This window comes from Streptomyces sp. NPDC023723, assembly GCF_040639815.1.
In the GTDB taxonomy this organism is placed as follows: domain Bacteria; phylum Actinomycetota; class Actinomycetes; order Streptomycetales; family Streptomycetaceae; genus Streptomyces.
On record NZ_JBFAAP010000032.1, the window covers coordinates 1 to 56,965 of the forward strand.

The 56,965-nt window shown below is 72.7% G+C and carries 46 protein-coding genes and 5 pseudogenes; 19 read left to right on the forward strand and 32 right to left on the reverse strand.

All coding sequences use genetic code 11. The annotated features are described in order from the left end of the window. The 9 genes from AB0G32_RS27320 to AB0G32_RS27360 all read right to left on the reverse strand — a co-directional run. Window positions 1-833: PfkB family carbohydrate kinase (locus AB0G32_RS27320; RefSeq protein WP_361168644.1), on the reverse strand; the 833-nt coding region annotated here is incomplete at its 3' end. Next, window positions 826-1,425, reverse strand: a complete 600-nt coding sequence (locus AB0G32_RS27325) for an SIS domain-containing protein (protein ID WP_361168647.1) — start codon at window positions 1,423-1,425, stop codon at window positions 826-828. The genes AB0G32_RS27320 and AB0G32_RS27325, both read right to left, overlap by 8 nt. After that, a complete protein-coding gene (locus tag AB0G32_RS27330; RefSeq protein WP_361168650.1) occupies window positions 1,425-2,642 on the reverse strand; it encodes a glycosyltransferase in 1,218 nt (405 codons plus the stop codon). Before AB0G32_RS27330 ends, AB0G32_RS27325 begins: the two co-directional genes overlap by 1 nt. Further along, entirely contained in the window at window positions 2,639-3,589 is a 951-nt protein-coding gene (locus tag AB0G32_RS27335) for a glycosyltransferase (protein WP_361168653.1), read from the reverse strand. The genes AB0G32_RS27330 and AB0G32_RS27335 overlap by 4 nt, the downstream gene beginning before the upstream one ends. Continuing rightward, the gene (locus AB0G32_RS27340; protein WP_361168656.1) at window positions 3,586-4,578 is read right to left on the reverse strand and encodes a glycosyltransferase family 9 protein; all 993 of its coding nucleotides are present in this window, start codon (window positions 4,576-4,578) and stop codon (window positions 3,586-3,588) included. Before AB0G32_RS27340 ends, AB0G32_RS27335 begins: the two co-directional genes overlap by 4 nt. Beyond that, window positions 4,575-5,165 (reverse strand): HAD family hydrolase, encoded by a 591-nt coding sequence (locus AB0G32_RS27345; RefSeq protein WP_361168659.1) that lies wholly within the window; start codon window positions 5,163-5,165, stop codon window positions 4,575-4,577. The genes AB0G32_RS27340 and AB0G32_RS27345 overlap by 4 nt, the downstream gene beginning before the upstream one ends. Beyond that, window positions 5,162-6,172, reverse strand: a complete 1,011-nt coding sequence (locus AB0G32_RS27350) for a glycosyltransferase (RefSeq protein WP_361168662.1) — start codon at window positions 6,170-6,172, stop codon at window positions 5,162-5,164. The genes AB0G32_RS27345 and AB0G32_RS27350 overlap by 4 nt, the downstream gene beginning before the upstream one ends. Next, a complete protein-coding gene (locus AB0G32_RS27355) occupies window positions 6,169-7,812 on the reverse strand; it encodes a carbamoyltransferase C-terminal domain-containing protein (protein WP_361168665.1) in 1,644 nt (547 codons plus the stop codon). Before AB0G32_RS27355 ends, AB0G32_RS27350 begins: the two co-directional genes overlap by 4 nt. A gap of 130 nt (window positions 7,813-7,942) precedes the next feature. Then, window positions 7,943-8,977, reverse strand: coding sequence for an NAD-dependent epimerase/dehydratase family protein (locus AB0G32_RS27360; protein WP_361168668.1), 1,035 nt, complete (start codon window positions 8,975-8,977; stop codon window positions 7,943-7,945). 108 nt (window positions 8,978-9,085) lie between these two features. On the opposite strand from AB0G32_RS27360, the gene AB0G32_RS27365 reads away from it, so the two are divergent. The 4 genes from AB0G32_RS27365 (at window position 9,086) to AB0G32_RS27380 (ending at window position 12,290) form a co-directional block, all read left to right on the forward strand. Continuing rightward, window positions 9,086-9,526 (forward strand): SRPBCC family protein, encoded by a 441-nt coding sequence (locus AB0G32_RS27365; protein WP_361168671.1) that lies wholly within the window; start codon window positions 9,086-9,088, stop codon window positions 9,524-9,526. Window positions 9,527-9,629: 103 nt separating this feature from the next. Further along, window positions 9,630-10,631, forward strand: coding sequence for an NAD(P)-dependent alcohol dehydrogenase (locus AB0G32_RS27370; RefSeq protein WP_361168674.1), 1,002 nt, complete (start codon window positions 9,630-9,632; stop codon window positions 10,629-10,631). Window positions 10,632-10,693: 62 nt separating this feature from the next. Continuing rightward, window positions 10,694-11,320 carry a GntR family transcriptional regulator gene (locus AB0G32_RS27375; RefSeq protein WP_361168677.1) on the forward strand — a complete coding sequence of 209 codons (627 nt, stop codon included), beginning with the start codon at window positions 10,694-10,696 and terminating at the stop codon, window positions 11,318-11,320. Window positions 11,321-11,456: 136 nt separating this feature from the next. After that, entirely contained in the window at window positions 11,457-12,290 is an 834-nt protein-coding gene (locus AB0G32_RS27380) for an NAD(P)H-binding protein (RefSeq protein ID WP_361168680.1), read from the forward strand. Between the two features lie 4 nt (window positions 12,291-12,294). On the opposite strand, the gene AB0G32_RS27385 is transcribed toward AB0G32_RS27380, so the two are convergent. Together AB0G32_RS27385 and AB0G32_RS27390 are read right to left on the reverse strand one after the other, a co-directional pair. Then, a complete protein-coding gene (locus tag AB0G32_RS27385) occupies window positions 12,295-13,086 on the reverse strand; it encodes a carbon-nitrogen hydrolase family protein (protein ID WP_361168683.1) in 792 nt (263 codons plus the stop codon). Window positions 13,087-13,120: 34 nt separating this feature from the next. After that, entirely contained in the window at window positions 13,121-14,443 is a 1,323-nt protein-coding gene (locus AB0G32_RS27390) for an MFS transporter (RefSeq protein ID WP_361168686.1), read from the reverse strand. A 109-nt stretch (window positions 14,444-14,552) separates the two neighbouring features. Between AB0G32_RS27390 and AB0G32_RS27395 the strand changes: the two genes are divergently transcribed. Beyond that, entirely contained in the window at window positions 14,553-15,239 is a 687-nt protein-coding gene (locus AB0G32_RS27395; RefSeq protein ID WP_361168689.1) for a DUF2848 domain-containing protein, read from the forward strand. On the opposite strand, the gene AB0G32_RS27400 is transcribed toward AB0G32_RS27395, so the two are convergent. From AB0G32_RS27400 to AB0G32_RS27420, 5 genes are all read right to left on the reverse strand, one after another. Then, on the reverse strand, window positions 15,203-16,363 hold the full coding sequence (locus tag AB0G32_RS27400; RefSeq protein WP_361168692.1) for an XdhC/CoxI family protein: 1,161 nt from the start codon (window positions 16,361-16,363) through the stop codon (window positions 15,203-15,205). The genes AB0G32_RS27395 and AB0G32_RS27400 overlap by 37 nt on opposite strands. A gap of 52 nt (window positions 16,364-16,415) precedes the next feature. Then, complete coding sequence (locus AB0G32_RS27405; protein WP_361168695.1) at window positions 16,416-17,873, reverse strand: NCS2 family permease; 1,458 nt, start codon at window positions 17,871-17,873, stop codon at window positions 16,416-16,418. Window positions 17,874-17,945: 72 nt separating this feature from the next. After that, window positions 17,946-20,339, reverse strand: coding sequence for a molybdopterin cofactor-binding domain-containing protein (locus AB0G32_RS27410; protein WP_361168698.1), 2,394 nt, complete (start codon window positions 20,337-20,339; stop codon window positions 17,946-17,948). A gap of 1 nt (window position 20,340) precedes the next feature. Beyond that, window positions 20,341-20,814 (reverse strand): (2Fe-2S)-binding protein, encoded by a 474-nt coding sequence (locus AB0G32_RS27415; protein ID WP_361168701.1) that lies wholly within the window; start codon window positions 20,812-20,814, stop codon window positions 20,341-20,343. After that, the gene (locus AB0G32_RS27420) at window positions 20,814-21,701 is read right to left on the reverse strand and encodes a xanthine dehydrogenase family protein subunit M (RefSeq protein ID WP_361168704.1); all 888 of its coding nucleotides are present in this window, start codon (window positions 21,699-21,701) and stop codon (window positions 20,814-20,816) included. Before AB0G32_RS27420 ends, AB0G32_RS27415 begins: the two co-directional genes overlap by 1 nt. Window positions 21,702-22,000: 299 nt before the next feature. Between AB0G32_RS27420 and AB0G32_RS27425 the strand changes: the two genes are divergently transcribed. After that, entirely contained in the window at window positions 22,001-23,686 is a 1,686-nt protein-coding gene (locus AB0G32_RS27425; protein WP_361168707.1) for a PucR family transcriptional regulator ligand-binding domain-containing protein, read from the forward strand. A 135-nt stretch (window positions 23,687-23,821) separates the two neighbouring features. Beyond that, on the forward strand, window positions 23,822-24,604 hold the full coding sequence (locus tag AB0G32_RS27430) for a hypothetical protein (protein ID WP_361168710.1): 783 nt from the start codon (window positions 23,822-23,824) through the stop codon (window positions 24,602-24,604). A 163-nt stretch (window positions 24,605-24,767) separates the two neighbouring features. On the opposite strand, the gene AB0G32_RS27435 is transcribed toward AB0G32_RS27430, so the two are convergent. Next, complete coding sequence (locus tag AB0G32_RS27435) at window positions 24,768-25,478, reverse strand: GntR family transcriptional regulator (RefSeq protein ID WP_361168858.1); 711 nt, start codon at window positions 25,476-25,478, stop codon at window positions 24,768-24,770. Window positions 25,479-25,673: 195 nt separating this feature from the next. Here AB0G32_RS27435 and AB0G32_RS27440 point away from each other — a divergent pair, with 195 nt between their 5' ends. Further along, window positions 25,674-26,561 carry a (2Fe-2S)-binding protein gene (locus AB0G32_RS27440; protein ID WP_361168713.1) on the forward strand — a complete coding sequence of 296 codons (888 nt, stop codon included), beginning with the start codon at window positions 25,674-25,676 and terminating at the stop codon, window positions 26,559-26,561. A 292-nt stretch (window positions 26,562-26,853) separates the two neighbouring features. Next, a complete protein-coding gene (locus AB0G32_RS27445; RefSeq protein ID WP_361168716.1) occupies window positions 26,854-27,894 on the forward strand; it encodes a DUF2637 domain-containing protein in 1,041 nt (346 codons plus the stop codon). Window positions 27,895-27,957: 63 nt separating this feature from the next. On the opposite strand, the gene AB0G32_RS27450 is transcribed toward AB0G32_RS27445, so the two are convergent. The 3 genes from AB0G32_RS27450 to AB0G32_RS27460 all read right to left on the reverse strand — a co-directional run bounded on the left by AB0G32_RS27450 (window position 27,958) and on the right by AB0G32_RS27460 (window position 31,892). Then, complete coding sequence (locus AB0G32_RS27450; protein ID WP_361168861.1) at window positions 27,958-28,383, reverse strand: ATP-binding protein; 426 nt, start codon at window positions 28,381-28,383, stop codon at window positions 27,958-27,960. A 229-nt stretch (window positions 28,384-28,612) separates the two neighbouring features. Next, window positions 28,613-30,358: a pyruvate dehydrogenase gene (locus AB0G32_RS27455; RefSeq protein ID WP_361168719.1), complete on the reverse strand. Its 1,746-nt coding sequence runs from the start codon at window positions 30,356-30,358 to the stop codon at window positions 28,613-28,615. A gap of 28 nt (window positions 30,359-30,386) precedes the next feature. Next, complete coding sequence (locus AB0G32_RS27460) at window positions 30,387-31,892, reverse strand: protein phosphatase 2C domain-containing protein (RefSeq protein WP_361168722.1); 1,506 nt, start codon at window positions 31,890-31,892, stop codon at window positions 30,387-30,389. Window positions 31,893-32,249: 357 nt separating this feature from the next. Here AB0G32_RS27460 and AB0G32_RS27465 point away from each other — a divergent pair, with 357 nt between their 5' ends. Both AB0G32_RS27465 and AB0G32_RS27470 read left to right on the forward strand, forming a co-directional pair. Continuing rightward, window positions 32,250-33,233, forward strand: a complete 984-nt coding sequence (locus tag AB0G32_RS27465; protein ID WP_361168725.1) for a helix-turn-helix transcriptional regulator — start codon at window positions 32,250-32,252, stop codon at window positions 33,231-33,233. 52 nt (window positions 33,234-33,285) lie between these two features. Continuing rightward, window positions 33,286-33,768, forward strand: coding sequence for a DUF456 domain-containing protein (locus AB0G32_RS27470; RefSeq protein WP_361168728.1), 483 nt, complete (start codon window positions 33,286-33,288; stop codon window positions 33,766-33,768). Here the strand turns inward: AB0G32_RS27470 and AB0G32_RS27475 are convergent. The 7 genes and pseudogenes from AB0G32_RS27475 to AB0G32_RS27505 all read right to left on the reverse strand — a co-directional run bounded on the left by AB0G32_RS27475 (window position 33,731) and on the right by AB0G32_RS27505 (window position 41,313). Beyond that, window positions 33,731-34,280 (reverse strand): annotated as a pseudogene (locus tag AB0G32_RS27475) (methylated-DNA--[protein]-cysteine S-methyltransferase). The gene AB0G32_RS27470 and the pseudogene AB0G32_RS27475 overlap by 38 nt on opposite strands. Further along, entirely contained in the window at window positions 34,277-35,683 is a 1,407-nt protein-coding gene (locus tag AB0G32_RS27480; RefSeq protein ID WP_361168731.1) for an AlkA N-terminal domain-containing protein, read from the reverse strand. Before AB0G32_RS27480 ends, AB0G32_RS27475 begins: the two are co-directional and overlap by 4 nt. Window positions 35,684-35,842: 159 nt before the next feature. Then, the gene (rsgA, locus tag AB0G32_RS27485) at window positions 35,843-36,952 is read right to left on the reverse strand and encodes a ribosome small subunit-dependent GTPase A (RefSeq protein ID WP_361168734.1); all 1,110 of its coding nucleotides are present in this window, start codon (window positions 36,950-36,952) and stop codon (window positions 35,843-35,845) included. Between the two features lie 1,229 nt (window positions 36,953-38,181). Next, a pseudogene (locus AB0G32_RS27490) lies at window positions 38,182-38,804 on the reverse strand (transposase family protein); the annotation flags it as partial. 265 nt (window positions 38,805-39,069) lie between these two features. Next, window positions 39,070-39,342 (reverse strand): DUF6192 family protein, encoded by a 273-nt coding sequence (locus AB0G32_RS27495; RefSeq protein ID WP_361168737.1) that lies wholly within the window; start codon window positions 39,340-39,342, stop codon window positions 39,070-39,072. 442 nt (window positions 39,343-39,784) lie between these two features. Continuing rightward, on the reverse strand, window positions 39,785-40,873 hold the full coding sequence (locus tag AB0G32_RS27500) for a hypothetical protein (protein WP_361168740.1): 1,089 nt from the start codon (window positions 40,871-40,873) through the stop codon (window positions 39,785-39,787). After that, on the reverse strand, window positions 40,873-41,313 hold the full coding sequence (locus AB0G32_RS27505) for a VOC family protein (RefSeq protein WP_361168743.1): 441 nt from the start codon (window positions 41,311-41,313) through the stop codon (window positions 40,873-40,875). Before AB0G32_RS27505 ends, AB0G32_RS27500 begins: the two co-directional genes overlap by 1 nt. 103 nt (window positions 41,314-41,416) lie before the next feature. On the opposite strand from AB0G32_RS27505, the gene AB0G32_RS27510 reads away from it, so the two are divergent. After that, complete coding sequence (locus AB0G32_RS27510; protein WP_361168746.1) at window positions 41,417-42,310, forward strand: helix-turn-helix transcriptional regulator; 894 nt, start codon at window positions 41,417-41,419, stop codon at window positions 42,308-42,310. A gap of 208 nt (window positions 42,311-42,518) precedes the next feature. Here the strand turns inward: AB0G32_RS27510 and AB0G32_RS27515 are convergent. Then, a pseudogene (locus AB0G32_RS27515) lies at window positions 42,519-42,689 on the reverse strand (MMPL family transporter); the annotation flags it as partial. Between the two features lie 201 nt (window positions 42,690-42,890). On the opposite strand from AB0G32_RS27515, the gene AB0G32_RS27520 reads away from it, so the two are divergent. Together AB0G32_RS27520 and AB0G32_RS27525 are read left to right on the forward strand one after the other, a co-directional pair. Then, window positions 42,891-43,154, forward strand: a complete 264-nt coding sequence (locus AB0G32_RS27520; RefSeq protein ID WP_361168749.1) for a hypothetical protein — start codon at window positions 42,891-42,893, stop codon at window positions 43,152-43,154. A 603-nt stretch (window positions 43,155-43,757) separates the two neighbouring features. Continuing rightward, a complete protein-coding gene (locus tag AB0G32_RS27525; protein ID WP_361168864.1) occupies window positions 43,758-43,958 on the forward strand; it encodes a DUF4158 domain-containing protein in 201 nt (66 codons plus the stop codon). A gap of 23 nt (window positions 43,959-43,981) precedes the next feature. Here the strand turns inward: AB0G32_RS27525 and AB0G32_RS27530 are convergent. After that, a pseudogene (locus AB0G32_RS27530) lies at window positions 43,982-44,191 on the reverse strand (IS30 family transposase); the annotation flags it as partial. 37 nt (window positions 44,192-44,228) lie between these two features. Continuing rightward, window positions 44,229-44,348: pseudogene (locus AB0G32_RS27535) on the reverse strand (hypothetical protein); the annotation flags it as partial. Between the two features lie 770 nt (window positions 44,349-45,118). Here AB0G32_RS27535 and AB0G32_RS27540 point away from each other — a divergent pair. Next, window positions 45,119-46,393: an alpha/beta hydrolase-fold protein gene (locus AB0G32_RS27540; protein ID WP_361168752.1), complete on the forward strand. Its 1,275-nt coding sequence runs from the start codon at window positions 45,119-45,121 to the stop codon at window positions 46,391-46,393. A gap of 60 nt (window positions 46,394-46,453) precedes the next feature. Here the strand turns inward: AB0G32_RS27540 and AB0G32_RS27545 are convergent, their stop codons facing one another. Further along, window positions 46,454-48,097, reverse strand: coding sequence for a subtype B tannase (locus tag AB0G32_RS27545; RefSeq protein WP_361168755.1), 1,644 nt, complete (start codon window positions 48,095-48,097; stop codon window positions 46,454-46,456). A 950-nt stretch (window positions 48,098-49,047) separates the two neighbouring features. Beyond that, window positions 49,048-51,006: a hypothetical protein gene (locus tag AB0G32_RS27550; RefSeq protein ID WP_361168758.1), complete on the reverse strand. Its 1,959-nt coding sequence runs from the start codon at window positions 51,004-51,006 to the stop codon at window positions 49,048-49,050. A gap of 1,117 nt (window positions 51,007-52,123) precedes the next feature. On the opposite strand from AB0G32_RS27550, the gene AB0G32_RS27555 reads away from it, so the two are divergent. The 4 genes from AB0G32_RS27555 (at window position 52,124) to AB0G32_RS27570 (ending at window position 56,958) form a co-directional block, all read left to right on the forward strand. Continuing rightward, window positions 52,124-53,686 (forward strand): alpha/beta hydrolase-fold protein, encoded by a 1,563-nt coding sequence (locus AB0G32_RS27555; protein WP_361168760.1) that lies wholly within the window; start codon window positions 52,124-52,126, stop codon window positions 53,684-53,686. An 82-nt stretch (window positions 53,687-53,768) separates the two neighbouring features. Further along, on the forward strand, window positions 53,769-54,641 hold the full coding sequence (locus tag AB0G32_RS27560) for a hypothetical protein (RefSeq protein ID WP_361168763.1): 873 nt from the start codon (window positions 53,769-53,771) through the stop codon (window positions 54,639-54,641). A 59-nt stretch (window positions 54,642-54,700) separates the two neighbouring features. Further along, window positions 54,701-55,927 carry a hypothetical protein gene (locus AB0G32_RS27565; RefSeq protein ID WP_361168766.1) on the forward strand — a complete coding sequence of 409 codons (1,227 nt, stop codon included), beginning with the start codon at window positions 54,701-54,703 and terminating at the stop codon, window positions 55,925-55,927. Window positions 55,928-56,253: 326 nt separating this feature from the next. Beyond that, on the forward strand, window positions 56,254-56,958 hold the full coding sequence (locus tag AB0G32_RS27570) for a Clp protease N-terminal domain-containing protein (protein ID WP_361168769.1): 705 nt from the start codon (window positions 56,254-56,256) through the stop codon (window positions 56,956-56,958). Window positions 56,959-56,965: the final 7 nt, after the last annotated feature.

Below are 56,965 nucleotides of genomic sequence, written 5' to 3' on the forward strand. Positions count from 1 at the left end.
GCGGCGCCCACCGCGCCCTCCACCGCCTCGCCGACCAGCGTGCCGTCGGCCAGCAGTCCGGCGGCGGTCGCGGCGAACCGGTCGCCGGCGCCGCAGGAGTCGCCGGGGTGGGCGGCGGACGCGGGCACCAGCAGCGGGTGTTCGCCGTAGGAGAGCAGGGCGCCGCGCCCGCCGAGGGTGACGGCGACGGCGGCCACTTTCCAGTCCCGGACCAGGTCGGCGGCGATGTGCGCGGCGGCCCGCAGGGTGCCGTCGGGGCGGGCGTCGCCGGGCGCGAAGCCGTGCGCCTCCTTCTCGGCCGGGGTCACCAGGCGGGTGCCGGGCACCGGCCCGCCGCCGCGCGGGTGCGGGTCCCAGACCAGCGGCGGGCGCTCGGTGAGCTCCTCGCGCAGCGCGTCGGCGGTGCCGCGGCCGTAGTCGGAGACCAGTACGGCGTGCGCGGCGCGCAGTGCGGCGCGGGCCTCGTCGGTGGCGGCGCGGGCGCGTCCGCCGCCGCGGTCGAGGCGGACGACGGGGCGGCCGTGGGCGAGCACCCGGGTCTTCTCCGGCGGGGTGCCGCTGAGCGGCAGCGGGATCAGGGTCAGCCAGGGTTCGAGCAGTTCGCGCAGCTCACCGGAGACCGGGTCGTCGCCCAGGCCGGTGATCAGGGTGACGTCGCGGCCGTCGCGGGCGGCGAGGTAGGCGGCCAGCGCGGCACCGCCCGGCCGGACCCGTTCGGCGCAGTCCGACACCACCGGCACCGGCGCGTCGGGGGCCAGCCGGTCGGCGGTGCCGGTCAGGTCGCGGTCCAGCAGCGCGTCGCCGACGACGACCAGCGGGGTCCGCTCAGGCATGGCCGCCTCCCCGGCGGACGGCCCGGTCCAGGGCCGCGTCGAAGGCCGCGCAGATCATGTGCACGGCGACCAGATGGAGTTCCTGGACGGTCGCCGTGCTGGCGGCGGCCACGCACAGCGCCTCGTCGCTGCCCGCCATCAGCGGGTTGGGGTCGCAGCCGGTCAGCGCCCACACCCGCATCCCGGCCGCCCGGCCGGCGTCCGCGGCGGACAGCAGGTTGGCGCTGGCGCCGGAGGTGGACAGCAGCATCAGCACGTCGCCGCCCCGGCCGTGCGCGCGGACCTGGCGGGCGAAGACCTCGTCGACGCCGTAGTCGTTGGCGATGGCGGTGGTGGAGGAGGTGTCGGCGTGCAGCGCGATCGCGGAGAACGGCGGCCGGTCGTCGCGGTAGCGGCCGACGAGTTCGGCGGTCAGGTGCTGGGCCTGCGCGGCACTGCCGCCGTTGCCCGCGGCCAGCAGCCGGCCGCCGCCGCCGAGCACGGCGGCGAGCCGCTCGCCCCAGCGCTGGGTGATGTGCGCGGAGCCGCGGAACGCGGCCAGCGCGTCCTGGAGTTCGTCGCAGTGCCCGACGACGGGCGGGTGCACGGTCATCACGCCACCTCCTTGGCCAGTTCGTGGTCGGCGAGGGTGAGCCGGTAGACCTGTTCGGCGCCGTCGGCGACGCGCCGCCACGTGTAGTGCCTGAGGACCCGTTCGCGGCCGGCGGTGCCGTAGCCGCGGCGCAGCCGGTCGTCGGGCAGCAGCACCCGGGCCACGTCGGCGATCGCCTCCGGGTTGTGCGGTTCCACGAGCCGGCCGGTGACGCCGTCGGCGACCGAGTCGCGGTGGCCGCCGACGTCGGTGGCGAGCACCGGCACGCCGCAGCCCATCGCCTCCAGCGGCACGATGCCGAACGGTTCGTAGTGCGGGGTGCACAGCACCAGGTCGGCGCTGCCGAGCAGGGTCGGCATGTGTTCGGGGTGCACGGCGCCGAGCAGCCGGACCCGGTCGGCGACGCCGGTGCGGCGGGCGATGCCGGTGAGCCGCCGGGCCTCCGGGTCGGTGTCCACCTCGTCGGCGGGCGGGCCGCCGGCGACGACGAGTTCGGCGTCGGGGATGTGGGCGAGGGCCCGGACGGCGTGTTCGTAGCCCTTGCGGGGGACCAGCCGGCCGCAGGCGAGCAGCCGGTAGCGGTGCCGCCGGGCCGGGGTGTGGCCGGTGTCGGCGCCGGGGCGGAAGTGCTGGGCGTCGACGCCGCAGGGCACCACGGAGACCTGGCGCGGGGGCACGCCCATGTCGCCGAGTTCCACCACCTCGTCGGTGCAGGTGGCCAGCACCCGGGCGCAGGAGCGGCCGAGCTGCCGCTCGATGCCGATGCGTTCGTAGGGGCTGGTGTCCCTGAGGCCCTGGTGGCGGCGCTTGACGGTGCCGAGGGCGTGGAAGGTCTGCACCAGCGGGATGCCGTGCGGCTGTACGCCGATCTGGGCGGCCAGGCCCGACATCCAGAAGTGGGCGTGCACCACGTCGGGCCGGTCCCGGGTGAAGGCGCGGGCCAGGTGGGCGCCGAAGGCGGGCATGTACGGGAACAGGCCGTCCTTGGGCACCGTCTCGGCCGGTCCGGCGGGCACGTGCTCGACGACCGCGCCGCCGGGCAGTGGCACCCGGTCGGGCAGGTCGAGGGAGTCGCGGCGGGTGTAGACCGTGACGTCGTGGCCGCGCCGGGCCAGTTCCTCGCTGAGCCGGGCCACGTAGACGTTCTGTCCCCCGGCGTCGACGCCGCCGAGCGCGGCGAGCGGGCTCGCGTGCTCGGACACCATGGCGATCCTCATCGGGTCACCTCCTTCAGCAGCCGCTCCCAGTCGTCCAGGAAGCGGGACAGCCCGTAGCGGGCGAGGGCCGCCGCCCGGGCCTCCTGGCCGACCGCGCGGGCGTGGTGCGGGTCGGCGAGGAAGTCGCGTACGGCGTCGGTCAGTACGTCGAGGCGGTTGGAGACCACTCCGGCGCCCGGCGGGACGGCCTCGGTCACCTCGGTGGTGGCGAGGGCGACCACGGGCATCCCCAGGTGCATGGCCTCCAGGAGGGACAGGCCGAGGGAGGTCCAGCGGACCGGGTGGACGTAGACGCGGCGCCGGGCGAGTTCGGTGTGCAGGTCGTGCTGCGGCACGTCCTGGGTGCGGCAGCGGCCGGGGTCGACGCCGAGGTGCGCGGCCAGGCCCTCGGTGCCCATGCCGAAGACGTCCAGGGGGGCGGCGCGGGCGAAGGCGGGCAGCAGGTCGGTGCCGGTGGTGCGGCCGCGCCGGACGGGTTCGTTGACGACCACGGCGGCGCGGTCGAGTTCGCCGGTCCAGCGCGGGCCGGGGTCGACGATGCCGTGTTCGACGACGGTGGTCTCGGTGCCCGGCGCGTCCCACATCAGCCGGTTGAAGTGGGTGACGTGGACCAGGGTGACGCCGGGGACGCCGGCCGCCGGGTGGCGGGTGTCCGGCACGTCGCCGTCGGGGGCGTTGTGCTCCAGGTACACCAGCGGCGGGCGGCGGCCCAGCCAGCGGTCCACCAGGGCGAGTTCGTGCGGGCGCTGGAGGACGACGAGGTCGATCTCCTCGTCGCGCAGCCGCTCCGGCGGGACTTCGATCACCGACTCGGGCCAGTCCCAGGTGCGGGCCCGGCCGCGGCCGTCGGGGCCGCGGTCGGGGGTGACCGGGACGACGTAGGTGTGCGGGCCCTGCACGAAGGCGGTGGTCCACGAGCCGTGCACGTGCCAGATGAGGATCCTCATGATCTCTCCCCCGCGAGTTTCTCGACGGCGGCCGCCACGTCGGTGGCGGTGACGGTGTTCAGACAGGGATGGCCCGGTACGGGGCACTCCCGGGCCCGGCTGCCGGCGCAGGGCGCGTCCTGGTCGCCGAGGAGCACGTACGGCACGCCGTACGGCCGCCAGCGCTCGGCCGGGACGACCGGGGCGAACAGGGAGACGACGGGGGTGCCGACGGCGGCGGCCAGGTGGGCGGGGGCGGTGTTGCCGGTGACCACCGCCTCGGCGCCGGCCAGGACGCCGGAGAGTTCCGGGGCCGCGGTCCGGCCGCCGAGGTCGGTGCCGTGCTCGCCCGCGACGTACGCGGTGAGGTCGCGTTCGTCCGGGCCGCCGGTGACCAGCACCCGGTGTCCGGCGGCGGCCAGTTCACGGACCGCCTCCGCCGCCCGGCCGGGACTCCAGGCGCGGGCCGGCACGCTGGCGCCGGGATGCAGCACGACGTACCGGCCCGGTCCGGTCAGCTCGCGCACGTCCGGCGGCCGGCGCACCCGCAGCCGCCCGTCGTCGGGGCTCGGGAACCCGGCGGCCGCCGCCAGTTCCAGCGCCGCCTCGGCCTCGTGGGCGCCCGGGGTGCGGCGGTGGCGCAGGTCGAGCAGCGAACCGGGGTAGTCCTCGCTGTCGGCGGCCAGGTACCGGACGCCGGCCAGCCGCAGCACCAGGGCGGTGGGCAGCGGGGACTGGTGGAAGGAGGTCAGGATCAGGCCGGTGCCGGCGTCGATCCGGGCGGTGAGGGCGTCGATGTCGGCGCGGTCCACGGCGGGCGGCTGGAACCCGCCCCAGGGCGCGTCCCACACCAGCACCTCGGCCACGCCGGGCAGCAGCCGCGCGGCGGGCGCGCCGCGGCTGCCGCACAGCAGGGTGACGTGGTCGGCGCGGGCGGCGACGGCCCGCACGGCGGGTCCGGCGAGCAGGACGTCGCCGAAGCTGTCGAGCCGCGTGACGATGGCTCTCATCGCGGCCCCCCGCCCGTACTGTAGGCGTTCTCGATGGGCCGTTCGTCCGCCAGTACCCGGCCCTTCGGCGGGCCGGCCAGGACCGCGCGTACGGCGGTCAGCAGGTCCGGCGCGAGGTGCTCCGCGGCGGCCGTCTCTTCGGGCCGGGTCGCCTCGTTGGGGACCAGGATGCCGTGCGCGCCGGCCCGGCGGGCGGCCTCCAGGTCGGCGCCGATGTCGCCGATGACGACGGCCTCGGCGGGGTGCGTGCAGATCCGGCCGACCGCCCACAGGATCATGCCCGGCTCCGGCTTGCGGCAGTGGCAGCCGTCGTCCGGGCCGTGCGGGCAGATGGCCCACACGTCGAACGGGCCGAGCAGGTCGTCGATGCGGTGGTTGACGGCGCGTACCTCGGCGTCGGTGAGCAGACCGCGCGCGACACCGGACTGGTTGGTGACGACGCCGGTGCGGATGCCGTGCGCGCGCAGCAGGTCCAGGGCCTCGCGGGCGCCGTCGACCGGGCGGACCCGCTCGGGGTCGCCGTTGTAGGGGACGTCGTGCACGAGGGTGCCGTCGCGGTCGAACAGCACGGCCTTGACGCCGCTCATGCGGCCACCTCCTGCCAGACGGGCGCGGACCGGTGCCGCAGCTCGCCGCCGATCCGGTGCCAGGTGGCGGCCGGCGGGATGAGCGCGCTGGTCACCAGCATGGTCGTCACCTCGGCGCGGCTGCGCGGCCCGGGCCCGATGCGGGCCCAGGCGAACTCCGCGGTGCCGGCCGCCCAGCCGAGCCCGGCGAGCGCGGCGGCCCGGGGCCGGCCGGCGGCGCCGAGCAGCAGGGCGGCGGCGCCCGCGGCGGTGATGGCCAGGTGGCGGCGGATCCGGCCCCGGGGCGCGACCGCCTTGTCCCACCAGTCGGGGCCGTGCAGCCGCCGCATCAGCGCGTCGTCGGCGTTGCCGCGCTGCTGTTTCAGCGACGCCCAGCGGGAGGCCGGGCGGACCGGGTGCCGGGTGGTGCGGCGGCCCTGCCGGATGCGCCAGCCGGCGTCGAGGACGCGCAGCGCGAGGTCGGCGTCCTCGCGGAAGGCGCGGGTGAAGCGCTCGTCGAAGCCGCCGACCTGTTTGAGGGTCTGGGTGCGGTAGGCCATGTCGGCGGTGATCCAGCGGGCGGTGGCGAGCCCGGCGGTGCCGCGTTCCCAGTCGGTGGGGCGGCGTTCGCCGGGCAGCGGTACGGCGATGACGCCCTGGACCGCGCCGGTGTCGGGGGCGGCCGCGGCGAGGTCCTGGACCAGCTGGTCGCACCAGTGCGGGCCGACCTGCACGTCGTCGTCGAGGAACGCGGTCCACTCGGTGCCGACCGCGCCGAGGCCGGTGTTGCGGGCGGCGGCCGGTCCGCGGCCGCCGCCGGGCAGTACGACCGTGCGGTCGCGCAGTTCGCCGAGGACGGTCAGCGGGTGTTCCAGCGCGCCGGGGGCGGCGTCGGCGTCCGGGGCCGGCCGGTCGTCGACCAGGACCACGGCGTCCGGTTTCGGTCCGTGCGCGGCGGCCAGCGCGGCCAGGCAGTCGGCCAGCGTGGACCGGACGAGGGTGGGGATCACCACCGTGTAGCCGGTCATCCGAAGACCTTCCCCCGGCGGACCGCGAACGGTCCGATGGCCAGCAGGTCGACCGGCGCGGAGCCGAAGCACTCCAGCGCGTCGCGCGGGTCGTCGACCATGGGCCGCCCGGCGGTGTTGAGGCTGGTGTTGACGACGACCGGCAGTCCGGTGCGCTGCTCGAAGGCGTGCAGCATCCGCGCGACGAGCGGCTCGCGGCGCTCCTCGACGGTCTGGATGCGGGCGGTGCCGTCGACGTGCACGACGGCCGGGATGCGGTCCCGCCAGGCGGCGGCGACGTCGTGCACGAAGAGCATGTACGGGCTGGGGATCGGCCCGCCGGAGAAGATCTCGGCGGCCCGGTCGGCCAGCACCATCGGGGCGACCGGCCGGAACTCCTCGCGGCCCTTGACGGCGTTGAGCCGCTCCAGGTTCTCCGCGCGGCCCGGGTGGGCCAGCAGGGAGCGGTGGCCGAGCGCGCGCGGCCCGTACTCGCTGCGGCCCTGGAACCAGGCGACGACGCCGTCCCGGGCGAGTTCCGCGGCGACCGTCTCGGCGATGTCGGCGGGCTCCTCGTAGGGCACGGCGGCGCTCTCCAGCCAGTCGCGGAGCTCGTCGTCGCGCCAGCCGCGGCCGAGGGCGGCGCCGGGCATCGGCTCGGGCGCGGCGCCCTCCTGGGCGGCGGCGACGTGCAGGGCGCCGCCGAGCGCGGTCCCGGCGTCCCCGGCGGCGGGCTGCACCCAGACGTTGCGGTAGGGGCCCTGCCGGGCGATCCGGGTGTTGGCCACGCAGTTGAGGGCGACGCCGCCGGCCATGGTCAGGGACTCGCCGCCGGCCTCGCGGTGCAGCCAGTGCACGAGTTCGAGGAGGGTCTCCTCCAGGACCGCCTGGGCGCTGGCGGCGAGGTCGGCGTGCGCCTGGGTCCAGTCCTCGCCCTTCGGCCGGGCGGGGGCCAGCGCGGCCCAGTCGACGCCGTGGGCGCGGAAGCCGCCGTCGCCGGTGGCGTGCACGTGCTCGCGCAGCCGGCCGGCGAGGCGCGGCTTGCCGTAGGAGGCGAGCGCCATCACCTTGAACTCGTCGCTGGAGCGCAGGAAGCCGAGGTGCTCGGTGAGTTCCTCGTAGACCAGGCCGAGCGAGTGCGGCAGGGCCTGGGTGGCGAGGGTGTCGAGCTTGCCGTCGCGGTAGCGGCCGGCCAGGTGGGAGGCGCACTCGCCGCGTCCGTCGAGGACGAGCACGTCGTTGTCGGGGTGCGGGGAGGCCGGTCCGGCGGAGGCGGCGTGCGCCACGTGGTGCGGGACGAAGACGACCTGGTCGGGGTCGAGTCCGGGCAGCGCCTCGGCGAGGAACCGCGGCGCGCGGCGGGCGTACTCCAGGCGCAGCGGGTCCCAGGGGTCGTCCAGGCCCATGTCCCGGGCGGGCCGGGCGAGTTTGGGGTCGAAGGAGTAGGCGACGGCGTCCAGTTCGCCGGGGCGCAGGCCGGCCTGCGCCAGGCACCAGCGGGCCGACAGTTCCGGCATCTCCCAGGCGGCGAACGGCACCGGCCGCTTGCCGTGCTTGCGGCGGCTGAACCGCTCCTCCTCGGCCGCCGCTACGGTCCTGCCGTCCACGACGAGGGCGGCGGCGGGGTCGTGGAACAGGGCGTTGATACCGAGGATGCGCATGGGCTGTGCTCCGTCCTGTGTCGCTTCCGGAGCGCGGGTGCCGCGCGGCAGCTGTCTCAAACACTTGGAAACAGCTCAATTCCGGAAAGAGAGGGCAAAACCACCCTCCGTAGTCTCCCGCCCCAGGGGTTCAGGCCGCGACGGCGTGCGCGAACCAGCCGATGGTGTGTTCGAGGCCCTGGTTCCAGTCGGTGCGCGGCCGCCAGCCCAGCCGTTCCCGGGCCAGCGTGGTGTCGGGGCGGCGCCGCCCGGGGTCGTCCACGGGGCGCTCGACGAACCGGATGCGGGAGCCGGAGCCGGTGAGGCCGACGATCCGCCGGGCCAGCTCCAGCATGGTGATCTCGTCCTCGCCGCCGATGTTCATCGGCCCGGTCTCCCGGGACGCGGCGAGCGCGAGCACGCCGTCCACGGTGTCGTCGACGTAGGTCAGACAGCGGGTCTGGCCGCCGTCGCCGGCCACCGTGAGCGGTACGCCGTCCAGCGCCTGGGCGATGAAGGTGGGCACGGCGCGGCCGTCGCCGGTGCGCATCCGGGGGCCGTAGGTGTTGAAGATGCGCACGATGGCGGTGTCGGTGCCGTGCACCTGGCGGTGCGCGGTGGTCAGCGCCTCGGCGAACCGCTTGGACTCGTCGTAGACGCTGCGCGGGCCGACCGGGTTGACGTTGCCCCAGTAGCTCTCGCGCTGCGGGTGCTCCAGCGGGTCGCCGTAGACCTCGGAGGTGGAGGCGAGCAGGAAGCGGGCGCCGTCGGCGGCCGCCCGCTCCAGGGCGTGCCGGGTGCCGGTGGAGCCCACGTCCAGGGTCTCCAGCGGCAGCCGGAGGTAGTCGGCCGGGGAGGCCGGGCAGGCGAAGTGCAGCACCAGGTCGAACCGGCCGGGCAGGGCGCGCAGCGCGGCCGGGTCGGTGGCGTCGGCGCGCACGAACCGGAAGCCGGGTGCCCGCTCCAGGGCGGCCACGTTGCCGCGGGCGCCGGTGGCGAGGTTGTCCAGGCAGACCACCTCGGTGCCGGCGTCGAGCAGCCGCTCGCACAGGTGGGATCCGACGAAACCGGCGCCGCCGGTGACCAGCGCCCGGCGCCAGGACCGGCCGCCGCTGAGGCTCTCGCTCACGGGGCTCTCCTCACTCTCGCCTTCACTTCCGTGCCCGCGAGTAACCGAACGCCGCATTTCATACCCCGAACGGACATTCGAGACATGCATGGGGGCGGCCACTACCGCCGCCCGTGCGACCGGCCGCGGGGGCCGGCACCGCCGCGCATTCCCTACGATCGTCCCGTGGCCACCTTCTTGCTCGAACGCACGGCGCCGCTCCCGCCGGCCGAGGCCTGGCGCCGGCTCACCGAGTGGCAGCGGCACGGCGACGCGGTACCGCTGACCCGGATCACCGTCACCACCGACCCGCCCACCGGCCTGGGCACCCGCTTCGTCGCGCGCACCGGGTTCGGCCCGCTCGCCTTCGACGACCCGATGGAGGTCACCGTCTGGGAGCCGCCCGAGGACGGCGGGCCCGGCCGGTGCCGGCTGGAGAAGCGGGGCCGGCTGGTGCGCGGCTGGGCGGAGATCGAGGTCCGCCCGGGCCCCGGCGGCCGTACCCGGGTCCGCTGGCAGGAGGAGCTGACCGTCCGCCTGCTCCCGTCGGCACTGGACACCACCCTGGAGCGCTCCGGCCGCCATGTCTTCGGCCGCGCGGTCAACCGCCTGCTGCGCCGACCGTGAGACCACCGCCGGACGTCTACCGCGGTGGACGCGCTGACCGGTTCTGACCGAACCTCCCGCCGACGACTGGTCGGCGCCACGCACCGCCCGGGACGATCCGAGCGTGCACCGGCCCGACCAGTCCCCGGTCAAGGAGAGCCCGATGAAGGCCATCGTCCAGAACTCCTTCGGTTCAGCCGACTCCCTCACCCTGCGCGACATCGACCGCCCCGTGCCCCGCGCCGACGAGGTGCTGGTCCGGGTGCACGCCGCCGGGGTCGACCCGAGCGTGTGGCACCTGATGACCGGACGGCCGTACATCGCCCGGATCAGCCCGCAGGTCGGCCTGCGCCGCCCCGCCTGCCCGGTGGCCGGCTGGGACCTCGCCGGAACCGTGGAATCGGTCGGCGCCCGGGTCACCGGCTGCCGCGCCGGGGACGAGGTCTTCGGCAGCGGCACGGGCTCCTTCGCCGAGTACGCCCGGGCCAAGGCCGCCAAGATCGCGCCCAAGCCCGCCGGGCTCACCTTCGAACAGGCGGCCGTGCTGCCCGTCTCCGGGGTCACCGCGCTCCAGGCGCTGGCCGCGGCCCGCCCGCGCCCCGGCACGCGGGTCCTGGTCATCGGCGCCTCCGGCGGCGTGGGCACCTACGCCGTCCAGCTCGCCGCGCACCACGGCGCCCGGGTCACCGGCGTGTGCGGTCCGGCCGGCGCCGCGCTGGTCGGCTCCCTCGGCGCCGCCGACGTCCTCGACTACACCCGCGAGGACCTCACCGGCCGCTACGACCTGATCGTCGACGCCGCGGGCAACCGCCCGCTGCGCGCCCTGCGCCGGCTGCTCGCCCCGCGCGGCACGGCCGTCCTGGTCGGCGGCGAGAACGCCGGCCCCGTCCTCGGCGGCCTGGACCGCAACCTGCGCGCCCTGCTCCTGTCCACCCCCGTCCGGGAGCGCCTGCGCCCGCTGGTCGCGGTGGTCCGCCGCCCCGACCTGCTGACCCTGAAGGAGCTGGCCGAGAAAGGCGCCGTCGTCCCGGTCGTCGACCGCGCCTACCCGCTGGCCGAGGCCCCGGCCGCCGTCCGGCACCTGCGCGACGGCCATCCCCTGGGCAAGCTCGTCGTCACCGTCTGAGGCGTGCTAACTTCTGCCTGCAACGACTGTATACGAGCTGTATGCGAGGCAGGGGGCCCGTGGTGACGTCCGGACGGGAGAAGGCGTACGCCTACCTGAAGGAGACGGTGCTGACGGACCCCGCGATGCAGGGCGAGTTCCTCTCCGAGCAGGAGGTCGCCGACCGCATCGGCGTCTCGCGCACCCCGATCCGGGAGGCGCTGCTGCTGCTCGCCGCCGAGGATCTGGTCCAGCTGGTGCCCAAGCGGGGCGCCCGCGTCGCCCCGCTGTCCGGCCGGGAGATCACCGAGCTGATGGAGCTGCGCGGCATCGTCGAGCGGTACGCCGCCGAGCGGGTGATCACCACGGACCGCCGTCCGCTGCGGGAACTGGGCGAACTGCTGGCCCGGCAGCACGGCCTGACCGGCCCGGACCAGGCCCGGGAGTTCATCGCGGTGGACCAGCAGTTCCACATGACGCTGGTGACGGCGGTCGGCAACACCCTGCTGGACAAGCACTACGAGGGGCTGCGCAGCCGCCAGGTCCGGGCGGGCGTGGTGGCCCTGTACAACGCCCGGGGCCGCCAGGACGCGGTGCTCGACGAACACGGCGAGATCTTGAACGCCCTGGCCGCCGGGGACGCGGCGGCGGCCTGCGCGGCGATCGACGGGCACCTGAAGTCGACCTTGCGGGTCCTGCTCGCGGGCTGAGGCCCGATCGGCGGGGCGCCCCGAAAAGGCTTTGACGCGCGGCCTGTTGCTCGTCGAAGGTGGGCCGGACGTTCGCAGGACCGGGCAGCCGCGGGACACCGCGCGGGACGGTCACCTCGTGCTCAAGGAGTCGCGCATGATTGTCGTCTCGGCCGCTTCCGGGGCTCTGGGCAGGCTGGTCATCGACCGGCTGCTGGCCCGCCGCCCCGCCGGCCGCCTCGTGGCCGCGGTGCGCGACCCGGACGCGGCCGCGGACCTCGCCGCCCGCGGCGTCCAGGTCCGGCACGGGGACTACGACGACCCGGCGACGCTGCGCACCGCGTTCGCGGGGGCCGGCCGGCTGCTGCTCGTCTCGTCCCCGGAGCTGGACCCCGCCCGCCGCGCCGGACAGCACCGGGCCGCCATCGACGCGGCCCGCGCCGCCGGGGTCGGGTCGGTCGTCTACACCAGCTTCCTGGGCGCCGGTACCCAGGCCGACGGGATGACCGCCGCCCACCACACCACCGAACGCGCCCTGGCGGCCGCCGGGGTGCCGCACACCCTGCTGCGTCATCCCTTCTACAGCGAGGCGTTCCTCCATCCGGGCCTGCGCGCGGCCGTCGCCTCGGGCGAACTGGCCGACGGCACCGGCGGGCGCGGGCTCAACACCGCCTCACGCGCCGATCTCGCCGAGGCCGCCGCCCGGGTCCTGACCGAGGACGGCCACCTCGGCCGCGCCTACGACTTCACCGGCGGCCGGTGGACGTACCACCAGCTCGCCGACGCGCTCAGCCGCGTCGGCGGCCGGACCGTCGTCCGCCGGGACCGGCGAGAGCGCGCGCCCGGTGCGCAGGGCTGGCTGGAGGAGCAGGTCAGGGCCGGCGCGCTGGAGCTGCAGACCGACGATCTCCGCCACGTTCTCGGACGCCCGGCCACCACGCTCGACCAGGCCGTCACCGCGCTCCTCGCCCGTCCCGCCCCTGCGGAGTAACGCCTCACAGCCGCCGGTTGGCCAGCACCGAGATCTTCTTCCGAACACCGGCGACCTCGTCGAAGTCCAGGTCGGCAAGGACCAGCTCAGGCCCCGCGCCGGCCGCGTACCGCACCGAACCGTCCGGCCCCGCCACCAAGCTGTACCCGATCCCCGTCGGCGCCTTCGCCGGCACGGCGACCCCGCCGGCCTCGGGGTCGGCCTGCCCCACCGCCGCGACGAACACCGTCGCGTCCAGCGCCCGGGCCCGCACCAGCAGTTCCCACTGCTCCCGCTTGCCGGGCCCCGCGCCCCAGGACGCGGCCAGCAACGTGCCGACCGCGCCCGCGTCGGCGTGCGCCCGGAACAGTTCGGGGAAGCGGACGTCGTAGCAGGTGGCGAGGCCGAGCCGGACGCCGTCCACGTCGATGGTGACGATCCGCGAGCCCGGCGCCACGGTGTCCGACTCGGCGAAGCCGAACGCGTCGTAGAGGTGGATCTTGTCGTAGGACGCCTCGACGCCGGGGCCGGTGGCCAGCAGCGTGTTGGTGACCCGGCCGTCCGGCGCCGGGGTGAACATGCCCGCGACCACCACCACCCCCGCAGCCGCCGCGATCTTGCGCAGGCCGTCGGCCCAGGGGCCGTCCAGCGGCTCGGCGACCGGCTTCAAGGACGTACCGAAGCAGATCATGGACGCCTCGGGGAAGACCACCACCCGGGCCCCGGCCTCGGCGGCCCGCCGGGTCTCCCCCTCGATCAGTGCCAGGTTCCGCGCCGGATCGGTGCCGGTGGTGAGCTGGCTCAGTGCGATACGCATGGATGCGGTGTCCCTTCGTCGGTGGTACGGAACGTCAGCGGGCGGCGTACGTGGTCTCCACGAGCCGCGCCTCCTCGTGCTCGGCGGTGTCCGCGTCCCGGCCCAGCGCCAGCCCCACCACCGTGATCACCGCGGTGAGCGCGATGTACAGCGCCAGCGGCACCCAGCTGTCGAAGGCGCCGAGCAGCGCGGTGAACAGCAGCGGCGCCACCGCCCCGCCGATCACCCCGGCCAGGGGGTACGCCAGCGAGGAGCCGGTGTAGCGCAGCCGCGGCGAGAACTGCTCGGCGATGAAGGCCGCCTGCGGACCGTACATCAGGGAGTGCAGGACCAGCGCCACCACAACGCCGAGGGCCAGCAGCGGCCAGGAACCGCCGCCCACCATCGGGAAGAAGACGAACGGCCAGATGCCCGTGCCGACCGCCGAGACGCCGTAGACCAGCCGCCGGTTGACCCGGTCGGTGAGGGCGCCGGCCAGCGGGATGAGGAAGATCTGGAGCGCGGAGCCGATCAGTACGGCGGTGAGCGCGGAGCCGCGGGACATGTCCAGTTCGTCGGTGGCGTAGGTGAGCACGAAGACGGTGAACATGGCGTAGAGCACGTCGGGGGCGACCCGGCTGAGGATCGCGGCGGTCAGTGCCCGGGGCTGGGTGGTGAACACCTCGCGCACCGGCGCCTGCGGCCGGTCCTGCGCGGCCTCCATCGCCTTGAAGACCGGCGTCTCCTCCAGCTTGGCCCGGATCCACAGCCCGAAGCCGACCAGCGCCGCCGACACCAGGAACGCGACCCGCCAGCCCCAGTCGGTGAACTGGTCCTCGGTCAGCAGCGCGCCGAGCGCGGCCAGCACACCGTTGGCCATCAGGTTGCCGGCCGGCGGCCCGATCTGGGCGGCGGAGGCGTAGAAGCCGCGCCGCTTCGGGTCGCCGAACTCGCTGGACAGCAGCACCGCGCCGCCCCACTCGCCGCCGACCCCGACGCCCTGCGCGAACCGCAGCAGCACCAGGGCGACCGGGGCGGCCACGCCGATGGTGGAGTAGGCGGGCAGCACGCCGATCAGGAAGGTGGCGGCGCCGATCAGCACCAGCGTGGCAATCAGCACCTTCTTGCGGCCGATGACATCGCCGAGCCGGCCGAAGACGATGCCGCCCAGCGGCCGGGAGACATAGCCGACCGCGTAGGTGGAGAACGCCAGCAGGGTGCCGGTCAGCGGGTCCTCGGAGGGGAAGAAGAGGTCGCCGAAGACCAGGGCCGCGGCCGCGGAGTAGACGGCGAAGTCGTACCACTCCAGGGCGGTGCCGGTGAGGCTGGCGAAGAAGGCACGGCGGATGCCGGAACTGTCCGGCCGGGTGTCTTGCATGCTTGTCGTCCTTGCCTGAGGTACGTGGACCTTCCGGCATACTTCTTGTATACAGGTCGTATGCGCAAGCCCCTCGGGGGAAGTTAATCCATCCGAAACTGGAGTCCCCATGCCCGTGCTGACCTTCGAACTGCCCGATGGAACCACCCGCGACGTCGACGTCCGCCTGGTGCTGAACGCCGGATACGCCGGACGCGGCCAGGACGACGTGGCCGCGCACGTCGCCGAGCTGGCGGAACTGGGGGTGCCGGCGCCGTCCGTCATCCCCGCCCTCTACCCGGTCTCGCCCTATCTGGCACAGCAGACCGCCTCGGTGGCCGCGCAGCACGGCCGGACCTCCGGCGAGGCGGAGTGGGCGCTGATCGTGGCGGACGGCGGCGAGCTGCTGCTGACCGCCGCCTGCGACCACACCGACCGGGAGCTGGAGGTGCACGGCGTGGCCTGGAGCAAGAACGCGGGCCCGGACGTGCTGGCCCGCCGGGCCTGGCGGCTGGCCGACGTGGAGCAGCGGCTGGACGAGCTGACGCTGCGCGCATGGGTCGGCCACGGCGGCACCGAGACGCCGATCCAGGACGGCACCCTGGCCGAGCTGCTGACCCCCGCCTACTGGGCCGGGGTGCTGCGGGAGCGGGGTGAGCTGGTGCCGGGCACCGTGCTGATCTCGGGGACCATCCCGATGGCCGACGGGGTGGACCAGTTCGCCGACGCCTGGCGGGTGGAGCTGGGCGACCCGGCGACCGGGGACACCATCTCGCTGGCCTACGAGGTGGTGCCGATGCCGGCGCCGATCGGCTGAGCCGGCCGCGTCCCGTCGTGGTGGATCGGGGTGTGCGCGCCGGTCAGCGGGACGCCGGTGCCGCCGCGCCGGGCGGCGACGATCTCGGCGGCGATGGACAGCGCCGTCTCCTCGGGGGTGCGGGCGCCGAGGTCCAGGCCGATCGGGGACCGCAGCCGGGTCAGCTCCCCCTCCGGCACGCCGACCTCGCGCAGCCGCGCCAGCCGGTCCAGGTGGGTGCGGCGCGAGCCCATCGCGCCGACGTACGCCACCGGCAGCCGCAGCGCCCGTTCCAGGAGCGGTACGTCGAACTTGGCGTCGTGGGTCAGGACGCACAGGACGGTACGGCCGTCGACGTCGGTCCGCTCCAGGTACTCGTGCGGCCAGGCGACCACGATCTCGTCGGCGTCGGGAAAGCGGGCCTGCGTGGCGAAGACGGGCCGCGCGTCGCAGACCGTGACCCGGTAGCCGAGGAACTTGCCGGCCCGCACCAGCGCGGCGGCGAAGTCGATCGCACCGAAGACGATCATCCGCGGAGGCGGTACGGCGGACTCCACCAGCACGGTCAGCGGCGCCCCGCAGCGCGAGCCCTCCGCGCCGATCTCCAGGGTGCCGGTACGGCCCGCGTCCAGGAAGGCGCCCGCCTCGGCGGCGACGGTGCCCTCCAGGTCCGGGTGGGCGCCCAGACCGCCGTACCGGGTGCCGTCGGGGCGGACCGCGACCGCCCGGCCCACCAGCTCCGCCGGGCCGGCCACGATCCGGGCCAGCGCCGTCGCCTCCCCCCGCACGGCGGCCGCGAGCGCGGCGGCCAGCACCGGGCGGCCGGGGTCGCCCGCCCGGACCGGCACGACCAGGATGTCGATGACGCCACCGCAGGTCAGCCCGACCGCGAAGGCGTCCTCGTCGCTGTAGCCGAACCGTTCCAGGACCGGCCGGCCATCACTCAGCGCCTGCTCGCACAGCGCGTAGACGGCGCCCTCCACACAGCCCCCGGAGACCGACCCGACCGCCGTGCCCGCGGTGTCCACCGCGAGGGCGGCGCCGGGCCGGCGGGGCGCGCTGCCGCTGACCGCCACCACGGTGGCGACGGCGAAGTCGCGGCCCTGCTCGACCCACCGGTGCAGCTGTTCGGCGATGTCCAGCATCTGTCGGTCTCCTCGGGTACGGGGTTCGGTGGGACGGGTTCCCTGGCCGGGGCTAGTGCACGCCCAGCCGGCTCTCGATCGGTCCGAGGGCGAAGTAGACGAGGAAGAGCGCGGTCAGCACCCACATGAAGGGCCCGACCTCCCGCGCCCTGCCCTGCCCGGCCTTGATCGCGGTGTACGCGATGACGCCGGCGGCGACACCGGTCGTGATGGTGTAAGTGAAGGGCATCAGGACCACGGTCAGGAAGACCGGTACCGCACTCGCCCGGTCCGTCCAGTCCACCTGCCGGGCGTTCGTCAGCATCATGGCGCCGATGACCACCAGCGCCGCCGACGCGACCTCCTGCGGCACGATCGCGGTGAGCGGGGTGAAGAACAGACAGGCCGCGAAGAGCGCGCCGGTGACCACCGAGGCGAGGCCGGTCCGGGCGCCCTCCCCCACGCCGGTGGCCGACTCGACGAACACGGTCTGGCCGCTGCCGCCGGCCACCCCGCCGATCGCGCCGCCGGCCCCGTCGATGAACAGCGCCTTGGACAGGCCGGGCATCCGGCCCCGCTGGTCGGCGAGCCCGGCCTCGGTACCGACGCCGATGATGGTGGCCATCGCGTCGAAGAACCCGGCCAGCACCAGGGTGAAGACGATCACTCCGACGGTCATCGCGCCGACCTCGCCCCAGCCGCCGAACTCGACGTGCCCGAAGAGCGAGAAGTCGGGCATGGAGACCGCGCCGCCGTCGATCCCCGGGGCCCCGCCCGCCCACTGCTTCGGGTCGACCACCCCGGCGGCGTTCAGCACCACCGCGGCCACCGTGCCGGCCACGATGCCGATCAGGATGGCGCCGGGGGTGTTCCGCGCCTGGAGCATGAAGATGAGCAGCAGGGTCACGGCGAACAGCAGCACCGGCCAGCCGGTGAGCCGGCCGGCCGGGCCGAGGCTGAGCGGGGTGGCCTCGCCCTGGTGGACGAAGCCGGACTTGTAGAGGCCGATCAGGGCGATGAACAGGCCGATGCCCATGGTGATGCCGTGCTTCAGCGGCACCGGGATGGCGTTCATGATCATCTCGCGCAGACCGGTGACTACCAGCAGCATGATGATCACGCCGTAGATCACGCACATGCCCATCGCCTGCGGCCAGGTCATCGCGGGCGCCACCTGCGAGGCCAGCACGCCGGAGACGGACAGGCCGGCGGCGAGCGCGAGCGGCACCTTGCCGACGAAGCCCATCAGCAGGGTGGTGAGGGCCGCCGCGAACGCGGTCGCGGTGATCAGCGCCTGGGCGGCCAGGGTGTCGCCGGCCGCGTCCTTGCCGGACAGGATCAGCGGGTTGAGCAGCAGGATGTACGCCATCGCCATGAAGGTGGTGACGCCGCCGCGGACCTCGCGCGCGACGGTCGAGCCGCGCCGGGATATGTGGAAGTACCGATCGAGCCACGACCGGCCGGCCGGGACGCGGGAACCCGCGCCCGCGTCCTCGGCGGTGGTCGTGGGCTCCACTGACTGCTGGGTCATGGTGCCGTCTCCCAAGGTTCACAGGTACTGGGACGTGCGCGACCCGGGGGACGGCCCGAGACGAACAGCTGGTTACTTCCGGTCGGTGCCGGTGAGGTGCTCCGGACGCACCGGCGTCCGGTCCAGCGTCAGCCCCGTCGCGTTCCGGACGGCCGCGAGGACCGCCGGGGTGGACGACAGGGTGGGCGCCTCGCCGATGCCGCGCAGCCCGTAGGGGGCGTGCTCGTCGGCGAGTTCGAGCACGTCGACCGGGATGGTCGGCGTGTCGAGGATGGTGGGGATCAGGTAGTCGGTGAAGGACGGGTTGCGGACCTTGGCGGTCTTCGGGTCGACGACGATCTCCTCCATCACGGCGACGCCGAGGCCCTGGGTGGTGCCGCCCTGGATCTGGCCCACCACGGAGAGCGGGTTGAGCGCCTTGCCGACGTCCTGCGCGCAGGCCAGCTCGATCACCTTGACCAGGCCCAGCTCGGTGTCGACCTCGACGACGGCGCGGTGCGCGGCGAACGAGTACTGCACATGTCCGTTGCCCTGCCCGGTGCGCAGGTCGAAGGGCTCGGTCGGCCGGTGCCGCCACTCCTCCTCGACCTCGACCGCCTCGCCCGCGAGCACGTCCGCGAGGTCGGCCAGCGCCTCCCCGCCGTCGGTGACGACCTTGCCGTTCTCCAGCAGCAGTTCGGCGGTGGCCCAGGCGGGATGGTACGAGCCGAACTTGCGGCGCCCGAGCTCCAGCACCCGCTCCCGGACCAGCTCGCAGGCGTTCTTCACCGCCCCGCCGGTGACGTACGTCTGCCGCGACGCCGAGGTCGAACCGGCGCTGCCCACCCGGGTGTCCGCCGGGTGGATGGTCACCTGGGTGACGCCCAGCTCGGTGCGGGCGATCTGCGCGTGCACGGTGACGCCGCCCTGGCCGACCTCGGCCATCGCGGTGTGCACGGTGGCCACCGGCTCACCGCCGACCACCTCCATCCGCACCCGCGCGGTCGAGTAGTCGTCGAAGCCTTCCGAGAACCCGACGTTCTTGATGCCGACCGCGTAGCCGACCCCCCGCACGACGCCCTCGCCGTGCGTGGTGTTGGACAGACCGCCCGGCAGCTGCCGGACGTCGGCGCCCTCACTGGACTCCCACTGGCGCTCCGGCGGCATCGGCATCGCCTTGACCCGGCGCAGCAGTTCGGCGACCGGCGCGGGTGAGTCGACCGGCTGCCCGGTGGGCAGCAGGGTGCCCTGCTCCATGGCGTTGCGCTGCCGGAACTCCACCGGGTCCAGGCCGAGTTCGCTGGCCACCTTGTCCATCTGGGCCTCGTAGGCGAAGCACGCCTGGACCGCGCCGAAGCCGCGCATCGCGCCGCAGGGCGGGTTGTTGGTGTAGAGGGCGATCGCCTCGATGTCGACGTCGTCGACCGCGTACGGTCCGACGCCGAGCGAGGCGGCGTTGCCGACAACCGCCGGGGAGGCGGAGGCGTACGCGCCGCCGTCGAGCACGATCCGGGCCTTGACGTGGGTGAGCCGGCCGTCGCGGGTGGCGCCGTGCTCGTAGGCCAGCTTGGCGGGGTGGCGGTGGACGTGGCCGAAGAAGGACTCGAACCGGTTGTAGACGATCTTGACGGGTTTGCCGGTGCGCAGGGCCAGCAGACAGGCGTGGATCTGCATGGACAGGTCCTCGCGCCCGCCGAACGCGCCGCCGACGCCGGACAGCGTCATCCGCACCTTGTCCTCGGGCAGGCCGAGCACGGGCGCGATCTGCCGCAGGTCGGAGTGGAGCCACTGGGTGGCGATGTAGAGGTGGACGCCGCCGTCCTCCTCGGGGACCGCGAGCCCGGACTCCGGGCCGAGGAACGCCTGGTCCTGCATGCCGAAGGTGTACTCGCCGGTGACGATCACGTCGGCCCGCCCGGCCGCCTTGGTGACGTCGCCGCGCACGATGGGCTGGCGGTGGACGATGTTGGGGTGCGGGACGTGGCCGGCGTGGTGGTCGGCACGGTCCTGATGGATGAGGAGCGCGCCTGGGGCGGTGGCGGACGCCTCGTCGGTGATGACGGGCAGTTCCCGGTACGCCACCTTGATCTTGGCGGCGGCCCGGCGGGCGGTCTCCGGGTGGTCGGCGGCCACGATCGCGACGGGCTCGCCGTGGTGCCGGACCCTGCCGTGGGCGAGGACGGGGGTGTCCTGGATCTCCAGCCCGTAGTGGCGTACGTCGGTCGGCAGGTCGTCGTAGGTCAGTACGGCGTACACGCCGGGCAGCGCGAGTGCCTCGCCGGTGTCGATGGAGACGATCTCGGCGTGCGCGACGGTGGAGCGCAGGATCTGGCCCCAGAGCATGTCCTCGTGCCACATGTCGGAGGAGTACGCGAACTCGCCGGTGACCTTGAGGGTGCCGTCCGGGCGGAGCGTGGACGCGCCGATGCCGCCCTGGGCCGCCGAGCCCTGGGTGATCTTCGTGGGTACGCCGGTCGGATACGCCATGTCAGACCCCCTCGGTACGGCGGGTGGCGGCGAGCCGGACCGCGTCCATGATCTTCTCGTAGCCGGTGCAGCGGCACAGGTTGCCGGACAGCGCCTCGCGGATGTCGGCGTCGCTCGGGCTGGGGTTGCGCTCCAGCATCTCGTCGGCGGCGACCAGCAGACCGGGGGTGCAGAAGCCGCACTGGACGGCGCCGGCGTCGATGAACGCCTGCTGGATCGGGGCGAGTTCGGCCTCGCCCGCCAGCCCCTCGACGGTGACGACCGCACGGCCCTCCGCCTGCCCGGCGGCCACCAGGCAGGAGCAGACCGGCACGCCGTCCAGCCGGACCGTGCAGGAACCGCACTCGCCCTGCTCGCAGGCGTTCTTGGAGCCGGGCAGGCCGAGCCGCTCGCGCAGCACGTAGAGGAGGGACTCGCCCTCCCAGACGTCGTCGGCCTCCTGGGGGCGGCCGTTGACGGTGAGATGGACGCGCATCAGGCGGCCTCCCCTTCCGGTGTGGCGGTGCGGTACGACTGCCAGGTCCAGGTCAGCGTCCGGCGGGCCATGACGCCGACCGCGTGCCGGCGGTAGCCCGCGGTGCCGCGTACGTCGTCGATCGGGTTGCAGGCGGCGGCGCACAGTTGTGCGAACTGCTTGGCCACGGAGGGGGTGATGATCTCCCCCGAGTCCCAGAAGCCGCCCTCCTCCAGGGCCGCGTTCAGGAACTGCTCGGCGGCCGTCGCCCGGATCGGCGTCGGCGCGGCCGATCCGATCCCGGTCCGTACCGTCCGGGTCCGCGGGTGCAGTGCGAGGCCGAAGGCGCACACCGCGATCACCATGGCGTTGCGCGTGCCGACCTTGGAGAACTGCTGCGGCCCGGCCGCCTTGCGCACGTGCACGGCGCGGATCAGCTCGTCGGGCGCCAGCGCGTTGCGCTTCACGCCGGTGTAGAAGTCGTCGATGGGGATCATGCGGGTGCCGCGCACCGAGGCCGCCTCCACCTCGGCGCCCGCGGCGAGCAGCGCCGGGTGGGCGTCGCCGGCCGGGGAGGCGGTGCCGAGGTTGCCGCCGACGCCGCCGCGGTTGCGGATCTGCGGGGAGGCCACGGTGTGCGCGGCCAGCGCCAGGCCCGGGAGCTCGGCCCGCAGGTGCTCCATGATCTTCGTGTAGGGGACGGAGGCGCCGAGCCGCACGCTGTCCCCGGCCGTCTCCCACTCGGTCAGCTCGGTAATGCGGTTGAGGTCCATCAGGTACTCGGGCCGGCGGTGGTCGAAGTTGATCTCGACCATCACATCGGTGCCGCCCGCGATCGGTACGGCGCTGGGGTGCTCGGCCTTGGCGGCGAGCGCCTCCTCCCAGCTGGCGGGGCGAAGGAAGTCCATGAACGGCTCTCTTCTTCGTCGTGTGGGACGTCGTGTGGGTCGTACGGATCGAGCCACACCGGGTGCGGCGGTCCGGGCTCGTTCATGTGCTGTTCACGTGGAGTGGGCCCAGTACACCGCCCTGTGCTCCACCTGTGTCAGTCGCAGAAACCATGAAGGAGTTGGCTGGCCAGGGCGGGCATCTTGTAGATTCGTATGAACGGAGGGCCTCAGTTACCTCTCCGAATTCCCCGGGAAACGCGCGACCCACCGGCGTGACCTGGAACACTGCTTCGAGACAGAGAACGGCGGCGACGAGAATGCGGCTGCGCGCACTGCTGGACACCGATGCGCTGGGCCTCGAGCTGCTCGGCGGCGAGCAGGAGCTGGACCGTGCGGTGCGCGGCGTGATGACCACCGACCTGCGGGACCCCAGCCGCTACCTCTCCGGCGGTGAGCTGGTGCTGACCGGGCTGGCCTGGCGGCACGACGCCGCCGACTCCGAGCCGTTCGTACGGATCCTGGTGCAGGCCGGGGTGGCGGCGCTGGCGGCCGGCGAGGCGGAGCTGGGCAGCGTTCCGCAGGACCTGGTGGCGGCCTGTGCCCGGCACCGGCTGCCGCTGTTCGCGGTGCACGAGTCGGTGGCGTTCGCGACCGTCACCGAACACGTGGTGCGGCAGGTCTCCGGGGAGCGGGCGGGCGACCTCGCGGCCGTCGTGGACCGGCACCGGCGCATGATGACCTCCGGTCCGGCCGGCGGCGGCCCGGACGTCGTCCTGGAACTGCTCGGCTCCGACCTGGACCTGCGGGCGTGGGTGCTCTCCCCGACCGGACGGCAGGTGGCGGGCGCGAAGCAGGCGGGGTCCGCGCTCCCCGGTGAGGTGCGCGCGCGGCTCGCGGCGGAGCACCTGGCGGCCGCCCGCGCCGGGCGCCGCCCCCCGCACCGGGTGCTGGTCGGGCCGACGGCGTACAGCCTCTTCCCGGTGCGCGGCGCGGCCGCCCGGGGCGCGCAGGCCGCCCCCGACGTGCGTGAGACGGTGCTCTCCGAGTGGCTGCTGGCGGTCGAGGCGGACGCCGGGGACTGGCCGGACGAGCGGCTCGACTTGCTGTACGGCGTCACCCAGCTGATAGCGGTCGAACGGGACCGGCGGGAGGCGGCCCGCACGGTCCGCCGGCGCCTCGCGCAGGAGATCCTCGAACTGGTCCAGTCGGGCGCCGCGCCCGCCGAGATCGCCGCCCGGCTGCGGGTCGCGGCGCCGGTCCTGCTGCCCGGCCTCGGCGCGGCCCCGCACTGGCAGGTGGTGGTGGCCCGGGTGGAGTGGGCCGAGCCGCCCGGGTCCGGGGCCGGCACCGGCGCACTCGCCCAGGCGCTGCTGGAGGAGATCCTCGTCGACCCCCGCACCCCGGGGCCCGAGCACGCCGACCGGATCGCCGTCGCGCACGCCGGCGACGAGGCCGTCGCCCTCGTACCGCTGCCGGCGGTGGTCCGGGAGCACGACGGCAGCGAGGCGGGGGTGCTCGCCGACGCGCTGCTCGAGGCGGTCCGCGAGCCGCTGTCGGCCGGCCTCGACGACGACGGGCGGGTCACGGTGGGGGTGAGCGCCGCCGTGCACTCGGCCGAGGGGCTGCGCGGCGCGCTGGAGGAGGCCCGGCACGCCCGCCGGGTCGCCGCCGCCCGACCGGGCCGGGTCTGCGCGGCCGGCCACCAGGAACTGGCCTCGCACGTACTGCTGCTGCCGTTCGTCCCCGACGACGTGCGCCGCGCGTTCACCGCCCGGCTCCTCGACCCGCTGCGGGACTACGACCGGCGGCACCGCGCCGAGCTGATCCCGACGCTGGAGGCGTTCCTGGCCTCGGACGGCTCCTGGACCCGCTGCGCGGCCCGGCTGCACCTGCACGTCAACACGCTGCGCTACCGCGTCGGGCGGATCGAGCAGTTGACGGGACGTGACCTCTCCCGCCTGGAGGACAAGCTGGATTTCTTCCTGGCCCTGCGGATGAGCTGACCGGCCGCCGCAAACCTTGTGCCCCGGAGTCCCACGACTTTGTGAAATCCTTCACCCACCCTCTTGGCCGGGCCGGTCGTTCCGTGCTGAGATGCGGCCACCACTCGGGCTCGACGGCGTGCTAGGGAGGGCAACGTGGCGCACTCCGCCATGTCCGGTACGGGAACCACCGCCAGTGATGATCCGCTCGCGACCGCCGTGTGGCGGCTGCGCTCCCGCGCCTGCTGGGTGGACGCGGCCGCCCTGTTGCAGCCGGCCACCGCGCCGGCCGCGCTCCAGCGGGCCGCGCTGCTGGTGGAGCGGTGCCTGTACACCGAGCAGGGCTGGGCGGAGGCGGAGGACGCGCTGCGCACGGCGGAGGCGCTGGCGGACGGTGACGACGAGCGCGGCGCCGCCGCTTGTGAACGGGGGCACTTGGCGTACGCGGCGACGCTGCACGGGGTACGGGACCGGGCCGACGAGGCTCGGTCGGCACTGGGCCGGGCGGCGGCGCTGATCGCGCCGGGGGCGCCCGGGCGGGCCCTGCTCGACTTCCGGCGCGGGCTGCTCGCGGAGAACCTGACCGGTTCCGCGCAGTCCGCGCGGGCCGCCTACCGGCGGGCGCACGCCGGGGCCACCGCGCACGCCGATCCGCTGCTGCTGTCGTTCACCTGGCGTCATCTGGCCGGGCTGGCGCTGCGGGACGGGGAGCTGGCGGAGGCCCGGCACGGGTTCGCCGAGTCCCTGCGCATCCGGGAGGAACTGGGCTACCTGGTCGGCACCGCCCCGGCGCTGGCCTCCCTGGCGGAGGCGGAGCCGGAACCGGAGGCGTCCCGGCTGCGCGAGGAGGCCCGCCGCCTGTTCCGCCTCCTCGGCGGCGTCCCGACCTGGCTGGCCCAGCAACTGGCCCCACCGGGCGCGGGGGCGGCCACGGCCTGACGTACGTCGTCTCCTGCGTCCTTCCCGACGCGGGGGCGGCGGCCTGCCGGGGCGGCCCAGGCGCCCTCCGGCGTGCCCGTCCCGCCCCCGCCCGCCCATCGGGCGCGGACCGCGTTCGGCCCGGTACGCGGCATCCGCGCGGCCCCGGCCGCGCGCCGGCCCGCTACGCCGCGAAGTGGTCCCCCACCAGCGCCCGCACCAGCTCCGGGTCGCCGGCGATCAGGGCGTCCAGCAGCGCGGTGTGCTCGTGCGCGTCGGCGACCAGGTCGGCCCGGCCGCGCGGGGCCGGGGAACCGGCTGGCGGCCACTGCGCGCGGCGGTGCAGGTCGTCGGCGATCCGGACCAGCTGCTCGTTGCCGGCCAGCGCCAGCACCGCGCGGTGGAAGGCACGGTCGGCCTCGGCGTAGACCGCGCGGGTGCCCGAGGAGGCGGCCCGGACGGTCGCCTCGGCCAGCGGGCGCAGCTCCGCCCAGCGTTCGGCGGGCACCGTACGGGACAGCCGCAGCAGCACCGGGACCTCGATCAGCGCCCGGATCTCGGCCAGTTCGGCCAGCTCGCGGGCGCCGCGCTCGACGACCCGGAAACCCCGGTTCGGCACCACCTCGACGGCGCCCTCCTGGGCGAGCTGCTGCATGGCCTCCCGCACCGGGGTCGCCGACACGCCGAACCGCTCGCCGAGCGCGGGCGCCGAGTAGACCTCGCCGGGCCGCAGCTCGCCCGCGACCAGCGCGGTGCGCAGGGCGTCCAGGACCTGCCCGCGCACGGACGAGCGCTGGATGAGGGGGCGGGGGCGGAGCGGCGGCGGCTCGGCGTGGGTGTGCTCACCGCGTACGGGCGCCGGCCCGGGCACCCGGGCCGCCGGCACCGTGCGTATCGCGGGTGTCCCCGGCTCGGCGGAGCTCTGCGCACCCTCCCTCACGGGGTCCACGGGGTCCTCCTGGGGACGTGTCGGTACTTGGGGTCATTACGGCGGGTTGTTACTCGTCCGTCAAGCACCCTAGGGGTACATCGCGTCAGTTCAAATCCGGAGGATCTTGGGTAAGGTAAGGCTTGCCTATAAGGAGCCTCCATGTCCGTACCCCGCTCACCCGTCGCGGCCGCCTACGCCCGGCTGGCCGAGGTGCTGCCCTCGTTCGGCGTCGCGGAGCGGGCGCCCGGCGCGGCGCTGCCCGACGGCGGCGGCTGGGTCACGGCCGCCGCGCTCGCCGAGGGCGGCCCGGCCCTGGACGCGTTCCTGGCCTGGGACGAGGCGCAGGTGGTACGGGACTACGGGCAGCGGGCGCGGCCGGACGTGATCGCCACCTTCGGACTGCACCGGTACGCCTGGCCGGCCTGCCTGCTGATCACCGTGCCCTGGTTCCTGCACCGCCGGGTCCCCCGGCTGCCCGTGACGCACGTCGCCTACGACCGCTCCGCCCCCGGCCTGCCGCTGGGCCGGATGGCGGTCCGCCCGGCCGGCTTCGCCTGTCTGCCGGGCGATCCGGCCGCCGCGCTGCCCGGCGCCCGCGTGGTCGCCGACGAGGACGCGCTGCGCGCCGAGGTGCGGGCCGCCGTCGCGGACCACCTGGCACCGCTGCTGGCCGGATTCGGCCCCCGGATGCGGCGGCGCGGCCGCGCCCTGTGGGGCATGGCGACCGACGAGCTGGTGGAGGGCCTGTGGTACGTCGCCCATCTGCTCGGTGACAGCGGCGGCGACAGCGACAGCGATGATGACGGAGACCGCGAACGCGACCGGGCCCGCCGGGAGCTGGAACTGCTGCTGCCGGGGGCGACCCGGCCGTACGTCGGCACGGCGGCGTTCCGCGAGCTGACCGGGCCGGACGGCGAGTCGCTGCCCACCCGCGACCGGGCGAGCTGCTGCATGTTCTACACGCTGCGCCCCGAGGACACCTGCGCCGCCTGTCCGCGCACCTGCGAGGCGGACCGGGTCGGCAAGCTCGTCGCCCAGGCCGGCTGACCACGACGGCCGGCGGACCCCGTAAGATCATCCGCGCGGGGGACTCCCGTACCGGCGCCGCCGATTCACACCTTCCTCACAAGGTGCCGGGCGTTTCCCCGGAACCACCCGTACGGGTATCCTTGTTCGAACTCAACTCCCGCGCCTCAGACGCCAGTTCGAGCAGAACGCCGCCCTGGACCGTCCCCACGCACTCCCTTGGCGGCCTCTTGCCCCGAAAACCCCTGAGGGCAGGCGGGATTGGGCCACTATGGCGGGCGTTACGCCCTATCCCAATGCAAGGGACCCCTAGATGAGACTGACCGACATATCGCTGAACTGGCTGCTTCCGGGCGCCGTGCTGCTCCTGGGCATGCTTGCGGCGGTGGCGGTGCTCGCGCGCGGCAAGCGCTCCTCGGGGAAGGACACCGGCAAGGACGACTCGTGGGAGCGGTCCGAGGAGCGCCGCAGGCGCAAGGAGGCCCTGTACGGCACCTTCTCCTACGTCCTGCTCTTCTGCTGTGCCGCGGTGGCCGCCGCGCTCTCCTTCCACGGTCTGGTCGGCTTCGGCGAGCAGAACCTCGGCCTGAGCGACGGCTGGCAGTACCTGGTCCCGTTCGGCCTGGACGGGGCGGCGATGTTCTGCTCCGTCCTCGCGGTGCGCGAGGCCAGCCACGGTGACGCGGCGCTCGGCTCGCGCATACTCGTGTGGACGTTCGCCCTCGCCGCCGCCTGGTTCAACTGGGTGCACGCGCCCCGGGGCCTGGGCCACGCGGGCGCCCCGCACTTCTTCGCGGGCATGTCCCTGTCGGCGGCCGTGCTGTTCGACCGGGCGCTGAAGCAGACCCGCCGGGCCGCGCTGCGCGAACAGGGCCTGGTGCCGCGTCCGCTGCCGCAGATCCGTATCGTCCGCTGGCTGCGCGCGCCCCGCGAGACCTACGGCGCCTGGTCGCTGATGCTGCTGGAGAACGTGCGCAGCCTGGACGAGGCGGTCGAGGAAGTCCGCGACGAGAAGCGCAAGAAGGACGAGACCCGGCAGCGCCGGCGCGAGGCGGGACGCATGGAGCGGGCCCAGCTGAAGGCGATCAGCCGCGGCCACCGCACCTTCCCGGGCCGCGGCGGACGCCAGGTCGAGGTGCAGGCCGTGGAGCGGGGCTCCGACCAGGTCGCCGCGGAGCCTGCCATAGCGGCGCCGGAGCTTCCCGCAGGCCGCCGGCTTCCCTCGCTGCAGCCCGTGCGCGGCACGAGTGACCCGGTCACCGTGGACCTCACCGCGGAGGACGACACCCAGGCGCTGCCGCGGCTGGACTCCCTGGAGCGCAAGCTCAAGGACCTCGAGCAGCAGTTCGGTTAACCACCGGCACCGCACCGGTGAGCCGACGAGGGGCGTGGCCCGCGGGCCGCGCCCCTCGGGTGTTCAGGCGGGCCCGGCGTCCAGTTCGAACCAGACGGACTTGCCCACGGCGTGCGCCCGCACGCCCCAGGCGTCGGCCAGCGACTGCACCAGGAGCAGGCCCCTGCCGTGCGTGCTGTGCGTACCGCCCTCGGCGTCCACGGCGTGCGGCCGGGGCCACCGGGAGACGAAGTCCCGTACCTCCACCCGCACCGCCCGGTGGTCCACCACGGCGGTCAGCACCGCGTCGTGGTCGGTGTGCACCAGCGCGTTGGTGACCAGTTCGCTGGCCAGCAGTTCCGCGACCTCCGACCGGCCCGGCCGCCCCCAGTGCCGCAGCAGTTCACGCAGCGCCCGGCGCGCTTCGGGTACCGCCCCCAGGTCGCACCGCCGGAGTCTGCACCTGAGCTGAGACGCCCCGTCCATCGCGTCGTCGGCCTTCTCCTCCATCACTTCGTCCCCCGGGCGGGCCCCCACCACCACAGGACCGCCGCTGTGTGCCTGCCTCGCCATGTCCCCCGCCCGCGTGCCGGTGCCAGTGCCTCGCGCTCGAACACGTTCACGATGTTCCATGCCCCGTGTGGCGCCGGGCAGTCATCCGGACGCCCGCCGACCGGGCGGACCGGGTGTTCGGCCACGGAAATGGCCGAACACCATTGCTCCGGGCGGCCGGTGGGCGTTACGGCCGGGGCACGTTGCGCAGGTTGGAGCGGGCCATCTGGAGCATCCGGCCGACGCCGCCGTCCAGCACGATCTTGGAGGCGGACAGCGCGAACCCGGTCACCATGTCGGCGCTGATCTTCGGCGGGATGGACAGCGCGTTGGGGTCGGTGACGACGTCGACGAGGGCCGGGCCCTTGTGTTTGAACGCCGCCTTCAGCGCGCCCGCCAGGTCTTTGGGCTTCTCCACCCGCACCCCGAAGGCACCGCACGCCTCGGCGACGGCGGCGAAGTCCGGGTTCTTGTTGGTCACGCCGTGCGAGGGCAGCCCGGCCACCAGCATCTCCAACTCGACCATGCCGAGCGAGGAGTTGTCGAAGAGCACCACCTTCACCGGCAGGTCGTACTGGACCAGGGTGAGGAAGTCGCCCATCAGCATGGAGAATCCGCCGTCCCCGGACATCGAGACGACCTGCCGCCCCCGGTCGGTGAACTGCGCCCCGATCGCCATCGGCAGCGCGTTGGCCATCGACCCGTGCGAGAACGAACCGATGATCCGGCGCCGCCCGTTGGGTGAGATGTACCGGGCCGCCCAGACGTTGCACATCCCGGTGTCGACGGTGAACACGGCGTCGTCGGCGGCGACCTCGTCCAGCACGGACGCCACGTACTCCGGATGGATCGGGGTGTGCTTCTCGACCTTGCGGGTGTAGGCGCTGACCACGCCCTCCAGCGCGTCGGCGTGCTTCTTCAGCATCCGGTCGAGGAACTTGCGGCTCTTCTTCTCCCGCACCCGCGGGATCAGACACCGCAGGGTCTCCTTGGCGTCGCCCCACACCGCGAGGTCCAGCTTGGAGCGGCGGCCCAGGTGCTCCGGCCGGACGTCGATCTGCGCGATCTTCACGTCGTCGGGCAGGAAGGCGTTGTACGGGAAGTCGGTGCCGAGCAGGATCAGCAGGTCGCACTCGTGGGTGGCCTCGTAGGCGGCGCCGTACCCCAGCAGACCGCTCATCCCGACGTCGTACGGATTGTCGTACTGAATCCATTCCTTGCCGCGCAGGGCGTGCCCCACCGGGCTCTTGATCCGCCCGGCGAACTCCATCACCTCGGCGTGCGCGCCCGCCGTGCCGCTGCCGCAGAACAGGGTGACCTTGTCGGCGTCGTCGATCAGCTTCACCAGCCGGTCGATCACCTCGTCGCCGGGGCGGACGGAGGGCCGGGAGGTGACCAGCGCGGTCTCGGTGGCACCCGCCGGGGCGGGCGCGCCGGCGATGTCGCCGGGCAGCGTGACGACGCTGACGCCGGAGCGGCCGACCGCGTTCTGGATGGCGGTGTCCAGGAGGCGGGGCATCTGCTGGGGGCTGGAGACCATCTCGCAGTAGTGGCTGCACTCGCGGAAGAGGTGGTCCGGGTGGGTCTCCTGGAAGTAGCCGAGACCGATCTCGCTGGACGGGATGTGCGAGGCCAGGGCGAGTACCGGGGCCATCGAGCGATGGGCGTCGTACAGGCCGTTGATCAGGTGCAGGTTGCCGGGGCCGCAGGAGCCGGCGCAGGCCGCCAGCTTGCCGGTGATCTGGGCCTCGGCCCCGGCGGCGAAGGCGGCGGTCTCCTCGTGCCGGACGTGCACCCAGTCGATGCCGGAGTGGCGGCGCACCGCGTCCACCACCGGGTTGAGGCTGTCGCCGACGACGCCGTAGAGGCGCTCCACTCCGGCGCGGACGAGGGTGTCGACGAACTGCTCGGCGACGTTCTTCTGTTTGGCCATGCTGTCCATGTAGGCACAAAGGCCCCGTTCATGCCTCCCACACCGCGGCCGCCGTACGGTCGTCGGCGTACCCCTTGACCCGGGTGCGGGCGTCGGCGAGGTAGTCGGCCAGACCGGGCGGGGCGGCGCCGGACCACCGGCCGGCGAGGTGGTCGCGGAGGGCGGCCTCGCCGCGCAGCGGGTCGGCCAGGCCCGCGGTGCACAGCAGCAGGACATCACCCGGGCGGGCGACGGAGGCCCGGAACCGGAAGGGTTGGCGGGGCGGGCCGAGGGCCGGCTCCTGGTACGGGCCCGGTGGCGTGGTGACGCCGAGGTCCATGGTGAGCCGGTCGCCGTCGGGGGTTTCCGCCGGGGCGGATGACGAACCGAAGCCGACGACGGGGGCGCCGGTGGTGTCGGCGGGGTGCGGCTCCATGTCCTGCCACCAGCCGTCCCGCAGCCGGAACAGGCCGCCCGCGCCGACGCCGAAGAACACCCGGGTACGGCAGTCGGGGTCGGCGGGCAGCAGCAGACAGCGCAGCCCGGCCGTGTACTCCTCCGGGGCCAGGCCCTGTTCGGTGGCGCTGGCCCGGAGCCGGCCCAGGCTGCGGTCGGTGAGCCGGTGCAGACCGGACTTCAGGTCGCCGCGCCGGGCGGCCCGCAGGTCCTCGGCCAGCCGGAGGTGGCTGCGGCCGACGGCCCGGCCGATCCAGCGGCACAGCTCGGCGGCGGCCCGGTGGGCGCCGGTCGCGGCCCGGCCGCCGGTGGCCATCGCCACCAGGACCAGCGCGTCGTCGCCCGCTCCGAAGCGGGCGGTGAGCAGCGCGTCGCGGCGCGGGTCCCCCCGGTAGCGCGCGGAGTCGCCGCGCAGGGACAGCGCCCGCAGCGTGCAGGACCCGTACCGGGCGCCGTCCAGCACGGTGTCCGCGACCAGGTCACCGAGGGCGTCCGGGTCGGCGGGCGGAAGGGCGGTGGGCTCGGGGCCGTAGGTGGGCGGGCCGGAGCCCACGTGGTCCCGCCGGGAGGGACGGGGCCGGGCCGCCGCGTCGGCCGGGGTTCGCGGGGCCGCCGGCGGTGCGGGGGGCGGATCCGTGGGGTGAGCCAGCGGCCAGTTCGCGGGCAGCGGGAGCGGGGGTGCGGCGGGGGGCGGCGGAGGGGGTGGGGCGGCAGGGGGTGGCAGAGGGGGTGGTGCGGCGGGGGGTGGCAAGGGTGGGGTGCGTTGCGGCGGAGGTGCGCCGGCCGGGGTTCCCGAGTTCCCCCGGTCCCCGGAACCCGACGCACCGTACGGGAACGTCACCGGCCCCCTCGGCTCCGCCGGCGGCGGCTCCCAGGGTGCGAGTGGTGCCGTCCCGCCCCGCTCCCCCGCCCGGGGCCGCGGCACGGCGGGCGGGCGTCGGCCGGGACGGTCGGCGGTCAGCGGTCCCGTCGCGGAGGCGAACCGGTCGTCCAGGGAGTCGGACCCGCCCGTCCCCCCGGTGTCGTCGCCGCCGTCGTCGTACAGCTCACCCCACCAGTCGTCCTCCCGGCCGGTGGGACTTCCCCCCTGCTGACTCATGCCCTCGATTGTCCACCGCTCGGGCCGGTTGAAAACGGCGCGTCCGCAAGAACCGGCGCGCGCTCGGTGGAGGTCGCCGGACGGTCCCACCCCCCACGGGAGAACCGCCCGGCGACGGCGAGGCGATCCGGGCCCGGTCCCCCGGACACGCGGTCGGCGCACGTCAGGGCCCGGATCACGGCATGGTGGCGAACTGGTCGCCGGACGCCGGGGCGCCGCCGGGCGCCTCGGTGAGGTCACCTTGGCAGAGGGGGCGCCGGTACCGCGATGATGTGCGCAGGCGGGTTTGCGCCGTGGCCGTTTTCCGCCACGGAGGGGCGGTCCGGAGGCTGGAGTCCAGGGGAGGGACGGCGTTCGATGCTGGGAGTGCTGGGGCTGGAGGAGGCCCAGGAGTCGGCGTACCGGGTCCTGGTGTCCGTGGGCGCCGCCGATGTGCCCGATCTCGCCCGGCGGCTGGCGCTCGGCGAGCAGGACACCGAGCGGGCCCTGCGGCGGCTGGAACAGAACGGGCTGGCGGCCCAGTCGCCCGGCCGGCCGGGCCGCTGGGTCGCGGCGCCGCCCGGCGTGGCGCTGGGCGCCCTGCTCACCCAGCACCGGCACGCGCTGGAGAAGGCGGAACTGGCCGCGGCCCTGCTGGCCGAGGAGTACCGCGCGGCGGCCGGTGAGCCCGCGGTGCACGACCTGGTGGAGGTGGTGACCGGCGCCGCGGCGGTCACCCGGCGCTTCCTCCAGCTCCAGCTCGGCGCGACCGAGGAGGTGTGCGCGCTGGTCACCGGCTCCCCGGTCGCCGTCACCGGCATGGAGAACCACGCGGAGGAGGAGGCCGCCGCGCGCGGGGTCCGCTACCGGGCCGTGGTGGAGCGGTCGGTACTGGACCGGCCGGACGGCATCACCGAGCTGACCGCCGCCCTGGACCGGGGCGAACAGGTCCGGGTGGTGGACCGGGTGCCGACCAAGCTGGTGGTCGCCGACGGCACCCTCGCGCTGGTACCGCTCACCGCCCGGTCCGCCGAGCCGGCCGCGCTGGTGGTGCACGCCAGCGGTCTGCTGGAACTGCTCACCGGCCTGTTCGAGACGGTGTGGCGGGACGCGCTGCCGCTGCGGCTCGGCGCCCGCGGCGTGACCGAGGACGCCCCCGGCGGCCCCGACGCCACCGACCTGGAAATACTCTCGCTGCTGCTGGCCGGGCTGACCGACGCCAGCGTGGCCAAACAGCTCGACCTGGGCCTCAGGACCGTACAGCGCCGGGTGAAGCGGCTGATGGAGCTGACCGGGGTGACCACCCGGCTGCAACTGGGCTGGCACGCCTACGAGCGGGGCTGGGTGGCCCGGGACCACTGAGCGCGCCGCCGCTCGATCTGCGAACCGGCGCCGACGGGCGCACCCTGGTCGGATGGGAGTGGTGGACCTCCTGCTGGTGGGCCTGGTCGTCCTGCTCGGGCTGTGCGGCGTGCTGCTGCCCGGCGTGCCCGGGTCCTGGCTGGTGTGGGCGGCCGTCCTGTGGTGGGCGCTGAAGGACCCGCGGCCGCTGGCCTGGGCGGTCCTGGTGGGCGCGACGGTGGTGCTGCTGCTGTCGCTGGCGGTGCGCTGGGCGCTGCCGTCGCGCCGGCCGCGGGCCCCGGACACCGAGGGCCGGCTGACGGTGTACGCGGGCGGCGGCGCCCTGCTCGGTTTCCTGCTGGTCCCGGTGGTGGGCGCCGTCCCCGGCTTCCTCGGCGGTATCTACCTGGCCGAACGGCTGCGCCTGGGCCGGCACGGGGAGGCGGTTCAGGCCGTGCGCTCGACGATGCGCTCGGGCGGCTGGGACGTGCTGACCGAACTGTTCGCCTGCCTGCTGATCACCGGGGCGTGGCTGGGCGCGGTGTTCGCCGGCTGAACCGGGCCCGGCGCGAGCACTCCCTCCAGGGCCAGCAGCCGCGTCTTGCGGTCGAGGCCGCCGGCGTACCCGGTCAGGGAGCCGTCGGCGCCGATCACCCGGTGGCAGGGGCGCAGGATCAGCAGCGGATTGGCGCCGATCGCACCGCCGACCGCCCGTACGGCGGCGCGGGCGGCGCCGACCCGGGCGGCGATCTCGCCGTACGTGGTGGTGGTGCCGTAGGGCACGGCGTCGAGGGCGTCCCAGACCTTGGTCCGGAAGGCGGTGCCCGTGGCGCGCAGCGGCAGCCGGAACGTGGTCGGCTCCCCGGCGAAGTAGGCGCCGAGCTGCTCGGCGGCCGCCCGGAACGGCCCGGGGTCGGCCCGCCGGTCCGGCGCACTGTCCGGGGCGGTCCGTCCGCCCTTCTGCCCGGGCACGGACAGCGAGGTCAGCGCCCCGTCCGGGTCGGCGGTGAGCAGCAGCGGCCCGAGCGGGCTCGCGACCTCGGTCCAGTAGCCACGGATGTCAGTCATGGTCGATCACTCCACTCTCCCGCTGCGCGCAGGTGGTTCAGTGCGTACGAGCGCCAGGGGCGCCAGCTGTCGGGGACGCCGGCGCCGGGCGGGGCCGCGTCCGGGTCGCCGAGGGCGCGGGTGCGGACGGCGGCGACGGTGGCCGGATCCATGCCGTCCAGGGCGAGCAGGGCGGCCTCGGCGGCGTCCCGGTCGGCGCCCGGATCGAGGCGTACGGTGCCGTCGGCGAGGGCGGCGGTGAGCGCGCCGAGGGTGCCGTGCGGCTCGGCGCCGGCGATCGTGGCGGGTTCCGGGAAGAGGTGGGTGAGGCCGTCGCGGGGCGCGTCGAGCCGCTTGCCGTACCGCGCGACGAGCCGTTCGGCCGCCGGCCGCCCCACCAGCGCCCGGACCGCCAGTTCCGCGGGATCGGCGGCGCCCGGGGAGCGCAGTCCGGGGCGGGCGGCGACCAGGGGGGCGAGGCGGGGGTCGGCGCCGAGCCGTTCGTCGACGGCGTACGGGTCGGCGTCCAGGTCGAACAGCCGGCGCAGCCGCCGGACGGCGGTGGTCAGGTCACGGAGGTCGGTGAGCCGCAGCCGGGCGTCGAGCCACCCACCGGAACCGGAGCCCCGCCCCGATCCGCCCGGCCGCTCGGCGACGGCGGCCACGCCGGTGCCGTAGGGCAGCCGGAGCGTCCGCCGGTAGACCCGCCGCCCCGGCGGCCCGCTCACCTCCTCCACCCCGGTCAGGGCCTCCCGCTGGAGCAGGTCGAAGACGGGCCCGGCCGGGTAGGGCCCGCGGTGGGCCAGCCGCAGCGGTATCCCGCTCCCGGCGCCGGCCTGTTCGGCCCCGGCCCGGTCGCGGGCCGGGGCGGCGGCGCGCAGCCCGCTCGGTGTGTCCGCGTACACGCTCCGGACGGTGTCGTTGAATTGCCGGACGCTGCTGAAACCGGCGGCGAACGCGACCTCGGTGACCGGCAGGACGGTGGTCTGGAGCAGGATCCGCGCGGTGTGCGCCCGCTGGGCGCGGGCCAGCGCGACCGGTCCGGCGCCCAGCTCGGCGGTGAGCTGGCGCTGCACCTGTCGGCTGCTGTAGCCGAGCCGGGCGGCCAGCCCCGCCACCCCTTCCCGGTCGACGACGCCGTCACCGATCAGCCGTACGGCCCGGCCCACCGCGTCGGCGCGCACGTCCCATTCCGCCGAGCCGGGCACGGCGTCCGGCCGGCACCGCCGGCAGGCCCGGAACCCGGCGCCCTGCGCGGCGGCGGCCGTCGCGAAGAACCGCACGTTGCGGCGGTGCGGCGTACGGGCCGGGCAGCTCGGCCGGCAGTACACGCCGGTGGTGCGGACCCCGAAGAAGAACGCCCCGTCGAACCGGCCGTCCCGGCTGCGCACCGCCGCGTACCTGCTGTCGTCGTCACCCTGCATGCCCCCAGTCTCCGCCGTCCCACGGCTGGCGGCTGGCGGAAATCAGACATCACGTCCATGGAAGGTCATGCGAGGTCATGGAAGGTCATGCGAGGCGATGGGGAGTCATACGACGTCAGGGACTGCCTGAAAAGCCAGGGACCACCAGGGACCAAGGGACTAGTGGGGCCGCCCCCGCTTGGCCGCCATGGCCGCCCGCCCCTCGGCACCCCGGCGCTTCCACTCCTTGCGCAGCTCGGCCCGGACCCGGGCATCGGTCTTGGCGACGATCCGCTGGTTCTCCCGCAGCAGCTTGCGGTAGCTATCCAGCCGCCGTTCGGGCAGTTCACCGGTGTCGACGGCGGCCAGCACGGCACAGCCGGGTTCGCTCTCGTGCGCGCAGTCGTGGAACCTGCACCGCTCCCCCAGCTCCTCGATCTCGGCGAACACCAGCCCCACCCCGTGCCCGGCGTCCCACAGCCCGACCCCGCGCAGTCCCGGCGTGTCGATCAGCACGCCTCCGCCGGGCAGCACGAGCAGATTGCGGGTGGTGGTGGTGTGCCGCCCCTTGCCGTCGGCGTCCCGGATCGCCTGTACGTCCATGACGTCGTCGCCGAGCAGCGCGTTGGCGAGGGTGGACTTGCCCGCGCCGGACTGCCCGAGCAGCACGGCGGTACCACCGCGGACGACGGCACCGAGGAGGTCGAGCCCCTCCCCCAGCGCGGCGCTGACCGGCAGCACCGGCACCCCGGGCGCGCCGGCCTCGACGTCCTGCACGAGGTGCGCCAGCGTGACCGGGTCGGGCACGAGGTCGGCCTTGGTGAGCACGACGACGGGCTGGGCGCCGGACTCCCAGGCCAGCGCCAGGAACCGTTCGACCCGGGCGAGGTCGAGTTCGGCGGCGAGGGAGACGGCGACGACGGCGTGGTCGACGTTGGCGGCGAGGATCTGTCCCTCGGACCGCTTGGAGGAGGTGGAGCGGACGAAGGCGGTACGGCGCGGCAGCAGCGTCCGCACGTACCGCGGGTCGCTGCCGGCGGGGTCGACGGCGGCCCAGTCCCCCGTGCACACGACCTTCATCGGATCACGCGGGACGACGAACTCGGTGTCGGCCCGGACGGTGCCGCCCGGCGTGACGACATCACACTGCCCCCGGTCGACACGGACGACGCGGCCGGGCAGCAGACCCTGTTCGGCGTACGGGGCGAACTCGTCCTCCCATCCCGCGTCCCAGCCGTACGGCTGGAGCGGATGCGATGAGGACTGGCTCAGGAGAGAAGAGGAAGACAAGGGGTGACCCTTCACAAGGGTGGCCCCGGCACCGCGCGCACGGGCGCGGATCAGGAGTGAGGTCAGCCGGTGGCCACGGAGGTGGACTTGACGAACTTCCGGATGCGGGCAACGCCCATCGCAACGACAGCCATCGGTCAACACCTCCAAGGTCACACACAGCGGACAACAGCGGCATGCGGCAGCCGCGAGAACGAGCACGAGCGTAGCCACCCGCGCCGACGGCCGCGAGCGATTTTCCAGCGATTGCGGCAGGCCGACTCGGACGCGGCACCTGTGACGCAGGTTGTAGGGCTCGACAGGACCAAACCGGTGGACCGCACGAAGTACACCTTGCACTGGCCCATTCTCTATAGCGAATATGCGCCCCAACCTGGGCAGGGACTCAGCGAATGCTCACGATGACGGCTCCAAGTTGAACATTTCAATGCCGGGCAGGTCTGCCATGCGGAACTGATTCTGAGTCACGGGCATCGGTCCTCGACCCGCCGGAGCTTTAGCCTCGTGTTCCGCCCACCCCCTGGGACACCCGCGCAGACTACCGGAATCACGCATCGGGTCGAGAAACCTGAACCCGTCGCAGTTGTGGAAAGTCCGTCCAACCCCCCTGCATCACCACGCGGAACGTCACCGCGCTATGTCCTGTAAAACGACAGAAATGCGGTCGCGGCCAGTAAGCACCTCACCTACAGCTCCAGCATTGATCTCCCGAATGACAGAAGCGCTCGGACAACAATCAATCGGTGCGTCCGCGACGAGCGGCACTCGCGTCGTAACGCGCCAAGATGACGCGGCCACCGGCCTGCCACTCTCGTGTCGGCCGACATGGAACCGACCCACTGTGAGCTCACTGCCGCCGTCATGTTGCTCGATAAACATGAAGTTCCTCCGCCCTCGTGGCACAGCAGAGAGCCAAGGTTCTCCCACGAGAGTCGTTTGGCCAGACCGCACAAAGGGTGTAGGGAACGGACATGTCGCGTTCACGGAGGCTGCCGATCTGCGTTCCCGGTTATGACGCCGCAGCCAGCCGCGCAGGTGGGCAACTCTGCGCGCGAGTCGTGGCGCAGAGGACGAGTTCTCCGATGCGAATCGGTCTCATGCCCCGGGTCGCCGTCCTCTGCCGACTCCAAGCCTTCTTGTCCCGGCTCTCCGGTGTCGCCAGGAGCACGCTCGCCCAAGCCGCCCAAGAGGTGCGGCTCTTCCTGGCCAAGCGCGTGATACCGCCCTCCCCGCATGAGCCGCCAGGTTTTAAGGGTGGCCATGGCCTGTTCCACGAGTGCACGGATCTTCGCGTGTGAGCAGTTGACGGCCCGCTGACCAGGGGAGAGAGTCTCCCAGCGCCCCCAGTAGGGAACTCGCACGGTGCCGGCGGCGCCCCGGTAGCCCTTGTCGGCCCGGCATTCCACCCCGGCCCCCGCCAGGGCACCGATGATGCCGTTGGTTCACGCGGCCTTGATGTCGTGGACAGATCCGGGCAGCGCGGGCGAAGCCCGCAGCAACCGTCCCGCCGGGTCGGCGATCACCTGCACGTTCATGCCGTGCTTCTTAGGTTTCCCGGAGCAGAAGGGTCGGTCGGCGGCAATCCGGTCGATTGGCAGCAACGTGCCGTCCAGGATCACGAACATTGGAGCCAGAGCGGCCAGGATGTCGACGGCCTCGGCGATGTACCGGTAGGCGGTGGTGGTGCCCACACCGAATCCGGCGGCGACCTGGCGTAGGTACCGCCGCATCGTAGATGAGCCAGCACGAGCAGCGCCTGCCGTCCGGCGGCCAGCCGGCGCCATCGTGTCCCTTGCGCAAGACGAGGTGCGGTCAACTCACGGGCGAGGAAGCGCAGAGCGGAGGTGGACAGATCGACCCGGCTGGGTAAACAAGCATGCGGAAAGCTCCTGGCAGGACGGCTCGGACTCGACACGCACCCGTCTGCCAGGAGCTTCTCTACGCCCGGACCCTGCCCTCACCCCCAGTGGCCCCGATCCGCATGCAGGTTGAGGAAACCTCAGTGGGTGGTGGCGTGAGGGAGCGCGCGCGGAAGTGTTCGGCGCCGGTCACGAGCGCGGGACGGTGGATGGGCGAGCGGCGCCTGTCGCGCTCCGTTCTTGGGGAGCGCGCCATCGCTACTCGCCCCGCAAGAGCTGGGCCAGGGCCTCGTCCATGTCGACGTCGCCCGTCTCCACGGCGTGTTCGATCCGCTCCAGGGCGCCCTTCACCCTGGCGGTGTTCTCCAGCATCAGCGTCCGCTCGTCCTCACCGACCGTGCGTCCGCGCAGGCCCGGGACCACCCGGTTCGCGGGGGCCACGAAGGCGTGGCAGGCCCCGATCAGGTCGAGGAACTCGCCGGTCCGCGCGAAGTGCCGGTCATCCGTGGCCAGTTCGTGGATCGCCGTCACCTTCTCCTTGCACCGAGACGGGGTTCTGGACCTGCCAACGCATGAACCTGCGCCTGTACAGCACCGCGAGCGGGCCGCGCCGGTGTCCCGCGTGACGCGACCTCGACACGTGGCTGCCCCGGGCCCGCGCCTGGGCCACAGTGCTGGCCTCGCCCGCGCGGTGGCGGCTGGCGGACGATGACCGTGAGGCGTACGGCTCGGGCCCGCGATGTTCGGGACGAGGAGTGTCCAATAGACGGCGGATCCGATGATGAGGAGAATCCCGGCGCCGAGTTGGAGCACCGCGGTGAGAACCGCGGGGACGCGTTCTCCCCGCATCCCCGCGTGGGCGAAGTCCTCGGCCGTGCCCGAGATGCCGCCGAATCCCAGGCGGAAGCCTTCTGTAGCCCATGAGCTGTCAGGTTGAAGCCGGGGATGATACGTGTGGTGGCTGGGCCGACGCTCATAGGTCTTCCCGTAGGAGCTGGAGGGTGTCGAGGAGGCTCTGGTAGATCATGATGCCTTCCTCCCAGGGGGCCGCGTGATTTCCGGTGAGCCGGTGTCCCCGGGTGACCCGGAGTCCGGTGGCCTTGGCCAGGGTGGCGGTCATCCGCTCTTGCTGGTTCATCGGTACGAGCTGGTCCTCGGTGCTCTGGTCCAGCACGACCAGACGGGGCGCGTTGCCTTCGCGGATCCGCCCGGCGATGGACGCGGGGTTGAAGCCGGCCGGGCTTGCGTCCGGCCAGGCGTCCTTGTCCGTCCCGAAGGCCCTGGACAAGAACTTCTCGTAGTCGTCGCGGAGGTGGGCGTGGGAGGTGCCCAGCCCGTCCGCTGTCGCGAGCGCGGGCAGGTCGTACAGGCCGTTGAGGCCGAGCAGTGCGGCAGGGCACGGCGGCTCGGGAAGGTGGCCGAGACCGTAGTGCCGCGGAGGCTGGAGGACGGACTGAAACGCCAGGCAGGCGCCACAGCTGTGGCCGGACAGGATGTAGGACCTGTCGGCGAGGCCGAGGGAACCGAGCAGGGCCAGGCCGTGCAGCACGTCGCTGACGTGCTGCGGATGGACGGCCTCGCGGGCCAGGTCGGTGTGATTGTCCTTGATGGCGTCGTAAGGAAGAGGGGGATTCGCCATGACGGGAGGAACGGGGTAGTTGATCTGGGAGACGGTGTAGTTGAGGGATGCGATGGCGGTGACCGGGGTCGACCCCCCACCGGAGAAGGCGTGGGCGACGGCGGGTTCGATCGAGGCGGAGGTGAGCCGCGGGTCGCGCCAGGCACCGCCGTGGATGTGCACGAGGTACCGCGGGTACTGCGACGGGGAGTCGGCCCCTGGGAGGGACGTGACGGAAGTGCCGATGAGCGCGGCGGATTGCGGCGTCCGCGGCAGGTAGATGCTGAGGTTCTGGAGCCGGTTGGCGTGAGGGATGTAGGGGATGTCCTTGGCGGCGACGACCGGGATGGGACGGTCGAGATGAGGGCTCGCCACCTCGGCGTGCTGCCAGCGGGCCTGCCCGACGTCCCGGGATCCGGTGAAGTCAGCGCGGTTCGGCAGCACTATGCCTGTGCCTTCCGGCCGGAGATCCACGTGCCGGGGTCGCTGAGCTCGATGATGGTGCCGACGTTGTCGGTGACGAAGGCAATGCGCTGGCCGGTGTCCGGGATCTCCATGGGGCCGCCGATCAGCGGCACATCGAGTTCCAGCAGCCGTGACACTGCCGCGTCGAGATCTGTCACCGCGAGGCAGAAGTGGTGCAGGCGCGAGGGGTCCATGCTCGTGAGGATGTTGTCGGTCGGTGCCCCGCCCGGGTTGGACGCGCCGGCGAGGAGCTCGATCTTGACGTCACCGGCGGTGAGGAAGACGAACGTCGTGCCGTGGGCGTCGAACCGCTGCTCGACAGTGAAGCCGAGGTTGCGCGAATACCACGCGATCGTGGCGTCAAGGTCCTCTTGCGTGACAGTGATACCCACGTGGTCGTGGGAGAACTTGAAGGTCATGTCCGTAAGAATCATCGGCCGTCGGGCCGGTAACCAGAGAGAGGAATTCGGTAGGAAAACCACTACCACCTTCAGGTTGGCTCCCGGTGCGACAATGAGTCTTATGACCGCTGACATCGCGAAACTCGGCCCGATGCTGCGAACCTGGCGCGGCCGTGTCTCGCCGGACACGGCGGGACTGCCCATCGGCCACAGGCGCCGGGTCACGGGACTGCGCCGGGAGGACCTCGCCGAGCTCGCGGGGATCTCGGTCGATTATGTGGTCCGCCTGGAGCAGGGACGCTATGTGACCCCGTCGGCGCAGGTGACCGCGGCGCTGGCCCGCGCCCTGCAGCTCACCGCCGCCGAGCGGGACCACCTCTACCGGCTGGCCGGGCTTGCCCCGCCGGCCGACGGGGAGATCTCCGACCACATCCCGCCCGGCCTGCACCGCATGCTGAACCGGCTCGGCGACTCCGCAGCCGCCGTGTTCGCCGCGGACTGGCAGCTCATCTGGTGGAACCGTTCCTGGGCGGCATTGCTGGGCGACCCGTCGTCGACACCGTCGGCGCTGCGCAACTTCGCTCGGGACACCTTCCCCGCCGACGGGGCCGGCCCCCGCCTGTCGCACTGGCCGGTGACCTCGCTCGGTCAGCCGGAGGTCGAGGCCTCCGTCGTGTCAGACCTTCGCCGCGCCACGGGGCGATTCCCGGGCAGCGACCGCCTGGCCGGTCTGATCCGGGACCTCACGACGGGCAGTCGGCGCTTCGCGGAACTGTGGGCTTCCGGCGTGGTTGGCGCGCACCGGGAGGACCACAAGATCGTCCAGCATCCCGAGACTGGGCCGATCGCCGTGGACTGCGACGTCCTGACCGACGGCGACGCGGAGCGCAAGATCGTCGTTCTCACCGCGGCCCCCGCTACCGAGGACGAAACCAAGTTCCGACTGGCGGTGGTGTCGGGCATTTCCTCCCCGCTCACGGCAGATGGCGTGGTGAACCGTGCTGTAGCTCGATGAGCTGCGATGCAGGACTTGGCCGTGGAGGCGTTCAGGTGCGGCACGTGCGACTGGTATCCGTGCGGGTAGCGCTCGTCGACGACGGCGCCGCGGTGCATCACGAGCGGTGTGTCGGTCTCGGCGGTCTCCAGCAGGGACGGCAGGGTGGCCTCGCAGCCGACAGGCAGTGCGATCCGCAGGCCGTCCAGGTCACGGGGGCGGCCTGCGCGGTGGCCCCGGCGAAGACCACGGCGCTGCCCGCGGTGCCCACCTCCTGTGCCGCGGACTCCTCCACGTCCATGCCGCGGGCGAGCTGGGAGCGGTGCCGGGTGGCGATGAACATCGCGTAGTCGATGCCGACCGCCAGGCCGATCATCAGCGCCAGGCTCTGCGCCGTGGATCGCGGTAGCAGTAATTCCGCTTCGAGGTTGGCCTACCGAACTTCCAGGTTCTGACACCTCGCCAAGGCGTTGCCGCAGTAAATGCCGGATTACTGCGGCGGAGCCCCTACCGTGATCATCGCGACCTGCGGCGGGGCATTCCGACCGCCGGGGCGAGGCGTACGCATTTACTGCGGCAGCGCCGGGAGGGCGGAGCGGGCATGACGATCGAACCGGTGACCGAACTCGGGACCGGGGGCGCGCTCCGCTTGCCGCGCGCCCGAGTGGTGCCGCTGTCCGCCCCGCCGTCGTCGTACCCCGCGGCGGTCGAGCGGTGCCTCACCGGTGCGGGCATCGCGAAGTCCTCCGCGCGGATCTCGGCCTCGGGGAACATCGGTGCAGCGGTTGGCGCTGAGAACGATCATGGTCGGTTAGCACACCGTCTGGAGGCTCCGCTGGGGTTCGCCGTGTCGGCCGCCGCGTGACCTCACGTTCCGCGATGCCGGCGAGGAACCCGCCGTGGTCGCCGACCGAGGCCGCCCGGCGGTGCGTCAGTTGGGCTCCCATGCCGGCACCGCGGCGCGCGAGGAACTCATAGAACATGTAGACGCTGTTCAGCGCGCGGTTCACCGTGGATGGCTCCCGGGTAGGACCATCGCCGTCCGCCGGTCGCAGCCGTCCAGGCTGGACCGGGCGTCGCAGCCACCCGGCGAACTGGTCGACATGTTCCGGGGACGCGGCCAGCAGATCCACGTCCAGGAGCTGGAGGAAGACCAGCCACACCTTCAGGTCAAAGGCCCGGGCCCGGAGGGTGTTCGGCGATTGCTCCCGGTCGGTGCACTGGGCGAGGTAGTCGTCCACCGTCTCGACGACCCTTCCCTTGCCGTCCACGACGGTGTACGTCTCGTGGTGCATCCCGGTCCCCACGACACGTCGTACGTACATCCCCGGCCCTTCCTATCCATCGGGTCCACGGATGAAGTAACGACCGTCACGGACAACGATCACGACGGGGTGTCAGCCACAGGACCAGAGGCACTTCGGGCGCCACGTGCCGTACGTCACTGACACCTCAAGACGGGGTACAGATAAAGGCCGAGGCGTACGGGTCGTTCGCCGAGGAGCCGACGAGGCCCGAGCTGGAGCGGATCTTCTTCCTGGACGACGTGGACCGGGACCTGATCGCTCTGCGGCGGACGGAGCATCACCGGGCTCGGCTCCGCGACGTTGCCCAGCTCGTCGTCGCCTACCAGACCGGCCTCGTCCAACTCCACCCACCCCGACCCTGAGACGTCGTCAAACGATGGCGAGCTCAAGCGGTCAGCGCATCACTGCTGTTCAGAAGGTCAGCGTAGACCTCCGACGGAGTGCGATAGCCATGGATCTTGCGAGGCCGGTGGTTGAGCTCGTGGGCGATGGCGTCCAGGTCGGCCTGGCTGAACGTGCGGAGGTCCGTTCCCTTGGGGAGGTACTGCCGTAGCAGCCGGTCGGTGTTCTCGTTGGTGCCGCGCTGCCACGGACTCCGTTTTCCAGGAAGCCGCTGGCTGCGGTGCCCGCCACCGGTTGCGTCCCGCGGTGGAGGCCGCGTAGGGGATGCCCTTGAAGACCGTGACGCCGTCGAGGAAGGCGGCAACGCCGCTGACCAGTCCTGATTCCGTTCTCACCGGCCGGGCTGGCATACCCGTCCGTCCTGCCACGGCCGCGGCCGGGCCGGCGCCCAAGTGCGGTGGGCCGGCTGGGGGAAGACGGATTGTGCCGCGGAGTCAAAAGGGCTCTCCTCCTGGGCGAGGCAGGCCGGACGGAGCCGTGACGTCACGACCGGGCCGCCTGCGAACAAGTCGCCTCATGCTGAGCCACCCCGGCAGGGGCGACAACGGGGCAGACACGCACTCACAGCTTGCGTGGCGCAACCTCATCGTGCGGGTGCCACGGTTGACACATGCCAGGCAGGCCGCCGAAACCGGCGGTGCTCCGACTCGTACTGGTCCGTCATCCCGGCGTGACGGGAAATGCTGCCTCGACAGTTCAAGCAGTGCACGCATGCCAGGTCGCCAGGTCCATCAACCGTCGAGAGGTGAACCGGAACGAGGGCCGGAATTTTGCCTACCGCTTCCACGAATCACTGCGTCGAGCCTCTTGACGGGCCGCTCCTGCGGAAGTTGACTGCTCGGCATCGTGCAGGCGATGTCTTCAACTAATTGCCTATGCGCTCTGCCTTTTAAAGCCCGGCAGAGCCGATCGCGCCAGAGCCGCGCGGGCCGGCCTGCCCCTCCTCGCTCCCTCACCCGCAGCAGCAAGGGAAGTGCAACCCGTGTCGATGACAAGACGAGAAGCAGTCAGAGCAGTGGCCGGGACCGTGGGGGGTGCGTCTCTCGCGGGGCCGGTGCTCGGCGCGACGCCGGCGTCGGCCTCGGACGCCGTCACCCGCGGCTCGGGGACAAGCTCCCAGGTGACCAAGGCGCGCGGGTACGGTCCGCAGATCCGGCACACACGCAAGCGTCCGACCGGCTACGAGGTGACCTTCCGCTACTACGCTCCGCACGCCACCCGGGTCCAGCTCAAGGGCGAGTGGTACTTCGAGCGGCCCACCGCGCTCTCCGAACGGCTCACCGGCCCCGACCACCTGGTGGAGACGCCCGGTCTGCTGCCGGCACAGTGGCGGCCGGGCGACGTCCCGATAGCCCACCCCAACTCGACCAGCCCGTACTGGCCGGTGGTCGACATGACCAAGGGCCGGGACGGCGTGTGGACCCACACCACCCCGCTGCCCGGCGGCGTGTACACCTACGGCTTCTTCGTCGACGGCGACGCCGACGACACGACCATCACCGACCAGCTGCCCGACCCTGGCAACCCCGCCTGGAACGTGGTGAACGGAGTCGTCCACGGGACGGCCGTCGACCGCAGCCAGATCTACGTCCCCTCCGACCCGGACTTCGACCCCGACGACGTCACCTGGCAGGGCCCCAGCGAGGGTGCGCGAGGCAAACTGCTGCACGTCACGTACGACTCCCCGGGGCACGTCACACCGGCCGACAAGAACTACCTCGTCGTCTACACCCCGCCCAACTACAACGCCAAGCGGGCGAAGCCGTACCCGACGTTCTACCTCAGCCACGGCGGAGGCGAGAACGAGATGGGGTGGAACACCCAGGGGAACATGGCGAACATCCTCGACAACCTCATCAACAACGGTGCGGTCCAGCCCATGGTCGTCGTCATGCCCAACGCCACCGGGTACGCCAGTTCGTCGCAGGACCAGTTGCACCGCACCGACCTCATCGAGCGGGTGATCCCCTGGGTCGAGGCGCACTACAACGTCTCCACCGAGGCATCCGACCGGGCCTACTCCGGACTGTCGGCCGGCGGCATGCGCACCTCGTACCTGCTGCTGAACAACACCGAGCAGTTCGGCTACTACGGGATGATGAGCGCGGGCCTGCCGCCCGGCACCACGCTCACCGACGCGCAGATCGCCGCCATGAAGAAGGTGTCGGTCTACGTCGCCTCCGGCTGGCAGGACCCCATCAACCCGGGTTTCTCCACCATTCACCGCGGCCCGTTCCGCATGGTGCGGGACCTGACCGACGCGGGCGTGCACGTCCAGACCGTCTTCATCGACGGCGGACACGAGTGGTACGTGTGGCGTCTCCTCCTGCGTGACTTCCTGACGCGGGTCGCCTTCCTGCCTGCGACGACCGCTCCGGCTTCCTGGGGCGTGTGAGGAGAGAACCGGACAGGCGCGCGTGCCTGTCCGGGTCGGGGCGTCACCGCGGGGGCGCCGCTACTTCCGGTAGCCGGTCACCTTCGCGACCCACGCGATGAAGTCGCCGGGGTCGACGTTGGTGGCGTGGCCCTGGTCCCAGTAGAAGGAGTGGCTGACGTCGTCGCCGAGGTTGTCGGCGGCGGCGGCGAGGTTGGCGGAGATGACATGGGAGGTGTCGGTGTCGCTCGTGCCCAGGCGGATCCACCAGTGCTTCGACCGGCCCGCGTTCCGCTTGCCGAGGAAGTACATCGGGTTCATCAGGTCGAGCAGCTCGGGGATGTCGCTGTCGAGCCGCTTGCCGGTGACGCCGGTGGTGTCGTTCTTGAGGCTGTACGCCGTGAAGTGGCGGGCCTCGGTGGTGCCGGTGCCGAACTCGTTGTTCTCGCCGGCGGACAGGTCGAACGCGTCGAAGGCCGGCGCGGTCTTCTTCCGCTTGGCGACGTGGGTGAGGTAGTCGTCCCAGGTGAAGGTCGCCTTGTCGTCGGACCAGGTGATGAAGGTGTTCTTCGCCAGGTACGCCGTGCGCTCGGAGTCCGAGAGGGCCGCCAGATAGGTGGTGGCCGACGGCTGGAGGTAGGTCTCCAGAAGGTACTGGTCGTAGTTGCGGGCCGTGAGCGTGCCGAAGCCGTTCAGGCCCTTGAGCCTGAGGGACGCCTGGTACTCGGCGAACTGGGACTGGAGCGCCTTGGACACGGTCTGGTCGACGACCTTGCCGGTGCTCTGCGTGACGACGCTGCCCCAGTTGAACTCGTAGGCACCGTCGGCGTGTTCCAGGTCGGTGATCGGGCACCAGGCGCCGGTCGCGAAGATCGCGTCACTGGCGTCCGCCGCGCCGGCCGCCTTGAGGTACTTGTCGAAGAGCGGGCTGTCACCGGAGGCGCCGAGGAGCGCGGACACGGCGCCGCCCGCGCTCGTGCCGGTGGAGATGATCCGGTCGGTGTTGCCCGGGATACGGCCCTTGTTGAACTTCACGTACCGTACGGCGGCCTTGAGGTCCACGATGACGGCCGGGGCCGTGCCGTAGTAGGTGCCGGAGGAGTCGGTGAGGCTCCGGCCCCGCGTTCCGGGCTCCACGGCGACGTATCCCGCAACGAGGGCGAGCTTCGCGAGGTTGACCATGCCGTTGACGGCGCCCGTACCGCCACCGCCGGGCGCACCACTGGCAGCACCGCTGGGCGCACCGCTCGGCGCACCGCTGGGTGCCGTGCCCGTTCCGCTGCCGCCGGACATGAGGTCGCCCATCTCCAGCGCGCCCTGTCCCACGCCGGTGGCCTCGGCCACGCTGGAGGGCATGTAGGCGCCCACCGCGTTCGCCAGGACGATGGGAGCGTTCCGGGCGTCGACGGCCTTGCCGTCGATCTTCACCGGGACGCTGACCACGAGGCTCTGGTGGGTGTCGTCCGAGGGGCTCGTGACGTAGTCGCGCGGCTTGTAGAAGTGGTACACCACTTCGTGGTCGGTGCCCGCCGCGTCAGTGATGGTCTCGGTCAGCTCGGTGTAGTCGTCCTTGTCGAAAACAAGGGCCTTCGACGACCCCGAGCCACCGGACGCACTCTTGTCCGAGGCGTTGGCGGTCAGCGCGATCCCGCCCACCGCCGCGACACCGGCGGTCGCCCCGATGCCCAGGACGACGGACCTTCGCTTCACTGCCTTGTGCTTCACAGTCTCTGTCTCCTTGTTACGGCGGGGCCCACCCGTGTCCCGGGAACCGGGTGACCGGGTGACCGAGTACGACGGTGCATCGATTTCGGCCCTGCTGCCGCGCGGCACTCTGGGCAGGTGTTCCGTTGGTGCGGACCCCGCCTTCGCCACGAACCTAGGTGCGCCCTCACGAGATCGTCAACAATTTTGTTGACTTCACAGGTGATGCCCAGGATCACGCGCTGAACGCCGATTACCGCTTGCCGGCAACCGGCCAGGGCGCGCGAGCGCGTCGCCACGAACCCGGCCGTCACGCCGTTACTTGGCCGTGGTCGTGCGACCGCACCCACGGCCTGCTGTTCCAGGTCTCCTGTGACTGCTGGAGCGGTCGGCACTCACGTCGTCCGGCCCGTTCGGGGGCGTCCGGACGTGGCCGGCCGGGCAGCCACTGATGGCCGCGATGCCGGTCACAGCCCTCGCGCCGTCACGGCCCGCCGAACGCCGCCCCGGGCCGGCTCACCGGACCCGCTCACAGGGGTCCATACGAAACCCACAGAAGACGTTCAGGCCGGGGACGCACGATCGGCCGTGGAGTCGGAAGAGATCAAAAGGTGGATCCACGGCATCGTGGACGTACCGCGAGTGATGTGTGTGCTCGCACCCGTGACGCAAGGAGTGCTGTCCAGTGAAGCGCAGGGCTGTTCTGATGGGCCTGGCCGCGAGCGCCGCGGTGCCGACGAGTCCCTCATTCGTGCGTACCGACGCGTGAGGCCACTGTGTCGGTCGGAGTGCGGGAACTCGACTCCGGCCAGGCCCCGTTGGGACGCATCCGCCGACCCGGCGCCGGACCAACGAACCACCGAACCACCGAACCACCGAACCACCGAACCACCGAACAGAAAGCCACAAGTCAAAGATCTGCCCCTCGTAGGACATCTTTCGGAATCGGTGGACAGGTGAGGATTCACCGGTCACAGCGGCACGAAGACCCAGGCGAGGAACTCACCGGTGCCGGAGCTGAATGCCTCGTAGCCGGGCATCGGCGAGGCGACGGGCGGGCCGTGCACCGCTGTGTGCAACGAGTCGGTGTAGCCAGGGCGGGTGAGCCACTGATGGTTGTGAGCGGTGTAGAGGGTGTCGTAGCGGCCGTCCGTCTTCGCCCGCCACCCGTCGAGGGCGGTGGCGAAGGCCTTGCGGGAGGTGCTCAGCGTCAGTCCTCGTACGCCCTGGACACCGAGGGCGTCGCTGGCGTACAGCACGCGCGACACGGGGTCGAGCAAGGTGATCGAGTCGGTCCGGCGTCCCGGCAGGGCGTGCACCTCCAGACTCACCCCGCGCTGCTGCCGGTCCCGGCCGATGTCGAGACGGTCACCGTCGCGAACGTGCGTGACGGATCCGGACCGGCGCGGAACAGACACGCCGGTCGGCACGATCAGGGGAAGGCCGTCGAACCGGTGGACGCCGTCGAGACCAGCGGGATCACCGTCGGTCAGGACTACCTCGAGGTGGGCGTGGCCGATCAGCCGCTGCGCATACCGAGCCAGGCCCGGTGCACTGCGGCCGGAGGCGACGAGCAGCGCCCGCCGCGTGCCGACGACCAGGTACGCCGACTCGTCCGCCGAGTCCCGGATCATCACCAACCCGGTATGGATGTTGCCGAGGAACGCGTACGGGCCGTCGAGGAACGGATCGGTGGGATACCGCGACGGAATGCGTACGCCGTGGAAACGCCGCATGTCGCCGGCGCCGCCGGTCGGCCCGCCGGGGTAGAGGTTCGTCAGGCTGTAGACCATGCGCGCGACGCCCCCGCTGATCCACACGTTCTCGCGGCCGAGTTCGTGGTACGGGTCGGCGAGGATACTGCCGTCGAGGGCGCCTTCAGCCGCCCCGATCATGTCATCGAGGTAGTCCAGGTCCAGTGGCCGCCCGTTGACCGGCGGATCGGCCCGGCCGAACTGCCGGATCTGGTAGAAGTGCGCGGGCAGCAGCGCCAGACCACGCAGCGGCTCGAGCTCACGGCGCAGCTCGCGCAGCATGGCGGCGTAGGTGCTCGTCGTGGCGCTGGCGAAGTGCGCCCATACGTACGCGGAGCCGATCGCGTCGCCAGTGGCCAACATCAGGTTCCGGGCGTCGAGGTAGCCGGTCGATCCCGGGGTGTGGCCGTACATCGCGACGACGTCGATCCGGCGGCCTCCGAGATCGATGGCGTCCACCGTCTGCCCGGGCCCGTTGGCGGTGCTGCCTCCGTCCTGGCGGACCGGGACCCAGTTCGGGGTGGCGGTCGGCCCCCAGTCCAGGTCGGGGTAGTACACGGTGCGGTCGGTCATCTGCGCGACCTTGCCGGTGTGGTCGCCGTGGCGATGGGTGATGGCGACGTCGAAGTCGACCGGACGATGTCGTTCGCCTCCGTCGTCGTCATGGCCGAGCAAGTGGTGGACGACCGTCTTGAGATCGTTGACGCCCGGCGTATCGGGAGTGTTGATCGCGGTGTCGACGAGGAGGGCCCGATCATCTCCTTCGAACAGCCACATCGTCGAGCCCTGGGCGTACTGGCTGCCGTCGGGGCGAGGTGCGAGCTGCTGCATGTTCTCGATGCGCCAGGTCCGGTGACCCCGGTCGCTGAGGGCGATCAGGTAGGCGGTGTAAGCGCCCCACGGGTTGGGGCCGGCGAAGCCGTCGCCCTGGGGGCGCCCGTAGTCGTCGGTGGCGACGGCGACGAACCCCGGGACCAGGTCGTACCAGCTGATCCGCGGCGGGGAGCCCGGTCTCCCCCGGTCCGCGAACGCGGGCGACGGCAGGCCGCCGACAACGGTACCGGCGGCGGCCAGCGCGGCGGCCGCGGCCAGCAGGTTCCTGCGGCTGAAGGTCGCGACGGGTGCTCCGCAGACGTCGTCCGGCGCGCCGCAGAGCGAGGGATCGGTCTCGTTCATCGTCTGTGTCTCCCGTCGTGGTGGGGTTCGCGGTCCGGCTCCGGGCGGTGAGTACTCGCGCTCACCCGCAGGTTCCCTCATGCGGGACGGGGGGCCCGGTGCTACCGCCCTGACTACGGGAGCACCGGGAGCCGGGGGCCTTGTCGGCCGGTGTACGAGGTGGAGCTGCCTGAGGAGGAGGCCGCGCGGGATCCGGCGGGTCCGCGGTCACTGCGAAGCACCAGTGAGCACGGACAGGCGCCGGTCTGCGCGGCGGAATGGGGGCGTACGGGCCGTTGACGGGGACTGTGCTCTTCAAGTTGTGCGGTACGGACGGTGCGTGCTGCTCACCTGCGACAGGAAGGGTGTCGCATGGCTCGTGAGCCGGGATCGCGTGCCATGAACGTAATCCCGCGCAACACTGTGAGCAATATGTGCGACAGCATTGTTTACATCTTTTGAAGCGACCACCTCTGCGCCCCAACTCCGGGGTCCACAAGTCGTGGGACGCGAACGCCCGCTCGTCTCTGCGGACACGGCGGTCACGTTGACGCTTGCGACGTGGCCGCCCGAAGCCACGCGGCACCTCGCCCGCCCACGGGGAGCGCGACTCGGTCGCTGCTGCGGGACGACGTCGGGAAGGTCGACTGCGGGTTACACGTCCTTCGAGTCGCCGCAGTCGACGGCTACCACTGCGTGGTGATCCCGGACTCGGTTGTCGCGCGTGGGAATGTTCACGTGTCGAAGATGGATGAGCGAGGTGGCGGCCCTCCTGGCCTCATGCCGGAGACGCCAGGGACAGACGGATTGGGCCCGTGCGGGTCGAACTTGGGGTCGCGGAGTCTGCCGGAACTGATTGATCGTCAAGCTGTGAGTTCCCGGCCCCACATGTGTGATCCATTGACACGTTGATTTCATAGGGGTTACATATGCGGCGCTTGACGAGATGCCCGTTCGATCTTTGAACACACACAAGGTCCTACCAGGCCACCTGCCCCTTTCGCGACACCCACGTCGCGCCTGCCCGCGATGCGTACCGCGGCCCCTCCGACAATCCGGTACGCCGTGCGCACCTGCCCTCGGTTCTCGCTGCTCCGCCACACAGATCTCCCAGCACCACCCGGATGAAAGAGCCGCCATGCCCAGAATGACCCGCGGACGCGTCGTAGCCCTCTCCCTCACGGGAGCTCTGACCGCAGCCGCTCTGGTGTCCACCACCTCGGCCAATGCCAGTTCCCCGAACTCCCCGTCCGCTGCCCTCGGCCCCACCGTGACGCGTACGGGCACGGGACCGACCGGCTATGAGGTCACTTTCCGCGTCAAGAACGCGACGGCCACCTCGATGCGGATCAAGGGCACTTGGTCCTTCTCGTCGACGGAGTCCGCCAGCACGGATCCGACGAACTCCTCGCCGATCGCGGCGGCCGACTGGGCACCGGGCGACTTCCCGCTCCAGTCGCCCGACCAGCCTGGTGAGGCGTGGGCCGTCGCGTCGATGACCAAGGACGCCAAGACCGGCATCTGGTCGTACACGGTGCCGCTGCCGTCCGGCACCTTCGACTACCAGTTCTATGCCGACTGCGCCTCCGCCACGCTCAGCGGCTGCACCGCGAAGACCGACCCCGCCAACCCGGCCTGGAACAGTACCGGTTCGTCCGCCGTGTTCAGCCAGGTGTACGTGCCCTCCGACGAGAGATTCGGCACCGCCGACCTCTCGTACACGGCGGACGCCCCGGCATCCAAGCAGGGCAAGCTCGCCGAGGTCACCTATCCGACCGCCAACTCCACCACCGGCAACCACCAGTTGGCCGTCTACACCCCGCCCGGCTACAACGCGAAGCGCTCCACCCCGTACCCGGTGTTCGTCCTCAGCCACGGCGGCGGCGAGAACGAGATCGCCTGGTCCACCCGCGGCCGGCTCCAGCAGATAGTCGACAACCTGATCGCCTCCGGCAGGATGCAGCCCGCCATCGTGGTCATGCCCAACGGGAGCGGTCTCACCTCCGGCAGCTACACCACGGAGATCACCGGCACCGTGCTGCCGTACGTCGAAGCGCACTACAACGCCGGCACCGGCGCCGCCGACCGCGCCTTCGCCGGCACCAGCGCCTACGGCACCCAGGCCAACAACTTCCTCTTCAAGAACACCACCGCCTTCGGCTACATCGGCGCCTGGTCCCCGGCCTCCGGCGCCCCCGCCGTCACGGTCACCGGCCAGGGCAACACCCCGATCGACGACGCCTACAAGAACCCCGCCCTGAAGAAGGTCCTCGGCATCCACCTCGCCATCGGCCAGGAGGACCTCGGAGGCAACGCGCCCATGATGACCGCCATCACCGAGCGCGAGGGCCTCATCAACGCCGGCGTCCCCTTCACGTACTACTCCACCGGCGGCGGCCACACCTGGTCCTTCTGGCAGCAGACCCTCTACGACTTCCTCACCCGGGTCGGCTTCCGCGCCACCACCACCGCGGTGACGACCGGCACCTCGAAGCTGACCGCCACCGTCACCCCGGCGACCACCGAACCCGCCACGCCCACCGGCACCGTCCAGTTCAAGGCCGACGGCGTCGCGGTCGGCAAGCCCGTCAAGCTCAGCGGCGGCAAGGCCGTCCTCAGCGGCAACGCCTCCGCCTGGACCGGCAAGACGGTGACCGCCGTCTACAGCGGCGACAAGCTCTACAACGCCAGCACCGGCTGACCACGGTCTCGGCGGGCCGGTCCGCACGCGCGGACCGGCCCCGTGCCCCGCCAACCACACACCTGCAGAAGGAAGGCATCCCATGTCCGCTCTGCATCGGCTGCCCGGTACCGTCGGCGCTCTCACCCTCGCGGCCGCCCTCACAGCGGCCGGGGCCGGGACGCCCGCCGAGGCGACGACGTCGAGCAGCAAGGCATCCGCAGCCGCCCGCGCCTACTACCGGCTCGATGGCGCCGCCGTCCACATCAAGAACACCCGCGCCAACACCGTCACCCTGCGCGCGACCTCTTCGGCCGGCTGGGCCACCACGACCGGCACCGACGTCACCGCCTGGTTCGTCGGAGCGGACGGCACCGCCGCCTTCACCGACCCCACCGGAGTCGCCCGCGCCACCCTCAGCGCCGACCGGCAGCGACTGACGATCCTCATCGACGCCTCCAAGATCACCGGCTTCACCGGCAGCGGCTCCGCCGACCTCTACGTCCGCCCGGCCGCCGGCGCTCTGCGCGCGACCTCCGGACGAGCGGCGTACACCCCGCTCGCGACGGACGTGGGCGACTACACCGTCCCGGAACTGGACGTCACCAGCGACATCTTCGGCAGCGCGTACACACACGGCAAGAGCACCCTGAAGGAACACTTCGGCGGAGTGGTCACCTACGACCCCGACACGCAGGCCGACCTCGCCCTCAAGCTGCCCGGCCTGGAAAACAGCAAGATCGGCACCAGCGGCGCCAAGGTCGAATTACCTCCGGCGACGGCTACTACCCCTCCGAATACGTCCTCAAGGCCGACCGGCTCACCCACGCGTGGTCCAAGGGCAGAACCAGCTACTCCCTCCAGCAGGGCGACCTCGCCATCGACACCGGCGACTATCCGATCACCGATACCGACAGCGGCCGTGAGTGGAGCTGCCTGGGCGGCGACGGACAGGGCAACTACACCTTCAACCTGAAAGTCAGCGGCATCACCTACAACGGACTGCCCGTCGCGCCGAAGACGATCGGGGTCCACGTGTCGATCTACGGCTACAACTACACCGCCGACGCCACCGCCCTCTACGGCTCCGGCACCACTGTCGAGCCGAACTTCGCGCCGCTGAGCGAGAAGGTCGCCGACGCGCCCGAGCGCGCCTCGCGGCCCGAGTGGACCTGGGTCGGCGCGGGTGCCGAGCCCGACCTCGCCGACGCGAAGGCCGACGACTTCTACGTCACCTGGCCCCGTCGTGTGAACGCCTCCGCGCTGCGCGCCTCCGACATCAAGGTGACCCTGCGCAGCACCGAGGGCGACACCTACACCCTCAAAACCGGCCGGGACTTCGAGCTGGACACCTCCAGCGGCGAGACCCAGATCGCCGTCACGCTGCGGAACTGGGCGTTCGAGCCGGTGTACAGCTCCCTCGCCGTCACCGTGGACCCCGCGCACCTCAAGGGCGACAAGCCCCAGACCGGCCTGACCAGTTCGTACGACATCACCAGCGTCTACGCCTACGAGGCCCAGCAGGGCGGCGGCGGCACCACCGTCGACGGCACCGTGACGGCCTACAGCTTCTACGGGCTGGCCAACCTCACCTCTCCGGGCCAGGTAATGTCCCCGGTCACGTACACCCTGAGCACCACGGCCAACGGCAAGACGCAGTACTACGCCGAGGACTCCCAGGGCGCCGGTCGGCTGGTCGGCTCGGTGGCGGACGCGAAGGTCTTCGACGGTTCTGGCGCCGCCGACCGCAATCTGCGTCTCATCGGCAACACCGTCTATGTCACCACCCGCCTCGGCCGCACAACGTCTGCCACCGTCGACGGCACCCCCCTCACCTTCGCCAAGACCTACGGCGGCGGCAGACTCCTGGCCCCCGCGGCTGCCGACGGGGAACTGACGACCATCCCCGGATACGCGATCGACCGCTCTTTCGCCAACTGGGTGAGCCACGAGAAGTGGGCCTGGCAGAGCAGCGTCGCCGTCGGCTGGACCGGCATCGACATCCAGCCCTACACCGGCAAGTTCGAATGGAGCGTCGCCAGGGGGGCCACTCAGCAGTTCACGGCGGACGACGCGTCCGTCACCTGGAAGATCGTCGGGAAGGTCGCCCCGGGCACATCCCTCTCCCGGACCGGTCTGCTGACGGTCGCTGCGAACGAGACGGCCACCACCTTCGCCGTCGTCGCCACCTCCACCAGCGACACCTCCCGCGAGGGGAAGGGAACGGTCAACGTGACTGTGACCGCACCCGCGGCCTCATAGCGGTGCATCGTCGCCGGATCCCGGTCGGGCCCGGGTCCGGCGCTGCGGTTCCGTCGAGTCGCGGCGATCCCAGCCGCTCGGTCTCGGCAGGGCTGCCGCACCCAGCCCTTGTCCACTTGACGAACTTCCGGATGCGGGCAACGCCCAGCGCGGCGACAGCCATCGGTCAACACCTCCGAGGTCACGCACAGCGGACAACAGCGGCATGCGGCAGCCGCGAGAACGGGCACGAGCGTAGCCACCCGCGCCGACGGCGGGGTCCCGCTCTCGATGCGAAGTGACAACCCAGGGTTGACAGTGGCCGACTGACAACCTAGGGTTGACACATGACGCAGATTACTCCGCCGGTCAAGCTCGACGAGCTGATCTCGGCGATCACCGAGAACCACACCAACGCCCTCGACCAGCTGGCCGGCGCGGTGCTGCTGGCCGACCACATCGGCGAGGTCGCCGACCATCTCATCGGTCACTTCGTGGACCAGGCCCGGCGTTCCGGCGCGTCCTGGACCGACATCGGCCGCAGCATGGGCGTCACCCGGCAGGCCGCCCAGAAGCGGTTCGTCGGCAAGCCCGACGCCAAGCGGTCGAACGTGTTCGAGAAGTTCTCCCAGCCCGCCCGCAGCGCGATCATCGCCGGCATGAACGAGGCCAAGGTGGCCGGCAACGCCGAGATCGTCCCCGCGCACCTGGTCCTCGGCCTGCTCGGCACCGAGGGCGCCGCGGTCGGCGCGCTGCGCGCGCAGGGCGTCGACCTCGACCAGGCGCGGGACACGGTGGTGGCCGCCCTGCCGGCGCGCTCCGACGCCGATCCGGTGCTGATCCCCTACGGCGCCCGCGCCAAGAAGGCGCTCGAACTCGCGTCGCGGGTGGCCCTGCGGCTCGACGAGGACGGGGTCAGCACCGGCCATGTGCTGCTGGGGCTGCTGGAGGAGGAGGCCGGTACCGGGGTGCTGTCCTCGCTGGGGGTCGACACGGCGGCGGTCGAGACCTTCGTCACGGAGGCCGCCGACGAGTCCCCGGTCGCCTCGTAGCGGGGCG

Bases quoted from the DNA above. Each gene is read 5' to 3' on its own strand.
- AB0G32_RS27325 (WP_361168647.1), bottom strand. From the start codon at position 1,425: ATGACCGTGCACCCGCCCGTCGTCGGGCACTGCGACGAACTCCAGGAC.
- AB0G32_RS27330 (WP_361168650.1), bottom strand. From the start codon at position 2,642: ATGAGGATCGCCATGGTGTCCGAGCACGCGAGCCCGCTCGCCGCGCTC.
- AB0G32_RS27335 (WP_361168653.1), bottom strand. From the start codon at position 3,589: ATGAGGATCCTCATCTGGCACGTGCACGGCTCGTGGACCACCGCCTTC.
- AB0G32_RS27340 (WP_361168656.1), bottom strand. From the start codon at position 4,578: ATGAGAGCCATCGTCACGCGGCTCGACAGCTTCGGCGACGTCCTGCTC.
- AB0G32_RS27345 (WP_361168659.1), bottom strand. From the start codon at position 5,165: ATGAGCGGCGTCAAGGCCGTGCTGTTCGACCGCGACGGCACCCTCGTG.
- AB0G32_RS27350 (WP_361168662.1), bottom strand. From the start codon at position 6,172: ATGACCGGCTACACGGTGGTGATCCCCACCCTCGTCCGGTCCACGCTG.
- AB0G32_RS27355 (WP_361168665.1), bottom strand. From the start codon at position 7,812: ATGCGCATCCTCGGTATCAACGCCCTGTTCCACGACCCCGCCGCCGCC.
- AB0G32_RS27360 (WP_361168668.1), bottom strand. From the start codon at position 8,977: ATGCGGCGTTCGGTTACTCGCGGGCACGGAAGTGAAGGCGAGAGTGAG.
- AB0G32_RS27380 (WP_361168680.1), top strand. From the start codon at position 11,457: ATGATTGTCGTCTCGGCCGCTTCCGGGGCTCTGGGCAGGCTGGTCATC.
- AB0G32_RS27385 (WP_361168683.1), bottom strand. From the start codon at position 13,086: ATGCGTATCGCACTGAGCCAGCTCACCACCGGCACCGATCCGGCGCGG.
- AB0G32_RS27390 (WP_361168686.1), bottom strand. From the start codon at position 14,443: ATGCAAGACACCCGGCCGGACAGTTCCGGCATCCGCCGTGCCTTCTTC.
- AB0G32_RS27395 (WP_361168689.1), top strand. From the start codon at position 14,553: ATGCCCGTGCTGACCTTCGAACTGCCCGATGGAACCACCCGCGACGTC.
- AB0G32_RS27400 (WP_361168692.1), bottom strand. From the start codon at position 16,363: ATGCTGGACATCGCCGAACAGCTGCACCGGTGGGTCGAGCAGGGCCGC.
- AB0G32_RS27405 (WP_361168695.1), bottom strand. From the start codon at position 17,873: ATGACCCAGCAGTCAGTGGAGCCCACGACCACCGCCGAGGACGCGGGC.
- AB0G32_RS27410 (WP_361168698.1), bottom strand. From the start codon at position 20,339: ATGGCGTATCCGACCGGCGTACCCACGAAGATCACCCAGGGCTCGGCG.
- AB0G32_RS27415 (WP_361168701.1), bottom strand. From the start codon at position 20,814: ATGCGCGTCCATCTCACCGTCAACGGCCGCCCCCAGGAGGCCGACGAC.
- AB0G32_RS27420 (WP_361168704.1), bottom strand. From the start codon at position 21,701: ATGGACTTCCTTCGCCCCGCCAGCTGGGAGGAGGCGCTCGCCGCCAAG.
- AB0G32_RS27425 (WP_361168707.1), top strand. From the start codon at position 22,001: ATGCGGCTGCGCGCACTGCTGGACACCGATGCGCTGGGCCTCGAGCTG.
- AB0G32_RS27440 (WP_361168713.1), top strand. From the start codon at position 25,674: ATGTCCGTACCCCGCTCACCCGTCGCGGCCGCCTACGCCCGGCTGGCC.
- AB0G32_RS27445 (WP_361168716.1), top strand. From the start codon at position 26,854: ATGAGACTGACCGACATATCGCTGAACTGGCTGCTTCCGGGCGCCGTG.
- AB0G32_RS27450 (WP_361168861.1), bottom strand. From the start codon at position 28,383: ATGGAGGAGAAGGCCGACGACGCGATGGACGGGGCGTCTCAGCTCAGG.
- AB0G32_RS27455 (WP_361168719.1), bottom strand. From the start codon at position 30,358: ATGGCCAAACAGAAGAACGTCGCCGAGCAGTTCGTCGACACCCTCGTC.
- AB0G32_RS27460 (WP_361168722.1), bottom strand. From the start codon at position 31,892: ATGAGTCAGCAGGGGGGAAGTCCCACCGGCCGGGAGGACGACTGGTGG.
- AB0G32_RS27465 (WP_361168725.1), top strand. From the start codon at position 32,250: ATGCTGGGAGTGCTGGGGCTGGAGGAGGCCCAGGAGTCGGCGTACCGG.
- AB0G32_RS27470 (WP_361168728.1), top strand. From the start codon at position 33,286: ATGGGAGTGGTGGACCTCCTGCTGGTGGGCCTGGTCGTCCTGCTCGGG.
- AB0G32_RS27480 (WP_361168731.1), bottom strand. From the start codon at position 35,683: ATGCAGGGTGACGACGACAGCAGGTACGCGGCGGTGCGCAGCCGGGAC.
- AB0G32_RS27505 (WP_361168743.1), bottom strand. From the start codon at position 41,313: ATGACCTTCAAGTTCTCCCACGACCACGTGGGTATCACTGTCACGCAA.
- AB0G32_RS27510 (WP_361168746.1), top strand. From the start codon at position 41,417: ATGACCGCTGACATCGCGAAACTCGGCCCGATGCTGCGAACCTGGCGC.
- AB0G32_RS27520 (WP_361168749.1), top strand. From the start codon at position 42,891: ATGACGATCGAACCGGTGACCGAACTCGGGACCGGGGGCGCGCTCCGC.
- AB0G32_RS27550 (WP_361168758.1), bottom strand. From the start codon at position 51,006: ATGAACGAGACCGATCCCTCGCTCTGCGGCGCGCCGGACGACGTCTGC.
- AB0G32_RS27555 (WP_361168760.1), top strand. From the start codon at position 52,124: ATGCCCAGAATGACCCGCGGACGCGTCGTAGCCCTCTCCCTCACGGGA.
- AB0G32_RS27560 (WP_361168763.1), top strand. From the start codon at position 53,769: ATGTCCGCTCTGCATCGGCTGCCCGGTACCGTCGGCGCTCTCACCCTC.
- AB0G32_RS27570 (WP_361168769.1), top strand. From the start codon at position 56,254: ATGACGCAGATTACTCCGCCGGTCAAGCTCGACGAGCTGATCTCGGCG.